56 protein-coding genes are annotated in these 55200 nt (G+C 62.9%); 31 read left to right on the plus strand and 25 right to left on the minus strand.

Annotated elements, in window-relative coordinates; genetic code table 11:
- Positions 1-134 precede the first annotated feature (134 nt).
- A complete protein-coding gene (locus tag AC515T_RS27350) occupies positions 135-746 on the plus strand; it encodes a C40 family peptidase (protein ID WP_496530705.1) in 612 nt (203 codons plus the stop codon).
- A 164-nt stretch (positions 747-910) separates the two neighbouring features.
- Here the strand turns inward: AC515T_RS27350 and AC515T_RS27355 are convergent, their stop codons facing one another.
- Positions 911-1945: a type IV pilus twitching motility protein PilT gene (locus tag AC515T_RS27355; RefSeq protein ID WP_496530706.1), complete on the minus strand. Its 1035-nt coding sequence runs from the start codon at positions 1943-1945 to the stop codon at positions 911-913.
- Positions 1946-1999: 54 nt separating this feature from the next.
- Between AC515T_RS27355 and AC515T_RS27360 the strand changes: the two genes are divergently transcribed.
- The 9 genes from AC515T_RS27360 to AC515T_RS27400 all read left to right on the plus strand — a co-directional run bounded on the left by AC515T_RS27360 (position 2000) and on the right by AC515T_RS27400 (position 8743).
- Positions 2000-2686 (plus strand): YggS family pyridoxal phosphate-dependent enzyme, encoded by a 687-nt coding sequence (locus tag AC515T_RS27360; protein ID WP_072405909.1) that lies wholly within the window; start codon positions 2000-2002, stop codon positions 2684-2686.
- Between the two features lie 35 nt (positions 2687-2721).
- Entirely contained in the window at positions 2722-3540 is an 819-nt protein-coding gene (gene proC, locus AC515T_RS27365) for a pyrroline-5-carboxylate reductase (protein WP_496530707.1), read from the plus strand.
- A 10-nt stretch (positions 3541-3550) separates the two neighbouring features.
- On the plus strand, positions 3551-4141 hold the full coding sequence (locus AC515T_RS27370; RefSeq protein WP_496530708.1) for a YggT family protein: 591 nt from the start codon (positions 3551-3553) through the stop codon (positions 4139-4141).
- Between the two features lie 242 nt (positions 4142-4383).
- Positions 4384-5523, plus strand: coding sequence for a homoserine O-succinyltransferase MetX (gene metX / locus AC515T_RS27375; RefSeq protein ID WP_496530709.1), 1140 nt, complete (start codon positions 4384-4386; stop codon positions 5521-5523).
- Between the two features lie 7 nt (positions 5524-5530).
- Complete coding sequence (metW, locus tag AC515T_RS27380; RefSeq protein WP_496530710.1) at positions 5531-6151, plus strand: methionine biosynthesis protein MetW; 621 nt, start codon at positions 5531-5533, stop codon at positions 6149-6151.
- A gap of 26 nt (positions 6152-6177) precedes the next feature.
- On the plus strand, positions 6178-6612 hold the full coding sequence (locus tag AC515T_RS27385) for a DUF4426 domain-containing protein (protein ID WP_496530711.1): 435 nt from the start codon (positions 6178-6180) through the stop codon (positions 6610-6612).
- Positions 6609-7205: an RdgB/HAM1 family non-canonical purine NTP pyrophosphatase gene (gene rdgB, locus AC515T_RS27390; protein ID WP_496530712.1), complete on the plus strand. Its 597-nt coding sequence runs from the start codon at positions 6609-6611 to the stop codon at positions 7203-7205. The genes AC515T_RS27385 and rdgB overlap by 4 nt, the downstream gene beginning before the upstream one ends.
- A complete protein-coding gene (gene hemW / locus AC515T_RS27395) occupies positions 7202-8401 on the plus strand; it encodes a radical SAM family heme chaperone HemW (RefSeq protein WP_496530713.1) in 1200 nt (399 codons plus the stop codon). The genes rdgB and hemW overlap by 4 nt, the downstream gene beginning before the upstream one ends.
- An 18-nt stretch (positions 8402-8419) precedes the next feature.
- Positions 8420-8743: a DUF3392 domain-containing protein gene (locus AC515T_RS27400; RefSeq protein ID WP_014340681.1), complete on the plus strand. Its 324-nt coding sequence runs from the start codon at positions 8420-8422 to the stop codon at positions 8741-8743.
- A 146-nt stretch (positions 8744-8889) separates the two neighbouring features.
- On the opposite strand, the gene trmB is transcribed toward AC515T_RS27400, so the two are convergent.
- The 4 genes from trmB to AC515T_RS27420 form a co-directional block, all read right to left on the minus strand.
- Positions 8890-9615 (minus strand): tRNA (guanosine(46)-N7)-methyltransferase TrmB, encoded by a 726-nt coding sequence (gene trmB / locus AC515T_RS27405; RefSeq protein WP_014340682.1) that lies wholly within the window; start codon positions 9613-9615, stop codon positions 8890-8892.
- A 9-nt stretch (positions 9616-9624) separates the two neighbouring features.
- Positions 9625-10419 carry a thiazole synthase gene (locus AC515T_RS27410; RefSeq protein WP_060740195.1) on the minus strand — a complete coding sequence of 265 codons (795 nt, stop codon included), beginning with the start codon at positions 10417-10419 and terminating at the stop codon, positions 9625-9627.
- A 54-nt stretch (positions 10420-10473) separates the two neighbouring features.
- Positions 10474-10674, minus strand: coding sequence for a sulfur carrier protein ThiS (gene thiS / locus AC515T_RS27415; RefSeq protein WP_060740194.1), 201 nt, complete (start codon positions 10672-10674; stop codon positions 10474-10476).
- A 90-nt stretch (positions 10675-10764) separates the two neighbouring features.
- A complete protein-coding gene (locus AC515T_RS27420) occupies positions 10765-11136 on the minus strand; it encodes a DUF423 domain-containing protein (protein ID WP_072405917.1) in 372 nt (123 codons plus the stop codon).
- Positions 11137-11209: 73 nt separating this feature from the next.
- Between AC515T_RS27420 and mtgA the strand changes: the two genes are divergently transcribed.
- Positions 11210-11932 carry a monofunctional biosynthetic peptidoglycan transglycosylase gene (gene mtgA / locus AC515T_RS27425; protein WP_496530714.1) on the plus strand — a complete coding sequence of 241 codons (723 nt, stop codon included), beginning with the start codon at positions 11210-11212 and terminating at the stop codon, positions 11930-11932.
- 199 nt (positions 11933-12131) lie between these two features.
- Here the strand turns inward: mtgA and rpoH are convergent, their stop codons facing one another.
- The 4 genes from rpoH to ftsY form a co-directional block, all read right to left on the minus strand.
- Positions 12132-12986, minus strand: a complete 855-nt coding sequence (gene rpoH / locus AC515T_RS27430; protein WP_003177476.1) for an RNA polymerase sigma factor RpoH — start codon at positions 12984-12986, stop codon at positions 12132-12134.
- Positions 12987-13098: 112 nt separating this feature from the next.
- Entirely contained in the window at positions 13099-14121 is a 1023-nt protein-coding gene (gene ftsX / locus AC515T_RS27435) for a permease-like cell division protein FtsX (RefSeq protein WP_496530715.1), read from the minus strand.
- Positions 14118-14789 (minus strand): cell division ATP-binding protein FtsE, encoded by a 672-nt coding sequence (gene ftsE / locus AC515T_RS27440; RefSeq protein WP_003177474.1) that lies wholly within the window; start codon positions 14787-14789, stop codon positions 14118-14120. The genes ftsX and ftsE overlap by 4 nt, the downstream gene beginning before the upstream one ends.
- Positions 14786-16219: a signal recognition particle-docking protein FtsY gene (gene ftsY / locus AC515T_RS27445; RefSeq protein ID WP_496530716.1), complete on the minus strand. Its 1434-nt coding sequence runs from the start codon at positions 16217-16219 to the stop codon at positions 14786-14788. Before ftsY ends, ftsE begins: the two co-directional genes overlap by 4 nt.
- 344 nt (positions 16220-16563) lie before the next feature.
- Between ftsY and AC515T_RS27450 the strand changes: the two genes are divergently transcribed.
- Genes AC515T_RS27450 through AC515T_RS27465 form a run of 4 tightly spaced genes read left to right on the plus strand, consistent with a single transcriptional unit; the run spans position 16564 to position 21043 of the window.
- On the plus strand, positions 16564-17919 hold the full coding sequence (locus tag AC515T_RS27450) for a M16 family metallopeptidase (protein ID WP_496530717.1): 1356 nt from the start codon (positions 16564-16566) through the stop codon (positions 17917-17919).
- Complete coding sequence (locus AC515T_RS27455) at positions 17912-19402, plus strand: M16 family metallopeptidase (protein WP_496530718.1); 1491 nt, start codon at positions 17912-17914, stop codon at positions 19400-19402. Before AC515T_RS27450 ends, AC515T_RS27455 begins: the two co-directional genes overlap by 8 nt.
- Complete coding sequence (rsmD, locus tag AC515T_RS27460; protein WP_496530719.1) at positions 19402-20013, plus strand: 16S rRNA (guanine(966)-N(2))-methyltransferase RsmD; 612 nt, start codon at positions 19402-19404, stop codon at positions 20011-20013. Before AC515T_RS27455 ends, rsmD begins: the two co-directional genes overlap by 1 nt.
- 31 nt (positions 20014-20044) lie before the next feature.
- Positions 20045-21043 carry a hydrolase gene (locus tag AC515T_RS27465; protein WP_496530720.1) on the plus strand — a complete coding sequence of 333 codons (999 nt, stop codon included), beginning with the start codon at positions 20045-20047 and terminating at the stop codon, positions 21041-21043.
- A gap of 133 nt (positions 21044-21176) precedes the next feature.
- On the opposite strand, the gene AC515T_RS27470 is transcribed toward AC515T_RS27465, so the two are convergent.
- Together AC515T_RS27470 and AC515T_RS27475 are read right to left on the minus strand one after the other, a co-directional pair.
- Positions 21177-22031, minus strand: coding sequence for a sulfurtransferase (locus AC515T_RS27470; RefSeq protein ID WP_496530721.1), 855 nt, complete (start codon positions 22029-22031; stop codon positions 21177-21179).
- A 34-nt stretch (positions 22032-22065) separates the two neighbouring features.
- Positions 22066-22737 (minus strand): TetR/AcrR family transcriptional regulator, encoded by a 672-nt coding sequence (locus AC515T_RS27475; RefSeq protein ID WP_496530722.1) that lies wholly within the window; start codon positions 22735-22737, stop codon positions 22066-22068.
- Between the two features lie 148 nt (positions 22738-22885).
- Here AC515T_RS27475 and AC515T_RS27480 point away from each other — a divergent pair, with 148 nt between their 5' ends.
- The 5 genes from AC515T_RS27480 (at position 22886) to AC515T_RS27500 (ending at position 27754) form a co-directional block, all read left to right on the plus strand.
- Positions 22886-24316 carry a coniferyl aldehyde dehydrogenase gene (locus AC515T_RS27480; protein WP_496530723.1) on the plus strand — a complete coding sequence of 477 codons (1431 nt, stop codon included), beginning with the start codon at positions 22886-22888 and terminating at the stop codon, positions 24314-24316.
- A gap of 30 nt (positions 24317-24346) precedes the next feature.
- Positions 24347-24892, plus strand: a complete 546-nt coding sequence (locus tag AC515T_RS27485; RefSeq protein WP_496530724.1) for a twin-arginine translocation pathway signal protein — start codon at positions 24347-24349, stop codon at positions 24890-24892.
- A 150-nt stretch (positions 24893-25042) separates the two neighbouring features.
- Positions 25043-26638 (plus strand): GMC family oxidoreductase, encoded by a 1596-nt coding sequence (locus AC515T_RS27490; RefSeq protein ID WP_496530725.1) that lies wholly within the window; start codon positions 25043-25045, stop codon positions 26636-26638.
- A 250-nt stretch (positions 26639-26888) separates the two neighbouring features.
- Positions 26889-27368 carry a pantetheine-phosphate adenylyltransferase gene (coaD, locus tag AC515T_RS27495; RefSeq protein WP_003177462.1) on the plus strand — a complete coding sequence of 160 codons (480 nt, stop codon included), beginning with the start codon at positions 26889-26891 and terminating at the stop codon, positions 27366-27368.
- A 134-nt stretch (positions 27369-27502) separates the two neighbouring features.
- The gene (locus tag AC515T_RS27500) at positions 27503-27754 is read left to right on the plus strand and encodes a YfhL family 4Fe-4S dicluster ferredoxin (RefSeq protein WP_009683359.1); all 252 of its coding nucleotides are present in this window, start codon (positions 27503-27505) and stop codon (positions 27752-27754) included.
- A 163-nt stretch (positions 27755-27917) separates the two neighbouring features.
- On the opposite strand, the gene AC515T_RS27505 is transcribed toward AC515T_RS27500, so the two are convergent.
- From AC515T_RS27505 to AC515T_RS27515, 3 genes are read right to left on the minus strand one after another with little or no spacing between them, the layout of a single operon-like run.
- Complete coding sequence (locus tag AC515T_RS27505; protein WP_496530726.1) at positions 27918-28238, minus strand: multidrug transporter; 321 nt, start codon at positions 28236-28238, stop codon at positions 27918-27920.
- A gap of 54 nt (positions 28239-28292) precedes the next feature.
- Positions 28293-29105 carry a bifunctional DNA-formamidopyrimidine glycosylase/DNA-(apurinic or apyrimidinic site) lyase gene (gene mutM / locus AC515T_RS27510; RefSeq protein WP_053188961.1) on the minus strand — a complete coding sequence of 271 codons (813 nt, stop codon included), beginning with the start codon at positions 29103-29105 and terminating at the stop codon, positions 28293-28295.
- Positions 29106-29135: 30 nt separating this feature from the next.
- On the minus strand, positions 29136-29951 hold the full coding sequence (locus tag AC515T_RS27515) for an HDOD domain-containing protein (RefSeq protein ID WP_192262654.1): 816 nt from the start codon (positions 29949-29951) through the stop codon (positions 29136-29138).
- 233 nt (positions 29952-30184) lie between these two features.
- Between AC515T_RS27515 and AC515T_RS27520 the strand changes: the two genes are divergently transcribed.
- The 3 genes from AC515T_RS27520 (at position 30185) to ilvD (ending at position 34292) form a co-directional block, all read left to right on the plus strand.
- Positions 30185-30724, plus strand: coding sequence for a type 1 glutamine amidotransferase domain-containing protein (locus tag AC515T_RS27520; RefSeq protein WP_496530727.1), 540 nt, complete (start codon positions 30185-30187; stop codon positions 30722-30724).
- A gap of 111 nt (positions 30725-30835) precedes the next feature.
- Complete coding sequence (locus AC515T_RS27525) at positions 30836-32032, plus strand: class I SAM-dependent rRNA methyltransferase (protein WP_003206543.1); 1197 nt, start codon at positions 30836-30838, stop codon at positions 32030-32032.
- 418 nt (positions 32033-32450) lie between these two features.
- Positions 32451-34292 (plus strand): dihydroxy-acid dehydratase, encoded by a 1842-nt coding sequence (gene ilvD, locus AC515T_RS27530; protein ID WP_496530728.1) that lies wholly within the window; start codon positions 32451-32453, stop codon positions 34290-34292.
- A gap of 335 nt (positions 34293-34627) precedes the next feature.
- Here the strand turns inward: ilvD and AC515T_RS27535 are convergent, their stop codons facing one another.
- Positions 34628-35683, minus strand: a complete 1056-nt coding sequence (locus tag AC515T_RS27535) for an HAD family hydrolase (RefSeq protein WP_496530729.1) — start codon at positions 35681-35683, stop codon at positions 34628-34630.
- 242 nt (positions 35684-35925) lie between these two features.
- Here AC515T_RS27535 and AC515T_RS27540 point away from each other — a divergent pair, with 242 nt between their 5' ends.
- The gene (locus tag AC515T_RS27540; protein WP_496530730.1) at positions 35926-37317 is read left to right on the plus strand and encodes an L-cystine transporter; all 1392 of its coding nucleotides are present in this window, start codon (positions 35926-35928) and stop codon (positions 37315-37317) included.
- A 118-nt stretch (positions 37318-37435) separates the two neighbouring features.
- Here the strand turns inward: AC515T_RS27540 and AC515T_RS27545 are convergent, their stop codons facing one another.
- Entirely contained in the window at positions 37436-37948 is a 513-nt protein-coding gene (locus AC515T_RS27545; protein ID WP_496530731.1) for a dihydrofolate reductase, read from the minus strand.
- Positions 37949-38034: 86 nt separating this feature from the next.
- Here AC515T_RS27545 and AC515T_RS27550 point away from each other — a divergent pair, with 86 nt between their 5' ends.
- Together AC515T_RS27550 and AC515T_RS27555 are read left to right on the plus strand one after the other, a co-directional pair.
- Positions 38035-39402 carry a DUF2868 domain-containing protein gene (locus AC515T_RS27550; protein WP_496530732.1) on the plus strand — a complete coding sequence of 456 codons (1368 nt, stop codon included), beginning with the start codon at positions 38035-38037 and terminating at the stop codon, positions 39400-39402.
- Complete coding sequence (locus AC515T_RS27555; protein ID WP_496530733.1) at positions 39395-40768, plus strand: GTPase/DUF3482 domain-containing protein; 1374 nt, start codon at positions 39395-39397, stop codon at positions 40766-40768. The genes AC515T_RS27550 and AC515T_RS27555 overlap by 8 nt, the downstream gene beginning before the upstream one ends.
- 141 nt (positions 40769-40909) lie before the next feature.
- On the opposite strand, the gene AC515T_RS27560 is transcribed toward AC515T_RS27555, so the two are convergent.
- Both AC515T_RS27560 and AC515T_RS27565 read right to left on the minus strand, forming a co-directional pair.
- Positions 40910-41401, minus strand: coding sequence for a 2-thiouracil desulfurase family protein (locus AC515T_RS27560; RefSeq protein ID WP_496530734.1), 492 nt, complete (start codon positions 41399-41401; stop codon positions 40910-40912).
- Between the two features lie 2 nt (positions 41402-41403).
- Entirely contained in the window at positions 41404-42039 is a 636-nt protein-coding gene (locus AC515T_RS27565) for a 2OG-Fe(II) oxygenase (protein ID WP_496530735.1), read from the minus strand.
- Between the two features lie 141 nt (positions 42040-42180).
- Between AC515T_RS27565 and AC515T_RS27570 the strand changes: the two genes are divergently transcribed.
- Positions 42181-42924, plus strand: coding sequence for a DUF2059 domain-containing protein (locus AC515T_RS27570; RefSeq protein ID WP_496530736.1), 744 nt, complete (start codon positions 42181-42183; stop codon positions 42922-42924).
- Between the two features lie 117 nt (positions 42925-43041).
- Here AC515T_RS27570 and bipL read toward each other — a convergent pair whose 3' ends face one another.
- Complete coding sequence (gene bipL, locus AC515T_RS27575; RefSeq protein ID WP_496530737.1) at positions 43042-43989, minus strand: phospholipase BipL; 948 nt, start codon at positions 43987-43989, stop codon at positions 43042-43044.
- 108 nt (positions 43990-44097) lie between these two features.
- On the opposite strand from bipL, the gene AC515T_RS27580 reads away from it, so the two are divergent.
- From AC515T_RS27580 to AC515T_RS27590, 3 genes are all read left to right on the plus strand, one after another.
- Complete coding sequence (locus AC515T_RS27580) at positions 44098-44685, plus strand: DUF6436 domain-containing protein (protein ID WP_496530738.1); 588 nt, start codon at positions 44098-44100, stop codon at positions 44683-44685.
- 106 nt (positions 44686-44791) lie between these two features.
- Positions 44792-47197: a penicillin acylase family protein gene (locus AC515T_RS27585; protein WP_496530739.1), complete on the plus strand. Its 2406-nt coding sequence runs from the start codon at positions 44792-44794 to the stop codon at positions 47195-47197.
- 105 nt (positions 47198-47302) lie between these two features.
- On the plus strand, positions 47303-47644 hold the full coding sequence (locus AC515T_RS27590) for a carboxymuconolactone decarboxylase family protein (protein ID WP_014340738.1): 342 nt from the start codon (positions 47303-47305) through the stop codon (positions 47642-47644).
- An 11-nt stretch (positions 47645-47655) separates the two neighbouring features.
- On the opposite strand, the gene AC515T_RS27595 is transcribed toward AC515T_RS27590, so the two are convergent.
- Complete coding sequence (locus AC515T_RS27595) at positions 47656-48621, minus strand: GlxA family transcriptional regulator (RefSeq protein ID WP_496530740.1); 966 nt, start codon at positions 48619-48621, stop codon at positions 47656-47658.
- A gap of 187 nt (positions 48622-48808) precedes the next feature.
- Here AC515T_RS27595 and AC515T_RS27600 point away from each other — a divergent pair, with 187 nt between their 5' ends.
- On the plus strand, positions 48809-49447 hold the full coding sequence (locus AC515T_RS27600; RefSeq protein ID WP_496530741.1) for an HD domain-containing protein: 639 nt from the start codon (positions 48809-48811) through the stop codon (positions 49445-49447).
- Positions 49448-49641: 194 nt separating this feature from the next.
- Here AC515T_RS27600 and AC515T_RS27605 read toward each other — a convergent pair whose 3' ends face one another.
- From AC515T_RS27605 to AC515T_RS27625, 5 genes are all read right to left on the minus strand, one after another.
- Positions 49642-50529: an ABC transporter permease subunit gene (locus AC515T_RS27605; protein ID WP_496530742.1), complete on the minus strand. Its 888-nt coding sequence runs from the start codon at positions 50527-50529 to the stop codon at positions 49642-49644.
- A complete protein-coding gene (locus AC515T_RS27610; protein ID WP_496530743.1) occupies positions 50526-51446 on the minus strand; it encodes an ABC transporter permease subunit in 921 nt (306 codons plus the stop codon). Before AC515T_RS27610 ends, AC515T_RS27605 begins: the two co-directional genes overlap by 4 nt.
- Positions 51443-52585: an ABC transporter ATP-binding protein gene (locus AC515T_RS27615; RefSeq protein WP_122567462.1), complete on the minus strand. Its 1143-nt coding sequence runs from the start codon at positions 52583-52585 to the stop codon at positions 51443-51445. Before AC515T_RS27615 ends, AC515T_RS27610 begins: the two co-directional genes overlap by 4 nt.
- 60 nt (positions 52586-52645) lie before the next feature.
- Positions 52646-53743: a polyamine ABC transporter substrate-binding protein gene (locus AC515T_RS27620; RefSeq protein WP_496530744.1), complete on the minus strand. Its 1098-nt coding sequence runs from the start codon at positions 53741-53743 to the stop codon at positions 52646-52648.
- 182 nt (positions 53744-53925) lie between these two features.
- Positions 53926-55023, minus strand: coding sequence for a polyamine ABC transporter substrate-binding protein (locus tag AC515T_RS27625; RefSeq protein ID WP_496533200.1), 1098 nt, complete (start codon positions 55021-55023; stop codon positions 53926-53928).
- Between the last annotated feature and the right edge of the window lie 177 nt (positions 55024-55200).

A 55200-nucleotide genomic window follows, 5' to 3' on the forward strand; every position in this document is an offset into this window, starting at 1 on the left:
GCTTCTGTCGGACAATCGGGTCAACGTGTCGCAATTATGGGGGGTTGGCGCCAGGTTTCGAATCGACAAACGGCCTCGGAATCGCAAAAAAAGCTGTTATAAAGTTGCGCGCTAACCTTTAAGAGCCCTGCCTAATGCGTCCATTTTTCAAGACATGGCTAACCATCTGCCTATTATTGCCACTGGCCGCCCACGCCACCAATCGTGAGCAACGTCTTCCCAACGTCAACGGCTACACTCCGAAATCCCACGTTTCTGCTCCTTCGAGCAAGAACAAGCAAAGCGTCCAACGCGTGAGCACCGCCCACAGCCGGCTGGTGCCACCCATGGCGACCAAGACGACCAGCAATGTCCTGAGCCGCGCCGTGAATGTTCTCGGCACACCCTATCGTTGGGGCGGCAGCAGCCCAAGTAAAGGTTTCGATTGCAGCGGTTTGGTGAAATACGCGTTCAACGACGCCACGTTCGACCTGCCGCGCACCTCCAACGCCATGGCCGCGGGTCATGGCGAGAAAGTCGAGCGCAAGGATCTCAAGCCCGGCGACCTGATCTTCTTCAAGCTCAAGAGCCGCCGGGTCAACCACGTGGCCATCTACCTGGGCAACGACCGCTTTATCCACGCCCCGCGCCGTGGCAAGTCGGTGACCATCGACACGCTGAACAAGCCGTACTGGAACACCCATTACGTGGTCGCCAAGCGGGTACTGCCGAAAGAACCGGGTGCACTGCGCGTGGTTCAGCGCTGATCTGAAGCGTACATGGCTCTTTTGTGGCGAGGGAGCTTGCTCCCGCTGGGCCGCGAAGCGGACCCAAAATGATTGGGCCCACAGAGATCATTGGTCAGTTTGGGGCGGCTGCGCCACCCAGCGGGAGCAAGCTCCCTCGCCACAGGGCTACACCACCTCCCCCGCTAGAAATTATCCGGCGTACGCGCCCGCTCCCGGGCATGTTCGCGGCTGATCAGCCCCTTGCTCACCAAATCCTTCAAACACATATCCAGCGTCTGCATCCCCAGCGAGCCGCCGGTCTGGATGGACGAGTACATCTGCGCCACCTTGTCTTCACGGATCAGGTTGCGAATGGCCGAGGTCCCCAGCATGATTTCATGCGCCGCGATCCGGCCGCCGCCGATCTTCTTGATCAGCGTCTGGGAAATCACCGCCTGCAACGACTCCGACAACATCGAGCGAACCATGGACTTCTCGTCACCGGGGAACACGTCCACCACCCGGTCGATGGTCTTGGCCGCCGACGTGGTGTGCAGGGTGCCGAACACCAGGTGCCCGGTTTCGGCGGCGGTCAGCGCCAGGCGGATGGTTTCCAGGTCACGCATCTCGCCCACCAGGATCACGTCCGGGTCCTCCCGCAGGGCTGAACGCAAGGCCGTGGAGAAACTTTGGGTGTCGCGGTGCACCTCGCGCTGGTTGATCAGGCATTTGCGCGGTTCGTGAACGAATTCGATAGGGTCTTCGATGGTGAGGATGTGATGGTGCTTATGGCTGTTGAGGTAGTCGATCATGGCCGCCAGGGTGGTGGACTTGCCCGAACCGGTCGGCCCGGTCACCAGCACCAGCCCGCGCGGCGACTCGGTCACCTTGCGAAACACCTCGCCCATCCCCAGGTCTTCCATGGTCAGGACTTTCGACGGAATGGTCCGGAACACCGCTCCCGCGCCGCGATTCTGGTTGAAGGCGTTGACCCGGAACCGCGCGACGCCCGGCACGTCGAAGGAAAAGTCGGTCTCCAGAAACTTTTCGTAATCCACCCGTTGCCGGTCGTTCATGATGTCGTAGATCAACTCATGGACCTGCTTGTGGTCCAGCGCCGGCAGGTTGATCCGCCGCACATCGCCATCCACGCGGATCATCGGCGGCAGCCCAGCGGACAGGTGCAGGTCCGACGCCCCCTGTTTGGCGCTGAACGCCAGCAGTTCAGTGATATCCATAGCGCTCCTCAATTCCAGTAGAATGCCGCGAACCTCACCGCTGGCGCTTCCTTAATGTCCACGATAGCAGACAACATTGCTCAGGTTAGTTCGCGTATCCGCACTGCGGAGCAGACCGCCCAACGTGCCGAAGGCAGTGTCCAACTGCTGGCCGTGAGCAAGACCAAGCCCGCCCAGGCCCTGCGTGAGGCCTATGCCGCCGGCCTGCGGGATTTCGGCGAGAACTATCTGCAAGAGGCCCTGGGCAAACAGGTCGAATTGACCGACCTGCCCTTGATCTGGCACTTCATCGGCCCCATTCAATCGAACAAGACGCGCGCTATCGCCGAACACTTCGACTGGGTGCATTCCGTGGATCGCTTGAAAATTGCACAGCGCCTGTCCGAACAGCGCCCGGCCGAGTTGCCGCCGCTGAACATCTGTATCCAGGTCAACGTCAGTGGTGAGGCCAGCAAATCCGGCTGCACCCCGGCGGACCTGCCCGCCCTGGCCAGCGCCATCAGCGCTTTGCCGCGCCTGAAGCTGCGCGGGCTGATGGCGATTCCCGAACCCACCGAAGAGCGTGCCGCGCAGGATGCCGCCTTTGCCGCCGTTCAACGCCTGCAAGCCAGCCTGGCACTGCCGCTGGACACGCTTTCCATGGGCATGAGCCACGACCTCGAGTCGGCCATTGCCCAGGGCGCCACCTGGGTGCGCATCGGTACTGCCCTGTTTGGCGCCCGCGACTACGGTCAATCCTGAACCATGGCCGACTCATCTTTTTATAAGGACCTGTCATGAGCAACACGCGTATTGCCTTCATCGGCGCCGGCAACATGGCCGCCAGCTTGATCGGTGGCCTGCGGGCCAAGGGCCTGGACGCTGCGCTGATCCGCGCCAGCGATCCGGGTGAAGAGACCCGCAACCGAGTGAGTGCCGAACACGGCATCGAAACCTTTGCCGACAATGCCCAGGCCATCGACGGCGCCGACGTCATCGTGCTGGCGGTCAAGCCGCAAGCGATGAAAAGCGTCTGCGAGGCCCTGCGTCCGAGCCTCAAGCCCCATCAACTGGTGGTGTCGATTGCCGCTGGCATCACCTGCGCCAGCATGAACAACTGGCTCGGCGAGCAGCCGATCGTACGCTGCATGCCCAACACGCCGGCGTTGCTGCGCCAGGGCGTCAGCGGCCTGTTCGCCACGGCCCAAGTGTCCACCGCACAACGCCAGCAGGCCGAAACGCTGCTGTCGGCCGTGGGCCTGGCCCTGTGGCTGGACACCGAACAGCAACTGGACGCGGTCACCGCCGTCTCCGGCTCGGGCCCGGCGTACTTCTTCCTGCTGATCGAAGCCATGACCGCCGCTGGCGAAAAGCTTGGTCTGAGCCGGGAAACCGCCGCCCAGTTGACCTTGCAGACCGCCCTCGGTGCCGCGCACATGGCGGTGTCCAGCGACGTCGATGCGGCCGAGCTGCGTCGTCGCGTGACCTCGCCGGCCGGCACCACCGAAGCGGCCATCAAATCGTTCCAGGCCGGGGGCTTCGAAGCCCTGGTGGAAAAAGCACTCGGCGCCGCCGCGCACCGCTCGGCCGAAATGGCCGAACAACTGGGCCAATAAGGAGCCATTCATGATTGGATTGAACACTGCAGCGGTCTACGTGCTGCAAACCCTCGGCAGCCTGTATTTGCTGATCGTGCTGCTGCGTTTCGTGCTGCAACTGGTACGCGCCAACTTCTACAACCCGCTGTGCCAGTTCATCGTCAAGGCCACCCAGCCGCTGCTCAAGCCGCTGCGCCGGATCATCCCGAGCCTGTTCGGCCTGGACATGTCGTCGCTGGTCCTGGCGATCCTCGTGCAACTGGCGCTGATGGCCCTGACCCTGCTGCTGACCTACGGCACCACCGGCAACCCGCTGCAACTGCTGATCTGGTCGCTCATTGGCGTGACCGCGCTGTTCCTGAAGATTTTCTTCTTCGCCCTGATCATCAGCGTGATCCTGTCGTGGGTCGCGCCGGGCAGCCATAACCCGGGTGCCGAACTGGTGAACCAGATCTGCGAGCCGGCCCTGGCGCCGTTCCGCCGCATCGTGCCGAACCTCGGTGGCCTGGATATCTCGCCGATCCTGGCGTTCATGGTGCTCAAGCTGATCGACATGCTGGTGATCAACAACCTGGCGGCGATGACCCTGATGCCGGAGATCCTGCGGTTGCTGATCTGATCCAGGCGACCTGATCCCTGTGGCGAGGGAGCTTGCTCCCGCTGGGCTGCGAAGCAGCCCCAAAGCGGGCGCCACCGTATCCCGAACAGTCACGGGCAGCAGCTTTCAGGGCCGCTCCGCGCCCCAGCGGGAGCAAGCTCCCTCGCCACGGGTAAAGCGGCGGACAATCAGCGCCGCCCTTTGCTTGCCGCTAGCCACAGCGGTCTTTAGACTTACGCCTCATTTCAACGCGAGCAGGGTCGATGCCAGCTGCCTTTCCCCCCGATTCCGTTGGTCTGGTGACGCCGCAAATGGCGCATTTCAGCGAGCCCCTGGCCCTGGCCTGCGGCCGTTCGTTGCCAGCCTATGACCTGATCTACGAAACCTACGGCACCCTCAATGCCACGGCGAGCAATGCCGTGCTGATCTGCCACGCCTTGTCGGGGCATCATCACGCCGCCGGCTACCACAGCGTCGACGACCGCAAGCCCGGCTGGTGGGACAGTTGCATCGGCCCGGGCAAGCCTATCGACACCAACAAGTTCTTCGTGGTCAGCCTGAACAACCTGGGCGGCTGCAACGGCTCCACCGGCCCCAGCAGCCTCAACCCGGACACCGGCAAGCCCTTCGGCGCCGACTTCCCGGTGCTGACCGTGGAAGACTGGGTCCACAGCCAGGCACGCCTGGCCGACCGCCTCGGTATCGGCCAGTGGGCCGCCGTGATCGGCGGCAGCCTGGGCGGCATGCAGGCCCTGCAATGGACCATCACCTACCCGGACCGCGTGCGCCACTGCCTGGCAATCGCCTCGGCCCCCAAGCTGTCGGCGCAGAACATCGCCTTCAACGAAGTGGCGCGCCAGGCGATCCTCACCGACCCGGAATTCCACGGCGGTTCGTTCCAGGAACACGGCGTGATCCCCAAGCGCGGGCTGATGCTGGCGCGGATGGTCGGGCACATCACCTACCTGTCCGACGACTCCATGGGCGAGAAATTCGGCCGTGGCCTCAAGAGCGAAAAGCTCAACTACGACTTCCACAGCGTCGAGTTCCAGGTCGAGAGCTACCTGCGCTATCAGGGCGAAGAGTTCTCCGGGCGTTTCGACGCCAACACGTACCTGTTGATGACCAAGGCGCTGGACTACTTCGATCCGGCGGCGAACTTCGACGATAACCTGGCGAAAACCTTCGCCAATGCCACCGCCAAGTTCTGCGTGATGTCGTTCACCACCGACTGGCGCTTCTCCCCGGCGCGCTCGCGGGAGCTGGTGGACGCGCTGATGGCCGCGCGCAAGGACGTCTGCTACCTGGAAATCGACGCGCCCCAGGGCCACGACGCCTTTTTGATCCCGATCCCGCGCTACCTGCAGGCGTTCGGCAACTACATGAACCGTATAACGCTGTGAGGACGCCATGAGAGCCGATCTGGACATCATCCAGGAATGGATCCCCGCCGGCAGCCGCGTGCTCGACCTGGGCTGCGGCAACGGCGAACTGCTGACCTGGCTGCGGGACAACAAACAGGTCACCGGCTACGGCCTGGAAAACGACCCGGACAACATCGCCGAATGCGTGGCCAAGGGCATCAACGTGATCGAGCAGGACCTGGACAAGGGCCTGGGCAACTTCGCCAGCAACAGCTTCGACATCGTGGTCATGACCCAGGCCCTGCAAGCGGTGCACTACCCGGACAAGATCCTCGACGAAATGCTGCGGGTCGGGCGCCAGTGCATCATCACCTTCCCCAACTTCGGCCACTGGCGCTGCCGCTGGTACCTGGCGAGCAAGGGCCGCATGCCGGTCTCGGATTTCCTGCCCTACACCTGGTACAACACGCCGAACATCCACTTCTGCACCTTCAAGGATTTCGAAGCGCTGTGCCGCGAACGTGAAGCCAAGGTCATCGATCGCCTGGCCGTGGACCAGCAGCACCGCCACGGGTGGGCGAGCAAGCTATGGCCTAATCTGTTAGGTGAAATAGGCATCTATCGGGTCAGCAGCCCAGGCCTTGCCGATCATCAGGTCGCGGTGTGAGCCTCCGGCCTTACCAGGAGCACGACATGAAACGTCTAGCGTTGTTTCTCATCACCGCTTGCCTGAGCGTTGGCGCCTTGGCCGCCGATGCCATCAAGGCCGAGCGGATGGAAAAATTCGGTGATATCACCGTGCACTACAACACCTTCAACTCCACGTTCCTGACACCGGAAATCGCCAAGGCTGCCGAGCTGACTCGCAGCAAGAACCAAGGCGTGATCAATGTTTCGGTGATCAAGGGCGGCAAGCCATTGATGGCCCAGGTCAGCGGCACGGTGAAGGACCTGACCAGCAAGACAGACCCCCTCACCTTCCGCCAGATCACCGAACAAGGCGCGATCTATTACATCGCCCAGTATCCAGTGGACCAACAGGAAACCCGCACCTTCGAGATCAAGGTGCAAACCGGCGACAAGGTCAACACCCTCAACTTCAACCAGGAACTGTTCCCGGGCCAATGATCAACCTTACCCAACTCGTACTGGCCAGCCACAACGCCGGCAAACTCAAGGAACTGCAGGCCATGCTCGGCGGGTCGGTGCAGCTGCGCTCGATTGGCGAATTCAGCCAGGTGGAACCGGAAGAGACCGGCCTGTCGTTCGTCGAGAACGCCATCCTCAAGGCCCGCAATGCCGCGCGCATCTCGGGCCTGCCGGCGCTGGCCGACGATTCCGGGCTGGCCGTGGACTTCCTCGGCGGCGCACCGGGCATTTACTCGGCCCGTTACGCTGACGGCAAAGGTGACGCGGCGAACAACGCCAAGCTGCTCGACGCCCTCAAGAATGTGCCCGAAGCCGAGCGCGGCGCGCAGTTCGTGTGCGTGCTGGCCCTGGTGCGCCATGCCGACGATCCGTTGCCGATCCTCTGCGAAGGCCTGTGGCATGGGCGCATTCTCACCGAAGCCAGCGGTGAGCACGGTTTTGGCTACGACCCGTTGTTCTGGGTGCCGGAGCGCAATTGCTCCAGCGCCGAGCTGGGGCCGGTGGAAAAGAACCAACTGAGCCACCGCGCCCGCGCCATGGCCCTGCTGCGTCAACGCCTGGGCCTGCAATGATCGACGACGCTCCCGCACCGCTGATCCATGGCGGTGTACAAACGCCTCGAGCGCCACTGCCGGTGCTGCCGCCCCTGGCGTTGTACGTCCACATACCGTGGTGCGTGCGCAAATGCCCGTATTGCGACTTCAACTCCCACACCGCCAGCCCGCAACTACCGGAAGAGGAATACGTCGACGCCCTGCTGGCCGACCTCGACCAGGATGTGCACGCGGTTTACGGTCGCCCGTTGAGCTCGATCTTTTTCGGTGGCGGTACCCCAAGCCTGTTCAGTGCCCAGGCCCTGGGGCGATTGCTCAAAGGTGTCGAGGCACGGATATCGTTCGCCCAGGACATTGAAATCACTCTGGAAGCCAACCCCGGTACGTTCGAGCAGGAAAAATTCATCGCTTACCGGGCCTTGGGCATCAACCGCCTGTCCATTGGCATCCAGAGCTTCCAGCAGGCCAAGCTCGAAGCCCTGGGCCGGATCCACAACGGTGACGAGGCAGTGCGCGCCGCCGGCATGGCCCGTCAGGCCGGGTTCGACAATTTCAACCTGGACCTGATGCATGGGCTGCCCGACCAGTCCCTCGACGACGCCTTGAGCGACCTGCGCCAGGCCATTGCCTTGAAGCCGACCCACCTGTCCTGGTACCAATTGACACTGGAGCCGAACACGGTGTTCTGGAACCAGGCGCCAACCTTGCCCGAAGACGACACGCTGTGGGACATCCAGGAAGCCGGGCAAGCCTTGCTGGCCGAACACGGTTACGCCCAATACGAAGTCTCGGCCTACGCCCAGCCCGGTCGGGCGGCGCGGCATAACCTCAACTACTGGAGCTTCGGCGACTTCATCGGCATCGGCGCCGGTGCCCACGGCAAGCTCAGCCATCCGGACGGGCGCATCGTGCGCACCTGGAAGACCCGCCTGCCCAAGGATTATCTCAACCCGGCCAAAAGCTTCCAGGCGGGCGAGAAACCCCTGGCCAATGAAGAACTGCCGTTCGAGTTCCTGATGAACGCCCTGCGCCTGACCGCAGGCGTGGAAGCGCGGCTGTACCCGGAACGCACCGGGCTGCCCCTGCAAAGCCTGGCCGAAGGCCGGCGCGAGGCCGAACAAAGCGGGTTGTTGCAGGTCGAACCGACACGTCTGGCGGCCACCGAGCGCGGACAGCTGTTTCTCAATGACTTGCTGCAGACATTTCTGAGCTGATCAACACAAGGAAATCGAATGGATCTGGTACTCGACCTGCTGGCCACCGTGTCCCGCTGGAGCCGCAGCAACCTGTCGGAAATCTCCCTGGCATTGGTAGGCTGCCTGCTGGTGCTGTTTGGTGCCGACATCAAGGGCTGGGTCGAACAACGCCTGGGCAGTATTGCCGGCGCCTTGCGCGTCCCGTTGATCGCCCTGCTGTGCATGATCGGCAGCGGCGCCGCACTGATCTATGCCACGCCGTGGATCGTCAGGGGCTTGAGCCAGTTCAACAACTACAGCCTGGCGCCGGTGCTGTTGGTGGTGCTGGTGTTGATTGGGGTTGTGGCGGATCGGCGCTGAACCGGCCACAACCTAAAGCAACTGTGGGAGCGAGCTTGCTCGCGATGAGGCCATAACATCCAACATCAATGTTGACTGCTATTGCCGCCATCGCGAGCAAGCTCGCTCCCACAGGGGATCCCATTTTCAACAGGATCTCAGGGTACTTACGCCACCTTCTCGAACTTCAGATCCCAAACCCCATGCCCGAGCCGTTCGCCACGGCGCTCGAACTTGGTGATCGGCCGTTCGGCCGGGCGTGGCACGCACTTGCCGTCTTCGGCCAGGTTGCGATAACCCGGGGCGACGTTCATCACTTCCAGCATGTACTCGGCGTAGGGTTCCCAGTCGGTGGCCATGTGCAGCACACCGCCGACCTTCAACTTGCTGCGCACCAGTTCAGCGAACGACGCCTGGACGATACGGCGCTTGTGGTGACGGCTTTTGTGCCAAGGATCCGGGAAGAACAGCATCAGCCGGTCAAGACTGTTGTCGGCCACGCAGCGATTGAGCACTTCGATGGCATCGCAATCGTAGACCCGCAGGTTGGTCAGCCCTTGGGTCAGCACGCCGTTGAGCAGCGCACCGACGCCGGGACGGTGGACCTCCACGCCAATGAAATCCTGCTCCGGCGAAGCCGCGGCCATTTCCAGCAACGAATGGCCCATGCCGAAGCCGATTTCCAGCGAGCGCGGGGCCGAGCGGCCAAACACCTGGTCAAAATCCACCGGCGCATCGGCCAGGGGCAGGACGAACAAAGGCGCACCCTGCTCCAGGCCGCGCTGCTGGCCTTCAGTCATGCGCCCGGCGCGCATCACGAAACTCTTGATGCGGCGGTGCTGGCGCTCTTCGCCTTCTTCCGGCAGGACCGGCGTGTCGTTCGATTCAGTCATCAATGGCTCTTACTTGATCAGACCATCCAGCGGCGAGGAGGCGCTGGCGTAAAGTTTTTTCGGCATGCGGCCGGCCAGGTACGCCAGGCGACCGGCGACGATAGCGTGCTTCATGGCTTCGGCCATCAGGACCGGCTGCTGGGCGTGGGCGATGGCGGAGTTCATCAGCACCGCTTCGCAGCCCAGCTCCATGGCAATGGTGGCGTCGGAGGCGGTACCGACACCGGCATCCACCAACACCGGGATCTTGGCTTCTTCGAGGATGATCTGCAGGTTGTACGGGTTGCAGATCCCCAGGCCAGTGCCGATCAGGCCGGCCAGCGGCATGACCGCGATGCAGCCGATTTCCGCCAGTTGCCGGGCAATGATCGGGTCATCACTGGTGTAGACCATCACGTCGAAACCTTCCTTGACCAGGGTCTCGGCGGCCTTGAGGGTTTCGATCACGTTGGGGAACAGGGTTTTCTGGTCCGCCAGCACTTCCAGCTTCACCAGATTGTGGCCGTCGAGCAGTTCACGGGCCAGGCGGCAGGTGCGCACGGCCTCGATGGCGTCGAAGCAACCGGCGGTGTTCGGCAGGATGGTGTAGCGATCCGGCGGCAGGATATCCAGCAGGTTCGGTTCGCCCGGGTTCTGGCCGATGTTGGTCCGGCGCACGGCGACGGTCACGATCTCGGCGCCCGAGGCCTCGATGGCCAGGCGGGTTTCTTCCATATCGCGGTATTTGCCGGTGCCTACCAGCAAGCGCGACTGGTAGGTACGACCGGCCAGGACGAAGGGCTTGTCGCTACGAACGATGCTCATGGGAAATCCTCTGTTGGGGTGAGGTTCTTGCGAAAGGCTGCGAAACCGAGGCGACTAGCCGCCACCGATGGCATGGACCACTTCGACCGAATCGCCGTCGTTCAACGTGGTTTCGGCGTGCTGGCTGCGCGGGACGATATCCAGATTGAGCTCCACCGCGACACGACGTCCGGCCAGTTCCAGACGGGTCAGCAGGGCCGCAACGGTTTCACCGTCGGGCAGTTCAAGGGGTTCGCCGTTCAACTGAATGCGCATGCCGGATGCCGCCATCATTTTTAGGGGCTGGCATTCTAGCCCGATCGGTCTGGGTGACCCAAGCCATTCGTCATGAAATGGACCGGCAGGTCAGCCCAGCCGCCAGGCGGCAAGCCCCAGGCACAACCAGCCGATCAGGAACGCCACGCCACCCAACGGGGTGATGATGCCCAGCTTGCTGATGCCTGTGAGCGTCAGCAGGTACAGGCTGCCGGAGAACAACAGGATGCCGATGACAAAGGAAATGCCGGCCCAGGTGACGATGCGCCCGGGAATATGCGTGGCCAGCAACGCTACACCTAGCAACGCCAGGGTGTGCACCAGTTGGTAGGTGACGCCGGTGTGGAAAATCGCCAGGTAATCGGCGCTCAGGCGGTTTTTCAAACCATGGGCGGCGAATGCCCCCAGCGCCACGCCTGTGAAACCGAAAAAAGCCGCCAGCATCAGAAAGCTACGCAACATGGGAACTCCAGTCAGACTCGGTGGACAGGGTCTGTATAATGGCCCGCTCGACGGGTTCGGCCAAGCCATCTCTATGCTGCGTACATTGTTTCGACGATTCCTCAAAGCCCTGCTCTGGTTCGCCGTCGGCAGCGTTGTGCTGGTGCTGCTGTTTCGCGTGGTGCCGCCGCCGTTCACGGCGCTGATGATCGAGCGCAAGGTTGAATCCTGGTTCGGCGGTGAACCGATCGACCTGCAACGCACCTGGCAGCCTTGGGACCAGATCTCCGACAGCCTCAAAGTCGCGGTGATCGCTGGCGAGGACCAGAAATTCCCCGAGCACTGGGGCTTCGACATCGGCGCGATCCAGGCCGCCTTCGCTCACAATGGCCGTGGCGGTTCGATTCGCGGCGCCAGCACCCTCAGCCAGCAAGTGTCCAAGAACCTGTTTCTCTGGTCGGGACGCAGCTGGCTGCGCAAAGGGCTGGAGGCCTGGTTCACCGCACTGATCGAAGTGCTCTGGCCCAAGCAGCGGATCCTTGAGGTGTACCTCAACAGCGTCGAGTGGGATGACGGTGTGTTTGGGGCGGAAGCGGCAGCACGGCATCACTTCCGCATCGGTGCCGACGCCCTGTCCCGCCAGCAGGCCAGCCTGCTGGCGGCGGTATTGCCCAACCCGCGGAAATGGAGCGCCAGCCGGCCGAGCCCCTATGTGCTACGGCGGGCGGGCTGGATTCGCCAGCAGATGAGCCAGTTGGGGGGCGACAGTTATTTGCTGGGGCTCAATCATGCGCGACGGGCGCCTTGGGCGCAGTAGACCAGACAGCGACATTCAACTGTGGGAGCGAGCTTGCTCGCGATGGCGGAGGGTCAGGCAGCATCGATGTTGAATGATAAGCCGCCATCGCGAGCAAGCTCGCTCCCACAGGGGGTCTGCGGCGAATCCAATAGTGAGCACACACAAAAACGCCCCGATCATCACTGATCGGGGCGTTTTTTATTACCGCTACCGCAGGTCAAGCCGCAATCGACACCTTGAGCTTGTTCATCGCGCTCTTCTCAAGCTGGCGAATCCGCTCGGCCGACACGTTGTACTTCTGCGCCAGGTCGTGCAGCGTGGCTTTTTCCTCGGCCAGCCAACGCTGGTAGAGGATGTCGCGGCTGCGTTCGTCCAGCACTTCCAGGGCTTCGTGCAGGTTGGTGTTGGAGTTGTCGCTCCAGTCGGCGTCTTCCAGTTGACGCGCCGGGTCGTACCGGTGGTCTTCCAGGTAGTTGGCCGGCGATTGGAAAGCGCTGTCGTCGTCCGCTTCAGCGGCCGGGTCGAAAGCCATGTCATGGCCGGTCAGGCGGCTTTCCATCTCGCGCACTTCCCGAGGCTCTACGCCCAGGCTTTCAGCCACGCGATGGACTTCTTCGTTGTTCAGCCAGGCCAGACGCTTCTTCTGGCTGCGCAGGTTGAAGAACAGCTTGCGCTGGGCCTTGGTGGTCGCGACTTTCACGATGCGCCAGTTGCGCAGGATGAACTCGTGGATTTCCGCCTTGATCCAGTGCACCGCAAACGACACCAGGCGCACGCCCATTTCCGGGTTGAAACGCTTGACCGCCTTCATCAGGCCGACGTTGCCTTCCTGGATCAGGTCGGCCTGGGCCAGCCCGTAGCCGGAATAGCTGCGGGCGATGTGTACAACAAAACGCAGGTGGGCGAGCACCATCTGCCGAGCCGCCTCAAGATCCTGCTCATAATAGAGACTCTCGGCCAGTTCACGCTCCTGCTCGGGCGTCAGCAATGGAATGCTGTTCACCGTGTGCACATAAGCCTCCAGGTTCGCACCCGGGACCAGAGCATAAGCAGGTTGCAAAGAAGTGGTCATACGAAAAAACCTCCGACTCACATAACTCGTGCAGTTCAGCACTGCGAAAATTGACCGGGAACCCTAAGACAAGTTCCCACAAAAACCGAAAGGTCAATACGCGCAAAAAACACTATTTTGGCGCAAGCTCACGCAAGTGGCGTGCGACCGCAATCCATGCACCGATATAACCCAACAGCACCGCGCCAAGCAAGAGCGACAGACCGTCGGCGACTGGCACTCCAGCCAGCGAAAAATCACTGCCGTACAAACCGGCCAGCCCCACTACCGCATCGTTCAGCCAGTCCAGGCCAAACGCCAATACGCCCCAGGACAGAATCCCGGCACCGAAGCCATACAGCGCCCCCATATAAAGGAAGGGCCTGCGTACATAACTGTCCGTACCGCCGACGAGTTTAATCACTTCTATCTCGGTGCGGCGGTTTTCAATATGAAGACGAATGGTATTGCCTATCACCAAAAGTAATGCAGAAACCAGCAGCACCGTCAGACCGAAGACAAACCGGTCGCCAAGCTTGAGGATCGCCGCAAGACGCTCGACCCAGACTAGATCAAGTTGCGCCTGTTGTACCTTCGGCAATTCGGAAAGTCTTTGTCTTAATGCTTCAAGGGCGGGCTTGTCGACCTCGTTCGGCGTCACCAGCACCACGCCCGGCAGCGGGTTTTCCGGCAACTCCTTGAGGGCGTCGCCCAGGCCGGACTGTTGCTGGAACTCTTCAAGCGCCTGCTCGCGGCCGATGTACTCGGCTTCGGCCACGCCCGGGATGGCCTTGATCTGCTCACGCAATGCCTGGCCTTCGCCGGGGCTGGCGTCCATCTGCAGGTACAGGGAAATCTGCGCCGCGCGCTGCCAGGAACCGCCCAGGCGCTCCACATTATTCAGCAATAATGACAGGCCCATGGGCAGGCTCAAGGCAACCGCCATCACCATGCAGGTAAAGAAGCTGCCGATGGGTTGCTTGCCCAGGCGCCGCAGGCTGTCCAGCAGGCTGGCGCGATGGCTTTCGATCCAGGCGCGCAGCAGCGTGGCGAAGTCCGGGCCGTCGTCATCGTCGCGTTTTTTCTTTTGCGGCTGCGGATCGGAGGCCTTCGGGGCCACGCGTTCGGCCACTTTCGGGCTGCGAGTCGCACTCATACGCCGGCCTCCCCGTCACCAATCAGGCGTCCGCGCTGCAAGGTGAGCATGCGGTGACGCATGCGCGCGATCAACGCCAGGTCGTGACTGGCGATCAGCACGCTGGTGCCCAGACGGTTGATGTCTTCGAACACGCCCATGATTTCCGCCGCCAGGCGCGGGTCGAGGTTACCGGTGGGTTCGTCCGCCAGCAGCAAGGCCGGGCGATGGACGATGGCGCGGGCGATGCCAACGCGCTGTTGCTGGCCGGTGGACAGGTCGCCCGGGTACAGGTCGGTCTTGTCCGACAGGGCCACGCGCTCCAGGGCCGAGTCCACGCGCTTGATGATCTCGGCCTTGGACAATCCGAGGATCTGCAACGGCAACGCCACGTTGTTGAACACGGTGCGATCGAACAGCAACTGGTGATTCTGGAACACCACGCCGATCTGCCGCCGCAGGTAGGGGATCTGGGCATTGCTGATGGTGCTCAGGTCCTGGCCGGCCAGCAGCAGCTTGCCAGTGGAAGGCCGCTCCATCGCCAGCAGCAGGCGCAGCAAGGTACTTTTACCGGCGCCGGAATGGCCGGTGACAAACAGAAACTCGCCCCGACGGACCCGAAAGCTCAGCTCATGCAAGCCGACGTGACCGTTCGGATAGCGTTTACCGACCTGTTCGAAACGAATCATGAATGCTCCCGTTCGGCAAACAGTGCCTGGACAAAGGGCTCGGCTTCGAAGGTGCGCAAGTCGTCGATGCCTTCGCCCACGCCGATGTAGCGAATGGGCAGGCCGAACTGCTTGGCCAGGGCGAAGATCACCCCGCCCTTGGCGGTGCCGTCGAGCTTGGTCAGGGCCAGCCCGGTCAGTTCGACGGTCTGGTTGAATTGCTTGGCCTGGTTGATAGCGTTCTGGCCGGTACCGGCGTCCAGCACCAGCAGCACTTCATGGGGCGCGTCGGCGTCGAGCTTGCCGATCACCCGGCGCACCTTCTTCAGTTCTTCCATCAGGTTGTCTTTGGTGTGCAGGCGACCGGCCGTGTCGGCGATCAGTACATCGATGCCACGGGCCTTGGCCGCTTGTACGGCGTCGAAGATCACCGAAGCGGAGTCGGCGCCAGTGTGCTGGGCGATCACCGGGATCTTGTTACGCTCGCCCCACACTTGCAGCTGTTCGACCGCGGCGGCGCGGAAGGTGTCGCCGGCGGCCAGCATGACTTTCTTGCCTTCGAGCTGCAGCTTCTTGGCCAGCTTGCCGATGGTGGTGGTCTTGCCAGCGCCATTGACGCCAACGACCAGGATCACGAACGGCTTGTTCTGCGAAGCGATCACCAGCGGTTTTTCCACCGGCTTGAGCAGGCTGGTCAACTCGCCTTGCAGGGATTTGTACAGGGCGTCGGCGTCGGTCAGCTGTTTACGCGCGACCTTCTGGGTCAGGCTCTGGATGATCACCGAGGTGGCCTCGACACCGACATCGGCGGTGAGCAGGCGGGTCTCGATGTCTTCCAGCAACTCGTCATCGATGACTTTCTTGCCCAGGAACAGGCTGGCCATGCCTTCGCCGATGCTGGCGCTGGTCTTGGACAGGCCCTGCTTGAGGCGGGCGAAGAAGCCGACTTTGCTCTCTTCGACAGTGCGCGCGGGCTCGGTCAAGGCCGGAACTTCAGCCGGGGCAGGTTCTGGCTCGGGGACGCTTTGAGGAACGGCAGGCGCAACGACCGCCACCGGAGCTTCGACAATAGGGGCCGCGACCGGTGCATCGACAGGTTGCGTCGGTGCCGGAATCGGTGGGGGAATATGCGCAGCTTCATCCTCGACCAGCGCGACCGGCTCTTCCGCCACTGGCAAGCTCAACCAGGGAGTGTGCCCGGCGGGCGGGGTCAGCGGCTGTTCGGCCACTGGCTCAGGCGCGCGTTCAGGTTCGACCGGTTGCAGCACCGGCTCGGTGATCGGCAGGACGATGGGCGCGGCCTCTTCGACCACTGCCTCGGCGGCGGGCTCGGGCAGCGCTTGTGGCTGTTCGACGACGGTATCCTGCGGCTTCTTGCGCAGCCATCCGAACAGGCCTTTTTTCTCGCCAGCCGCAGCTGGGGTCTTCTTGTCGTCGTTGGAACCAAACATGGAGGACGGCTATCTCACGGTAGCGACGCGCCACGAGGGCGCCTCGGTGATAAATATTCAATGCTGAACAGACTGCGTTTCATCCAGCTTGTTCACGCGCAACATTTTGTCGAAGCGTCCCCGGGACGCCTCAAAGTCGATTTTTTCGAAGGACTGGTACGGCATCATCGGCGAAAACGCCGGGATCAACGCGCAAACCCAGCGTTTCTCCAGAGAACCCAGACAACCCCGGGCCGATAAAAGGCCCGATAGGCGTGGCCGCCAGTAAAACGGATCAGTATCCTAGCACCTCCTCGCCCGCTGAGGCTAAGACCTAGCAGGCAACCCAACAGGTTTAAACACGAATGAATGCTCTTGCCCGCCGCGCCGCAGGCCTGCTGCTCAGCACAGTTTGTCTGCCTCTTTCAGCCTTGGCTGCCGACCCACAACCCACCCATGAATTCACCCTCGACAACGGCCTGAAGGTCGTCGTGCGCGAAGACCATCGGGCGCCAGTGGTGGTGTCCCAGGTCTGGTACAAGGTGGGCTCCAGCTACGAAACGCCAGGCCAGACCGGTTTGTCCCACGCCCTTGAGCACATGATGTTCAAGGGCAGTGAAAAAGTCGGCCCCGGCGAAGCGTCGCTGATCCTGCGCGACCTGGGTGCCGAAGAGAACGCCTTCACCAGCGACGACTTCACCGCCTACTACCAGGTGCTGGCCCGCGACCGCCTGGGCGTGGCCTTCGAGCTGGAAGCCGACCGCATGGCCAGCCTGCGCCTGCCGCCGGAGGAGTTCAGCCGCGAGATCGAGGTGATCAAGGAAGAGCGCCGCATGCGCACCGACGACAAGCCCATGTCCAAGGCGTATGAGCGCTTCAAGGCCATGGCTTACCCGGCCAGCGGCTACCACACGCCGACCATCGGCTGGATGGCCGACCTGGACCGGATGACCGTCGAGGAACTGCGTCACTGGTACCAATCCTGGTATACCCCGAACAACGCGACCCTGGTGGTGGTCGGCGACGTGACGCCGGACGAGGTCAAAACCCTGGCCCAGCGCTATTTCGGCCCGATTGCCCGGCGTGCGGTGCCGGTCGCGAAAATCCCCCTGGAGCTGGCCGAACCCGGCGAACGGCAGATCACCCTGCATGTGCAGACCCAACTGCCCAGCGTGATGCTGGCCTTCAACGTGCCGAGCATCGCCACCGCGCCGGACAAGGCGTCGGTCAACGCGCTGCGGCTGATCTCGGCGTTGCTGGACGGCGGCTACAGCGGCCGGATCCCGACCCAGCTGGAGCGCGGCGAAGAGTTGGTGTCCGGCGGTTCGTCGAACTACGACGCCTTCACCCGCGGCGACACGCTGTTCACCCTGTCGGCGACGCCCAACACGCAGAAAAACAAAACCCTCGCCCAGGCCGAAGCGGGCTTGTGGCGCTTGCTTGAGCAGTTGAAAACCACGGCCCCGACCGCCGACGAACTGGAACGCGTGCGCGCCCAGGTCATCGCCGGCCTGGTGTATGAGCGCGACTCGATCACCAGCCAGGCCACCGCCATCGGCCAGTTGGAAACCGTCGGCTTGTCCTGGAAGCTGATGGACACCGAACTCGCCGAATTGCAAAGCGTGACCCCGCAAGACATCCAGAAGGCAGCCCAGCTGTATTTCACCCGCTCGCGCCTGAGCGTTGCGCACATCCTGCCCGAGGAGAAAGCTCATGAATGAGCGCAAATCATCACGCCTGGTGCTGATCGGCCTGGTTTTGCTCGCCTTGGCCTGCGCCCTGGCCTTTTACCTGTCGCCTTCAAGCAACTCCGACGCCAGCCAGGCATTGGACAAGGCCAAGTCCGGGAACAAGCTGCAATCGTTGGCCGAACTGGACGACAAGGCGCCCAGCCGGCGCCAGCTCGACGTACAAACCTGGAAAACCGCTGACGGCGCCAAGGTGCTGTTCGTCGAAGCCCGGGAATTGCCAATGTTCGACCTTCGCCTGACCTTCGCCGCCGGCAGCAGCCAGGACGGCGACGCCCCCGGCCTCGCCCTGCTGACCAACGCCATGCTCAACGAAGGCGTGGCCGGCAAGGACGTCGGCGCCATCGCCCAAGGTTTCGAAAGCCTCGGCGCAGACTTCGGCAACGGTGCCTACCGGGACATGGCCGTAGCGTCCCTGCGCAGTCTCAGCGCAGCCGACAAGCGTGAACCGGCCTTGAAGCTGTTTGCCGAAGTCGTCGGCAAACCGACCTTCCCCGCCGACTCCTTCGCCCGGATCAAGAACCAGATGCTGGCCGGTTTCGAGTACCAGAAACAGAACCCCGGCAAACTGGCGGGCCTGGAACTGATGAAGCGCCTGTACGGCGAGCATCCTTATGCCCACTCCAGCGACGGCACCGCCGACAGCATCCCAGCGATCACCCTGGCCCAGGCCCGGGCTTTCCACGCCAAGGCCTACGCTGCCGGCAACGCAGTGATTGCGTTGGTGGGGGATTTGTCCCGCGCCGAAGCCGAAGCGATTGCCAACCAGGTGTCCGCCGCCCTGCCCAAGGGCTCGGCCCTGGCGAAAACCCCGCCACCGATGGAGCCGAAGGCGAGCATCGGGCACATCGAGTTCCCGTCCAAGCAGACCAACCTGATGCTCGCGCAACTGGGCATCGACCGCGACGATCCGGACTATGCCGCGGTGTCCCTGGGCAACCAGATCCTCGGCGGCGGTGGCTTCGGCACGCGACTGATGACTGAAGTTCGCGAAAAACGCGGCCTGACCTACGGCGTGTATTCCGGGTTCACGGCGATGCAGGCCCGCGGCCCGTTCATGATCAACCTGCAAACCCGTGCCGAGATGAGCGAGGGCACCTTGAAACTGGTGCAGGACGTGTTCGCCGACTACCTCAAGAACGGTCCGACCCAGAAAGAACTCGATGACGCCAAGCGTGAGTTGGCCGGCAGTTTCCCGCTGTCCACCGCCAGCAATGCCGACATCGTCGGCCAGCTCGGCGCCATGGGCTTCTATGACTTGCCGCTCAGCTATCTGGAAGACTTCATGCGCCAATCCCAGGAACTGACGGTCGAGCAGGTCAAGGCCGCGCTGAACAAACACCTGAGTACCGATAAAATGGTCATCGTCACCGCCGGCCCGAGCGTGCCGCAAAAGCCGTTGCCGCCCCCTACTGACAAACCTGCCGAGCAGCCGCTCGGGGTTCCGGAGCACTAATGGCCCGCCCATCGAATTCCAGCAAGAAACCCGTGCACAACGGTGTGAACCAGTTGCGCATCATCGGCGGCGAATGGCGCAGCCGGCGCCTGAGCTTCCCGGATGCCCCGGGGTTGCGCCCCACCCCGGACCGCGTGCGGGAAACCCTGTTCAACTGGCTCGCGCCCTACGTGGCAGGTGCCCGGGTGCTCGACCCGTTCGCTGGCAGCGGCGCGCTGTTTCTCGAAGCCCTGTCCCGTGGCGCCGCCATGGGCCAGGCGCTGGACGCCAGCAACCTGGCGGTCTCTAGCCTCAAGGAACACCTGGGCACCCTGCGTTGCACCGTCGGTCAGGTGCAAACGGCCGACGCGCTGCGTTACCTGAACAGCCAACCGGCGGCGCCTTTCGACCTGGTGTTCCTGGACCCGCCTTTCAACCAGAACCTGTTGCCGACGGTCTGCGCCTTGCTCGAGGAACGTCAGTGGCTAGCGGAGGATGCCTGGGTCTACACTGAAAGCGAGACTGCCCCGTCCACCCTGGGCTTGCCGGGCAACTGGCGCTTGCACCGCGAGCAGAAATCCGGGCGGGTGTATTACGCGTTGTGGCAGCGTTTGGCAAAGGACATGGGCTGAACGGCTGCCCCGTGCATCGAGAATAATAATGATGTCCGCCGCATCTGAACGTTTCGTCCCTGCCCCGGGCCTTGGCAACCCGCATCTGCAAACCTTGTGGGGCCCCTTGTGGCGCCAGACCACCCACATCGAGCGTCAACGCGAGCGCCTGTGGCTGGAAGACGGTGACTTCCTCGACCTCGACTGGCACGGCCCCCACAGCGCCAAAGCGCCACTGGTGCTGGTGCTGCACGGGTTGACGGGCTCGTCCAACTCGCCTTACGTGGCCGGGTTGCAGCAGGCACTCGATCGCCAGGGCTGGGCCAGCGCGGCCTTGAACTGGCGCGGCTGCTCGGGCGAGCCGAACCTGCTGCCCCGCAGCTATCACTCGGGCGTCAGCGAAGACCTGGCCGCCGCCATCGCCCACTTGCGCGCCCGACGGCCCTTGGCGCCGCTGTTTGCGGTGGGTTACTCACTGGGCGGCAATGTGTTGCTCAAGCATTTGGGGGAAGCCGGCCGCGACAGCCAGTTGCAAGGGGCGGTGGCGGTCTCGGTACCGTTTCGCCTCGACCAGTGCGCCGATCGCATCGGCCAGGGGTTTTCCAAGTTTTACCAGGCGCACTTCATGCGACAGATGGTGGCCTACGTGCGCAACAAGCAACGCCAATTCCAGCACGACGGACGCCACGAAGGCCTGGCGACCCTGGCGGCGCTTGGCCCGCTGGAAAACATGCGCACCTTCTGGGACTTTGACGGCCGGGTGACCGCACCGCTGCACGGGTTCTCCGATGCGGCGGACTACTACCGCCGTGCCTCCAGTCGCTATTTCATGGCCGGCATCAGCACACCGACCCTGGTCATCCAGGCCGCCGACGATCCTTTTGTATTTCCCCACAGCCTGCCCGAACCCGGCGAGTTATCCGCCTCGACCCAACTTGAACTGCACGCCCGGGGCGGGCATGTGGGTTTTGTCGACGGAACCCTGCGGCGCCCGGGGTATTACCTGGAGCGGCGGATTCCTGATTGGCTGGCCAGCCTGGGGCGCGGCTGACGATTCGCAGACAACACAAATCCCTGTGGGAGCGAGCTTGCTCGCGATAGCGGTGTAGCAGCGACATTGAAGTTGTCTGACACACCGCCATCGCGAGCAAGCTCGCGCCCACAGAGACTTGGGGGTGTGAGCGTTATTCGCCCTTCGCCACGCCCCGCTGGGGATCATTGATCCATTCACTCCATGAGCCGGCGTACAGCCGCCCCAAGGGATACCCTGCCAGGCACAAGGCAAACAGGTTGTGGCACGCCGTCACACCGGAGCCGCAGTACGCCACCAGGTCGGTGGGCGAACGCTCGCCCAGCTTTTCGGTGAAGCGTTGCTTGAGCAGGTCAGCCGGCAAGAAGCGGCCATCGGCACCCAGGTTGTCGGTGAACGCTGCGCACTGGGCGCCCGGGATATGCCCGGCCACCGGGTCGATCGGCTCGACTTCGCCCTTGAAACGCGGCAACGCCCGGGCATCCAGCAGGGTCATGGCCGATTCACCGAGGCGTTGTTGCAGCGCTTGCGCATTGATCAGCAGGCTCGCATCCGGCGTACCCGTGAAAGTCCCGCGGCTGTTCTGCGGCGGATCCAGGCTCAAGGGCAAGCCGGCGGCATGCCAGGCCTTGAGCCCACCGTCGAGGATGTACACGCCATCGCGCTTGCCCAGCCAGGCCAGCAACCACCAGGCCCGCGCGGCATAAGCGCCGGGGCCGTCGTCGTACAGCACGACGTCGCTGTCGTTATCCAGCCCCCAAGCCTTGAGGCGCTCGATCAAGGCCTCGGGCTCGGGCAGCGGATGACGCCCGGTCACGCCTTTGGTCACCGGCCCGCTCAGGTCGCGCTCAAGGTCCGCGAACGACGCCCCGGCAATGTGGCCCTCGGCATAACTGCGCTGGCCGTAATCCGGGTCCTCCAAGGCAAAACGACAATCGAGGATGACCAGTCCGGGCCGTGATCGCCGCTGTTCGAGGGATTGGGGGCTGATGAGTTGCGCGATGGGCATGGTGAGCTCCTGTGGCTAAGTCGGGGATCGGTTCCTACTGCCCTTCCTCCAGGGTCTGGGCCAGGGGGACGTAATATTCCTTGAACAATGCATCCACCGCCTCGCGGGCCTGATCGGTCACGAAACCGGCCTCCAGCACCAGCACCTGATAGACGCCGCGCTTGATGGCCTGCTCACTCAGGTGGCTGAAATTCTCCCGCGTGGTGCACAAGAACCGCACCCAGGACGTGAGGATGATCCAGGCGTTGAGGGTCAGGGACTCGATCTGCACCCGGTCCATCTTCAGGATGCCGGCGGCAACGAAACCCTCGTAGATCGCGGTGCCGTGGATCAGGCAGCGCTGGGAAAACCGACGATAGCGGGCCGCAAGGTCCGGATCGCTGTCGAGCAGATGCTCCAGGTCCCGGTGCAGGAAGCGGTAGCGCCACATGGCCGCCAGCAGTTCCTGCAGATAGAAGCGCTTGTCATCCACCGTGGCCGCCCGGCCCTGGGGCGGACGCAGGAAGCTGTCCACCTGGTTCTCGTATTCACTGAACAGCACGGCGATGATCGCCTGCTTGTTGGGGAAGTGGTAATAGAGATTGCCCGGGGACATGTCCATGTGGGCGGCGATGTGATTGGTGCTGACGCTGCGCTCACCCTGTTGGTTGAACAGCTCGAGGCTGTTTTGCACGATGCGCTCGCTGGTTTTCATTCGTGGGGCCATGGTTTGGGCTTTAATTCGACGAAGGCATTGATCGGCATCTTACGACCTATCGGTCACAGGAAAAACCCACAGCCGTTGCGGATGTCATTGACTTTCTAGAGTACAAGCTCTAGAAAACACCCATTCTAATAATATCCGGTGCCTGACGATGCCTGCCGACGTTGCCTACCTGCACGAGTCTCAACAACAACTGGACGAGCTGCGGTCGCTCTTCGATGCCCAACGCCAGGCCTACGTCGCTCATCCGATGCCCCCGGCCGAACAGCGCCGACAATGGCTCAAGGCATTGCGCGAAGTATTGAGCAATGAACGACAAGCCTTGATCGACGCCATCAGCCAGGATTTCAGCCACCGCAGCGCCGACGAGACACTGTTGGCCGAGCTGATGCCAAGCCTGCACGGCATCCATTACGCCAGCCGGCACCTCCAGGGGTGGATGAAACCCTCCCGGCGCAAGGTAGGCATGGCCTTTCAACCGGCCTCAGCCAAAGTGATCTATCAGCCGTTGGGCGTGGTCGGGGTCATTGTGCCGTGGAATTACCCGTTGTTCCTGGCCATCGGGCCGCTGGTAGGGGCGTTGGCGGCGGGCAACCGGGTGATGCTCAAGCTCAGTGAATCGACACCGGCGACCGGCCTGCTGCTCAAGCAATTGCTGGCCCGGGTCTTCCCCCAGGACCTGGTGTGTGTGGTGCTCGGCGAGGCAGAGGTGGGCATGGCGTTTTCCAAGCTGCCCTTCGATCACCTGTTGTTCACCGGTGCCACCAGCATCGGCAAGCATGTCATGCGCGCCGCTGCCGAAAACCTGACCCCGGTCACCCTGGAGCTGGGTGGGAAATCGCCGGCCATCGTGTCGGTCGATGTACCCATCAAGGACGCCGCCGAACGCATTGCCTTCGGCAAAACCCTGAATGCCGGGCAAACCTGTGTCGCCCCGGACTACGTGCTGGTGCCGCAGAACCGCGTCGGCGAGTTCGTCGAGGCGTATCGCGAGGCAGTTCGCGGGTTTTATCCGACCCTGGCGGACAACCCGGACTACACCGCCGTCATCAACGAACGACAACTAGCGCGGCTCAACGGCTACATCAGCGACGCCACCGGCAAGGGCGCGTTGCTGATCGAGCTGTTCGAGCAAGGCCAGGGCCGTCGCATGGCCCACAGCCTGCTGCTCAACGTCAATGATGAGATGACCGTCATGCAGGACGAGATCTTCGGCCCGCTGTTGCCCATCGTGCCCTATGACAATCTCGACCAAGCGTTTGCCTACATCAATCAGCGCCCTCGCCCGCTGGCGCTCTACTACTTCGGCTACAACAAGGCCGAACAGCATCGCGTGCTCCACGAAACCCACTCCGGCGGCGTCTGCCTGAACGACACGCTGTTGCATGTCGCCCAGGATGACATGCCGTTCGGCGGCATCGGGCCCTCGGGCATGGGGCATTACCATGGGCATGAGGGCTTCCTGACCTTCAGCAAGGCCAAAGGCGTGCTGACCAAACAGCGATTCAACGCAGCGAAGCTGATTTATCCGCCTTACGGCAAGCCTTTGCAGAAACTGATCCAGAAGCTGTTTGTCCGCTGACGCGCGTCTTTTTCCGGGTAAATCACAATAATGAATCCCAGCCTCACCGATACCCCCGCGCTGTCACGGCGCGGCCTGCTGAAATTCAGCCTCGGCGCCAGTGCCTTCCTGGCCACCGTCGGGCTGGGCGCCAGCCTGAGCGGTTGCTCGCCAAGCCAACCGGCCGCCGGCCTGGCGGCCCTGCGCGACAGCGACCTGGCGTTTTTACGCGCCGTCATCCCGGTGATGCTGGACGGCGCAATGGCCGTCGGGCAGCTCCCCGCCGCCACTGACGCGACCCTGGGCAGCCTGGACAGAACCCTGGCCCACTTGTCCCCCGCCATGCTCAAGCTCACGCACCAGCTGTTCGATGTGCTCACGCTGGGCGTCACCCGTGGCCCCCTGACCGGGGTTTGGGGGGCGTGGGAAAACGCCAGCATCGATGACATCCGCCAGTTCCTCGATCGGTGGGAAAACAGTTCGCTGGACCTGCTGCGACAAGGTCACAGCTCGTTACTGCAATTGGTGATGATGGCCTGGTACAACCGCCCCGAGGCGTGGGCGCATTGCGGGTATCCAGGACCGCCAACGGTCTGAAAGCCAGACCAGGCCCCTGTGGGAGCGGGCTTGCTCGCGAAAGCGGTGTGTCAGCTTGCATAAATGTTGAATGTACAACCGCATTCGCGAGCAAGCCCGCTCCCACAGGGTTCTTCATCGTCAACTCATAACAATAAGAGAGCCCCGAACATGCCCGTACCCGATCCCTTCCGCGAAGGCCTCGCCCGTGGCTGGACCACCTACAACGGCGCGCAGTTGACCGAGGACCTGACCCTGGAAGCGGACGTGGCCATCATCGGCAGCGGTGCCGGTGGCGGCACTACGGCGGAAATCCTCAGCGCTGCCGGCTACCAGGTGTTGCTGATCGAGGAAGGACCGCTCAAGACCAGCCATGACTTCAAGCTGCTCGAAGACCAGGCCTACAGCAGCCTGTACCAGGAAGGCCTTGGGCGCATGAGCAAGGACGGCGCCATCACCATTCTCCAGGGCCGGGCGGTCGGTGGCACGACGCTGATCAATTGGACCTCCAGCTTCCGCACACCCGACCAGACCCTCGATCACTGGGCCGCCGAGCACAACGTCAAGGGCCACGGCCGCGCTGAAATGGCACCCTGGTTCGAACAGATGGAACAGCGCCTGGGTGTGGCGCCGTGGCTCGTTCCGCCCAACGCCAACAACGACGTGATCCGCAAAGGCTGCGAACAGCTTGGCTACGCCTGGCACGTCATCCCGCGCAATGTCCGCGGCTGCTGGAACCTGGGCTATTGCGGCATGGGCTGCCCGACCAACGCCAAGCAGTCGATGCTGGTCACCACCATCCCGGCCACGCTGGACAAGGGTGGCGCGCTGCTTTACCTGGCGCGGGCCGAGCGCCTGACGATCAAAAACGATGCCGTCGTAGGCCTTGAGTGCCAGGCCATGGACGAGGGTTGCGTGGCGCCGACCGGGCGGCGCATCACCGTCAAGGCGCGGCACTACGTGCTGGCGGGCGGCGGCATCAACAGCCCGGGCCTGCTGCTGCGCTCGGCTGCGCCCGACCCGCACGAGCGCTTGGGCAAGCGCACCTTCCTGCACCTGGTGAACATGTCCGCCGGGCAATTCGACGAGGTCATCAACCCGTTCTACGGTGCGCCGCAATCGATTTATTCGGATCACTTCCAATGGCAGGACGGGGCCACCGGCAAGATGGCCTACAAGCTCGAAGTCCCGCCCTTGCACCCGGCCCTCGCTACCACGTTATTGGGCGGGTTCGGCCCCGAGAACGCTTTGCACATGTCCCGACTGCCCCACACCCACGCCATGCTCGCGCTGTTGCGCGACGGTTTTCACCCAGACAGCCCCGGGGGCCGCGTCGAGTTGCGTAGCGACGGCACGCCCGTGCTCGACTACCCCGTTTCGCCGTATACCTGGGACGGCCTGCGCCGGGCCTTCCACAGCATGGCCGAGATCCAGTTCGCCGGCGGCGCCAAGGCGGTGATGCCCCTGCACAACGACGCCCGCTACGTGAAGACCCTGGCCGAGGCCCGCACGCTGATCGACGGGCTCGACCTGGCCTTGTATCGCACGCGCCTGGGCAGTGCCCACGTGATGGGTGGCTGCGCCATGGGTGAAGACCCGACAACCGCCGTCACCGACAGCCTGGGCCGCCATCACCAACTGGGCAACCTGTCGATCCATGACGGCTCGCTGTTTCCCACCAGCATCGGCGCCAACCCACAATTGTCGGTGTACGGGCTGACCGCGCAATTGGCGACGGCCCTGGCCGAACGCCTGAAAAACCCATGAGCTACGTATTGAAAAAACAACGCCCCCGTGGCGAGGGAGCTTGCTCCCGCTTGAGCGCGAAGCACTCACAGAATGGGCCTGCTGCGCAGCCCAGCGGGAGCAAGCTCCCTCGCCACGGGTTTACCGAACGTGTGAATATCCGGATTATTCGCAGCGTCTATAGTGCTTTCTTATCCAACAGCCGACTTGGCCGACCGAGAAGGCTGCGATACCATCCGACTCCCCAACGGACTCCCGCCAGGACGACGCGATGAACCGAGTGTTGTACCCAGGTACCTTCGACCCTATTACCAAGGGCCATGGCGATCTGGTCGAACGCGCCGCGCGCCTGTTCGACCATGTGATCATTGCCGTCGCCGCCAGCCCCAAGAAGAACCCGCTGTTCCCGCTGGAGCAACGTGTGGAACTGGCCCGCGAGGTCACCAAGCACCTGCCCAACGTGGAAGTGGTCGGCTTTTCGACGCTGTTGGCCCACTTCGCCAAGGAAAAGAACGCCAATGTGTTCCTGCGCGGCCTGCGCGCGGTCTCGGACTTCGAGTACGAGTTCCAACTGGCCAACATGAACCGCCAATTGGCACCGGACGTCGAGAGCCTGTTCCTGACACCGTCGGAGCGCTACTCCTTCATTTCCTCGACCCTGGTACGGGAAATTGCGGCGTTGGGCGGTGATATCACCAAGTTCGTCCACCCGGCCGTGGCCGATGCGCTGACCCTGCGCTTCAAGAAATAACCGGCTGGCGCTGCGAGCTACCTCGCAGCGCAGCGCAGTCCATCGCGCCCGCGTGCACTGCGCTCGCCAATGCGGCACAATTGCGCCCATACGTTTTTCAGATGCCCGGGCCCAACGCCCCGGCAGGAGCCTGCATGTCCCTGATCATCACCGACGACTGCATCAATTGCGACGTCTGCGAACCCGAATGCCCGAACGAGGCCATTTCCCAAGGCGAGGAGATCTACGTCATCGACCCGAACCTGTGCACCCAGTGCGTCGGCCATTACGACGAACCCCAGTGCCAGCAGGTTTGCCCGGTCGATTGCATCCCGCTGGACGAGGCTCATCCGGAGACGGAAGAGCAGTTGATGGCGAAATATCGCAGGATTACTGGCAAGGCTTGAGCCAGGTGGCTTTGCAGTGTTTGTGCCGGCCCTATCGCGAGCAGGCTCGCTCCCACAGGGATTCGCTGTGCTCACATAATTTGTGTCTTGAGCAAAATCCCTTGTGGGAGCGAGCCTGCTCGCGATAGGGCCATCAGTTGCACCCAAGATCCAACAGCCTGCCTCACTCCTGCCGCTCAAACCCCTCCCCCACACACCCCAGGCACCGCACGAACGTGGCCTTCGCCGGGTCCACCACCAACGCTTTCCCCGCATCGCCGACCCCGCCGCCCAGCGCGGTAAAGGGCAACGACACCACGAATGCCCCAGCCCCGATCACCGTGGCGGCGAGCAGCAGTGGGCGGGCGATCAGCAGATCACCGATCATGGCAAAAGCCGGCGGATTCTGGATGGTGTAGCGCGGGTCGCCGCTGCCACTGTTCGCCAGGGCAGGCAAACCGACACTCAGCAGCAGCGCTAGAACGACAGGTCGAAGCACTTTCATCGGACGATCCTTCGGCTAAAGCAGTTGATTACTGACTATAGACCGTCGGACGCATCAGCTCTGGCAGCGCGGACACCAGACACTGGCGCGCTGGCCCAGGCGGATTTCCCGCAGCCCCGTGCCACAGACCTTGCACAGTTCCCCGCCCCGACCGTAGACGAACAGCTCCTGCTGGAAATAGCCGGGCTGGCCATCCCCACCGATGAAGTCCCGCAACGTGGTGCCGCCGCGCTCGATGGCATGGGCGAGGATGCGCTTGATCTCGATCGCCAGCTTCAGGTAACGCGCCCGGGAAATGCCTCCGGCGGCCCGACGCGGGTCGATCCCGGCGGCGAACAGTGCCTCGGTCGCATAGATATTGCCCACGCCCACCACCACCGCGTTGTCCATGATGAACGGTTTGACCGCCATGGAGCGCCCCCGCGAAAGCTGGAACAACCGCTCGCCGTCGAACAGGTCGGTCAACGGCTCGGGGCCGAGGCGAATCAACAGTTCGTGATTGAGCGGGTCGAGGCTCCAGAGCATCGCGCCGAAGCGCCGAGGGTCGGTGTAGCGCAAGGCCAGGCCGGACTCCAGCTCGATGTCCACGTGCTCGTGCTTGAGGGCGGGCATGCCGACCTCCACCAGGCGCAGGTTGCCGGACATGCCCAGATGGCTGATCAACGTGCCGACCTCGGCATTGATCAACAGGTACTTGGCCCGCCGCTCCACCTGCACGATGCGCTGGCCCGAGAGCCGCACGTCGAGGTCTTCCGGGATCGGCCAGCGCAGGCGGCGGTCGCGGACCACCACGCGACTGACCCGCTGGCCTTCAAGATGGGGCGCGATGCCGCGACGGGTGGTTTCGACTTCCGGCAGTTCTGGCATGGGGTTCTCGCGTCAGGCGACGCCGCGCACTCAACGAGAGGCGAGGTCGCGAATTTCCTGTTTCTGGGTCTGGAAGTCGTATTCCGACAACCCGATGTAGTCGAGCACCAGGCTGCCGACGCTATCCCACTCATGGTCTTCGGCCTGATTGCCGAGCACCCGGTGGGACGCACAGATGTTCTCGGACATCTTCAGGATCGCCAGCAGGTTTTTCAACTGGCTGTTGTTACGTGAAGAGTCGTCGCTGAACACCGCCAGAGCGTTGTGGTGGTTGGCGATGGCCTGGCTGACGTGATCCGGCAGGCGCCAGGATTTGGAGGTGTAGTAACCGACCACCGCATGGTTGGTGTTGAACACCCGGTTCTCGGTGTCCACCACCCGGCACTCGGCGCTGGCACTGGCGTAGGCCTCCTCCAGCACGCTCATGTAGTTGGGGAACTGCTTGAGCATCAACGGCACGCCGCAATCGTGGAACAACCCCAAGGCATAGGCTTCGTCACCGTTCTCCAGGCCGACACGCTTGGCCAGGGTCAGGCAGGTCATCGCCACGTCCTGGGCCGTATCCCAGAAGCGGTTCAGGGTCACGATGGCGTCGTCGTGCAGCTCGCCCTTGATCGACTGCGCATTGATCAGGTTGATGATCGAACGGCTGCCCAGCAGGTTCACCGCGCGCTGGATCGAGGTGATCTTGTTGCGCAGGCCGTAATACGGCGAGTTGACGATCTTGAGCAAGGCTCCCGAGAGACCCGGGTCCTGGGAGATCAATTTGGCGATGGTCTCCAGGTCCGGGTCGGGCATGTACTGTTCCATCTGCAGATCCACCATGATCTGCGGCTGGGGCGGCACACTGATCCCTTGCAGGGACTGTTGGATCTGTTCGGCGGAAAGTTCTTTGGACATGAGTACACACTCTGGGTCAGGCGGGGATTCTAACCCTTAAAGATGGATCCGATACACCGCCGGGTAGATCGGCGGAACTTTCATCCAGACATCGGCTTCGGACTTTACAGGGCCGACAGCCAAGCCTGCCTGCAGGCTTGAGTCGGCAGTCCAGTCACTCAGCTTGAGGAGATTTTTTCATGCCAGGCTCCCTGAACAACAAACGTGTCGCCATCCTGGTGACCGACGGTTTTGAACAAGCCGAACTGACCGGCCCCCAGCAGGCGCTGGAACAGGCCGGCGTCAAGGTGGACATCGTTTCGGCCCGCGAAGGCCAGGTCAAGGGCTGGAACCATGATCAGCCGGCCGACGACTTCCCGATCGACCTGACCTTCAAGGCCGCCAATGTCGAGCAATACGACGCCGTGGTGCTGCCCGGTGGTGTGCAGAACTCCGACACCATCCGCATCGACCCCGATGCGCAGAAACTGGTCAAGGGCTTCGAGGCGGCGGGCAAGCCCATTGCGGTGATCTGCCATGGTGGCTGGCTGCTGGTGTCGAGCGGGCTGGTCAAGGGCAAGACCATGACCAGCTACAAGACCCTCAAGGATGACCTGGTCAACGCCGGCGCGAACTGGGTTGACGAGGAAGTGGTCAAGGACGGCACGTTGATCAGCAGCCGCCAGCCCGATGACATCCCGGCATTCAACCGCGAGTTGCTCAGCGCGTTGTCCGCCTGAAGCCTGCTCGATACCGTGGCGAGGGAGCCAGCTCCCTCACCACATGTCCACCACAAGCCCCGCCAGGGTTACAACACGGTATACTCCCGCTCTTTTTTCCGGAGCGACGTCATGTCCCTGCCTAGCCTGCGCCTCAAAGCCAACGCCGACCGTCGCCTGCGCGCCGGCCACCTGTGGGTCTACAGCAACGAAATCGATGTGGCCGCCACGCCCCTGCACGGCTTCAAGGCCGGCGACCAGGCCATCCTCGAAGCCGCCGGCGGCAAGCCGTTGGGCATCGTCGCGATGAGCCCCAACAACCTGATCTGCGCCCGACTGCTGTCCCGTGACGTGAAGCTGCCGCTGGACAAGTCCCTGCTGGTGCATCGCCTCAACGTGGCGTTGTCCCTGCGCGAGCGGCTGTTCGACAAGCCGTTCTATCGCCTGGTCTACGGCGACTCCGACCTGTTGCCAGGCCTGGTGGTCGACCGTTTCGGCGACATCCTGGTGGTGCAAATTGCCTCGGCCACCATGGAAGCCCACAAGGACGACGTGATCGCCGCCCTGACCCAGGTGCTCAAGCCCAGCGGCATCCTCTTCAAGAACGACTCCGCGGCCCGTGACGCCGAAGGCCTGAACCGCTACGTCGAGACCGTGTTCGGCCTCGTACCGGAATGGGTCGCCCTGGAAGAGAACGGCGTGAAGTTCGAAGCGCCGGTCATGGAAGGCCAGAAAACCGGCTGGTTCTACGACCACCGCATGAACCGCGCACGCCTGGCGCCGTACGCCAAGGGCAAGCGCGTGCTGGACCTGTTCAGCTACATTGGCGGCTGGGGCGTGCAAGCCGCGGCGTTCGGCGCCAGTGAAGTGTTCTGCGTCGACGCCTCGGCCTTCGCCCTCGACGGTGTCGAGCGCAACGCCGCGTTGAACGGCTTCGCCGAGAAGCTGACCTGCATCGAAGGCGATGTGTTCGAGGCCCTGAAAGAGCTCAAGGCCAGCGAAGAACGTTTCGATGTGATCGTGGCCGACCCACCGGCCTTCATCAAGCGCAAGAAAGACCTGAAGAACGGCGAAGGCGCCTATCGCCGCCTCAACGAACAAGCCATGCGCCTGCTCAGCAAGGACGGCATCCTGGTCAGCGCGTCGTGCTCGATGCACCTGCCCGAAGACGACCTGCAAAACATCCTGCTGACCAGCGCCCGTCACTTGGACCGCAACATCCAACTGCTCGAACGCGGCGGCCAAGGGCCAGACCATCCGGTACACCCGGCCATTGCCGAAACCCGCTACATCAAGAGCATCACCTGCCGGTTGTTGCCCAACAGCTGAAGCCTGGCGGGGCCAGTGCCGTAGCGCTGTGCCTCCCGACTGGCAACCTGATCGCAGCCTTGGCTGCGATTTTTTTTGCGTGCCTGATCAGTCCCCGCCTTGCAAGTCACCCTGCTCCGGCAGCGTAACAGGGGGCTGTTGGCCGGCTGAACCCTGCCAGTCGTCATCCCGCGCACGACATTGGCGCCCGATCAGCGCTTTGCGTCATTTCATCCTGGCGCCAGCGGTGTAGAATCGGGGCATTCATCGCCATTCATCCCCGGCGGGTTTATGAGCTCATGCCGAGGCGCGCAGTGATCCTGCAAAGTCATCGGCCACGTCCGGACACACGGCCAAACCCGAGTGCTCCAGACGTCGACAGAAGCTCACTTCCCCATTGATACCTGATAAGTACCTGATTAGCCGCCCGGAGTGCTCCATGCCTGATTACCGCTCGAAAACATCCACCCATGGCCGCAACATGGCCGGCGCCCGTGCCTTGTGGCGCGCCACGGGGATGAAGGATGACGACTTCAAGAAGCCGATCATCGCCATTGCCAACTCCTTCACCCAATTCGTACCGGGCCACGTCCACCTCAAGGACCTCGGCCAACTGGTTGCCCGGGAAATCGAACGCGCCGGCGGCGTGGCCAAGGAATTCAACACCATCGCCGTGGACGACGGCATCGCCATGGGCCACGACGGCATGCTCTATTCGCTGCCGAGCCGCGAGATCATCGCCGACTCCGTCGAATACATGGTCAACGCCCACTGCGCCGACGCCATCGTGTGCATTTCCAACTGCGACAAGATCACCCCGGGCATGCTCATGGCCGCCCTGCGCCTGAACATCCCGGTGATCTTCGTCTCCGGTGGCCCGATGGAAGCCGGCAAGACCAAGCTCGCCAGCCACGGCCTCGACCTGGTCGATGCCATGGTGATCGCCGCCGACTCCAGCGCCTCTGACGAGAAGGTCGCCGAGTACGAGCGCAGCGCCTGCCCAACCTGCGGTTCGTGCTCCGGCATGTTCACCGCCAATTCGATGAACTGCCTGACCGAAGCCCTGGGTCTGGCCCTGCCGGGCAACGGCTCCACCCTCGCGACCCACAGCGATCGCGAGCAGTTGTTCCTGCAAGCCGGCCGGACCATCGTCGAGCTGTGCAAGCGCTACTACGGCGAGAACGACGAATCGGTGCTGCCGCGCAACATCGCCAACTTCAAGGCGTTCGAAAACGCCATGACCCTGGACATCGCCATGGGCGGTTCCACCAACACCATCCTGCACTTGCTGGCCGCGGCCCAGGAAGCCGAGATCGATTTCGACCTGCGCGACATCGACCGCCTGTCCCGTCACGTGCCGCAACTGTGCAAGGTCGCGCCGAACATCCAGAAGTACCACATGGAAGACGTGCACCGTGCCGGCGGGATCTTCAGCATCCTCGGCTCCCTGGCCCGTGGCGGCCTGTTGCACACCGACCTGCCGACCGTGCACAGCAAGACCATGGCCGAGGCCATCGCCAAGTGGGACATCACCCAGACCACCGACGAGGCCGTGCATCACTTCTTCAAGGCAGGCCCGGCGGGCATTCCGACGCAAACCGCGTTCAGCCAGTCGACCCGTTGGGAAACCCTGGACGACGACCGTGAAAACGGCTGCATCCGCAGCGTTGAGCACGCGTACTCCAAGGAAGGCGGCCTGGCCGTGCTGTACGGCAACATCGCCCTGGATGGCTGCGTGGTGAAGACCGCCGGCGTCGACGAGTCGATCCACGTGTTCGAAGGCAACGCGAAGATTTTCGAAAGCCAGGACAGCGCCGTGCGCGGCATCCTCGCTGACGAAGTGAAGGCCGGCGACATCGTGATCATTCGCTACGAAGGCCCGAAAGGCGGCCCGGGCATGCAGGAAATGCTCTACCCGACGTCCTACCTGAAGTCCAAAGGCCTGGGCAAAGCCTGCGCCTTGCTGACCGATGGCCGGTTCTCCGGTGGCACCTCGGGCCTGTCCATCGGCCACGCTTCGCCGGAAGCGGCGGCTGGCGGCGCCATCGGCCTGGTGCGCGATGGCGACAAGGTCCTGATCGACATTCCGAACCGCTCGATCAACCTGTTGATCAGCGACGAAGAACTGGCCGGGCGTCGCATCGAACAGGACAACAAGGGCTGGAAACCGGTGGAAGTGCGTCCGCGCAAAGTCACCACGGCCCTCAAGGCCTACGCCCTGCTCGCCACCAGCGCCGACAAGGGCGCGGTGCGTAACAAGGCGATGCTTGACGGCCTGTAAGCGTCCATAGCCGCAATAAAAAAGCCCCGCCAAGTGCGGGGCTTTTTTTGATGCCATAAAACCCGGTGATCCTTTGTGGCGAGGGAGCTTGCTCCCGCTGGGGCGCGAAGCGGCCCCAAAAGTTAGCCCCTAACATCCGTGTGTGAGCTGACGATTTTGGGGCTGCGGCGCAGCCCAGCGGGAGCAAGCTCCCTCGCCACGGGTTCACCTATTTTCGAGTCCCTGGTACTCCTGTGGGAGCGAGCTTGCTCGCGATGGCGGTGTGTCAGCCAGCAAAAGTGTTACTGAACCATCGCCATCGCGAGCAAGCTCGCTCCCACAGAAGGTCGTGGGTCTTATTGGATGTCTTCCGGCTTGACGATCACCCAGTTCTTGTCCGCCGTCACCGGCAGCCCTTCTTTGGCCTGAGCCGCCGCGTGCTTGGCCATCATGCCGTTGATCTGGGTCATGTATTTGTCCTTGCGGTTGACCCACAGGTGGATGCCGCCCTTGGCCACGTCCACATCGTGGAACAGCATGTAGCCGTCACTGCTCGGCGTGTCACCCGCCACCAGCACCGGTTTTTTCCATTCGTCGATGTACGTCAGGATCGCCGCGTGCTTGCCGGCCATCCAGGTCGCCGGGGTCCACAGATAAGGTGTGTACTCCAGGCCAAGGTTGGCCTTCTCGTCATATTTACCCGCGGTGATCTGCTTGCGGGCGGTGGTCAGCTCGCCGGTCTTGCGGTCCTTGAGCAGCGTAGTCACGCCGATCACGTTCTGTGGCTTGAGGTTGTAGCCGTATTTCGGGTCCGAGGCGACCATGCGCACCAGTTCTTCGGAAGCGGCGGTCATGACATAGACCTCGATGCCGTTTTCCATCAGCTTGTTGTACAGCTCGGCCTGGCCGGTGAAGATTTTCGGCGGGTTGACGTTGTACTGGACCACCTTGTCGCCGTCGTAATACGTGGTCGGCACCGGTTTGCCGGACGCCATCAACTCATCGACATAGCCCTTGAGCTCCTTGAGCGTGAAGCCCGAGAACACCTGGGCCACCCACGGATAGCAGACCATGTCATCCACTTCGCACAGGCGGTAGTAATAACTGAACAGGCTTTCCTTGTGGTCGGCCGTGTCCTTGAACGGCATCAGCTTCAAGGACGGGTCCAGGCTGTCCCGGGTGATGAGGCCCTTGTTCTCCATGAACGGCAGCAACGATTCCTCAAGGTCGTAGCGGTAACTGGTGTTGTCCATGTCGAACACCGCGTAGTTACCCTTGTTGGCGTTGGCCGCGATCATCGCGTCCAGGGCCTTGGCCTGCTCCGCCGGCCAGTGCTTGAGTTCGGTGGCGAGCACCTGGCCGGCAAGACCAAGACTCAAGGCGACAGCGAGAAAACGAGGTGCGAGCTTCATCGGCATTTCTCCCAGGTTCAAAGAACTCGACGCTAACAAATGCGTATGACAGTCCTCACCCAGCCGCGACCGCGCGCGTCCTGATCACGCCAGCGGCATACCCGTAAACGCCAAGTCCTTATTCCATAAACGACAATCAACATGCCTTTTTAGTATTAAATCATTAGATATCAGGCTGTTAGGCTTCCCGGCTCACAGTCGCGGCTTCGGGCGACTGGCACGTCTTATCGGAGTCTCTTTTGATGAATCTGCCGCTGATCCTCAACCTGCTGGTGTTCCTCGCCTTGCTGTTCGGCCTGGCGCAAACCCGTCACCGCACCTGGAGCCTGGCCAAGAAGGTGCTGCTGGCACTGGTGCTGGGCGTGGTGTTCGGCATCGCCCTGCACACGATTTATGGCGCCGGCAACCCGGTGCTCAAGGCCTCCATCGGCTGGTTCGACCTGGTGGGCAACGGCTATGTGCAGTTGCTGCAAATGATCGTGATCCCGCTGGTCTTCGCTTCGATCCTCAGCGCCGTGGCCCGCCTGCATAACGCCTCGTCCCTGGGCAAGATCAGCTTCCTGACCATTGGTACGCTGCTGTTCACCACCGCCATCGCCGCGCTGATCGGCATCGGCCTGACCAACCTGTTCGGCCTCACCGCCGAAGGCCTGGTGGCCGGCACCCAGGAACTGGCACGTCTGCAAGTGATCCAGAGCGACTACGCCGGCAAGGTTGCCGACCTGAACATCCCGCAATTGCTGCTTTCATTCATTCCGCAGAACCCGTTCGCCGACCTGGCGCGGGCCAAGCCGACGTCGATCATCAGCGTGGTGATCTTCGCGGCGTTCCTCGGGGTCGCGGCGTTGCAGTTGCTCAAGGATGACGCGGAAAAAGGCCAGAAAGTGATCAACGCCATCGACACTCTGCAAAGCTGGGTGACGCGCCTGGTACGTCTGGTGATGAAGCTGACGCCGTACGGTGTCCTGGCGCTGATGACCAAGGTGGTGGCCGGCTCCAACCTGCAGGACATCATCAAGCTCGGCAGTTTTGTCGTGGTGTCGTACCTCGGGCTGGGCCTGATGTTCGTGGTCCATGGTCTGCTGGTGTCCGCGGCCGGGATCAACCCGTTGCGCTTCTTCCGCAAGATCTGGCCGGTGCTGACCTTCGCCTTCACCAGCCGCTCCAGCGCCGCCACCATCCCGTTGAGCATCGAAGCCCAGACCAGTCGTCTCGGCATTCCACGGGCGATTGCCAGCTTCAGCGCCTCGTTCGGCGCCACCATCGGCCAGAACGGTTGCGCCGGCCTGTATCCGGCCATGCTGGCGGTGATGGTCGCGCCGACCGTGGGCATCAACCCGCTGGATCCGGTCTGGATCGCGACCTTGGTGGCGATCGTGACGTTGAGTTCGGCCGGGGTGGCCGGAGTCGGTGGGGGCGCGACGTTCGCCGCGCTGATCGTGTTGCCGGCGATGGGCTTGCCGGTCGCGCTGGTCGCCTTGCTGATTTCCGTCGAGCCACTGATCGACATGGGCCGTACGGCGTTGAACGTCAGCGGCTCGATCACCGCCGGGGCGATTACCAGCCAAGTGATGCAGCAGACCGACAAGGCGTTGCTCGATGCCCAGGAGCACGGGGAGTTGGTGCACGCTTGATGGGAGTACCTGCTAAATCGCCATCGCGAGCAAGCTCGCTCCCACAGTGGTTAGCGGTGATCGCAGATAGTGTGCTCACCAAAAACCCAATGTGGAAGCGAGCTTGCTCGCGATGCTTTTAGCGCTTCTCCCACACCTCAAAGCTGTAGGCCGGCTTGTCCCCTTCAGCCGGGTTCGGCTGGTTCGACACCAGCTTCCACTGGTTCGAATCGAATTCTGGAAACCACGCGTCCCCTTCCGGGCTCAGCGCCACGCGGGTCAGGTACAGGCGATCCGCCTGCTCCAGGGCCTGGGCGTACAGTTGGGCGCCGCCGATCAACATCAGTTCGTCGACGCCCTGTTCCAGGGCCCACGCTTCGGCACGTTCCACCGCGGCCTCCAGGGTGGAAAACACTTCCGCCCCCTCCAGCACCAGCCCCGGCTGGCGACTGACGACGATGTTCAGGCGCCCCGGCAGCGGTCGACCGAGGGAGTCCCAGGTCTTGCGCCCCATGATGATCGGCTTGCCCAAGGTGGTGGCCTTGAAGTATTTGAAATCCCCCGGCAGGTGCCAGGGCATGCTGTTGTCGACGCCGATCACACGGTTTTCACCGAGGGCTGCGATCAGGCTTAGGGGGAGAGTTTTGTTCATGGTCGCGAGGATACCAGAGGCCCGGCGTACCCCGACAGGCATCACAGCGGTTATGCTCAACCCTCATTCGAGCAACGGAAGCCCCCGTGACAGCACTGCAAAACCTCTGGCTGACCGAGACGATACGCCTGCGTGAAGAACACGCCGGCCCGCTCGAGGACCAGGAAGCCAATCGCCTGGCCCGTGCGGCAGGCGGCGACTTATCCACCCGCATCCGCCACCGCGCCCGCTGGCTGGCCGAACGCGATGGCCTCACCCAAGCCCTGGGCCATTGGCTGCAAGGGGCGCGCCTGGCGCTGATCGTATTGGCGGTGCTCGCCATCATCAGCGGTGCCGGCCTGGGCTTTGCCGCCCTCGGCGACGGGCAAACATCGGTCAATGTGTTCTGGGCCTTGGGCAGTCTGTTGGGGCTGAACCTGGTGCTGCTTATCGGTTGGGCCTTGGGCCTGATCTTCGCCGGTGAGCAAGGTGCCGCACTGGGACGCCTGTGGCTGTGGCTCAGCGAAAAACTCGCCCGCGACGCCAAGGCCGCCCAACTGGCGCCGGCCCTGCTGCTGTTGCTGCAACGGCACAAACTCAGTCGCTGGGCCCTCGGCGCGTTGGTCAACGGTTTGTGGCTGCTGGCGATGCTCAGTGCACTGGTCATCGTGCTGCTGCTGATGGCGACCCGGCGCTATGGCTTCGTCTGGGAAACCACCCTGCTTGGCAGTGAAACCTTCGTCGCCATGACTCAGGCCCTCGGCACGCTGCCGGCACTGCTGGGCTTCAGCGTGCCGACGGTGGACATGATCCGCGCCAGTGGCGACGCCGCGCTGAACATCGAGAGCGCCCGCCAGGCCTGGGCCGCCTGGCTGGTGGGCGTGGTGCTGGTCTATGGCGTGGTGCCGCGCCTGTGCCTGGCGCTGCTGTGCCTGTGGCGTTGGCAGCGTGGCCGGGCCACGCTGCGCCTGGACCTGAACCTGCCGGGCTACGCTCAACTGCGCGAACGACTGATGCCGAGCAGCGAACGCCTGGGCGTCAACGACGCCGCACCCGCACAATTGCATCCCATTGAAAGCGCCGTCGGTGCAACGGAAAGCGACGGCGCGCTGCTGGTGGCCATCGAACTGGACGATCGACCCTGGCCGCCCAAACTGCCCGAGGCGGTGAAAAGCGCTGGCATCCTCGACAGCCGCGAGTCCCGCCACAAACTCCTCGAGCAACTGTCACGCTTTCCGCCGGCGCGACTGGCAATAGCCTGCGACCCACGCCGCTCACCGGACCGGGGCAGCCTGGCGCTGATCGCCGAACTGGCCCGCAGCGCCAGCGCCACCCGCGTCTGGCTGTTGCAGGCGCCGCCCGGCGAAGCGCTGGACGCCGAGCGCCTGGGCGATTGGCACAACGCGCTGCAACAATTGCAGTTGCCCTTCGCCGACTGCATGCCCTTGAACTGGCTGGAGAGCGGCCATGACTGAGCCCATGAAGCCACTGAAGCTGGCCGTGGTCGGCCACACCAACGTGGGCAAGACCTCGCTGCTGCGGACCCTGACCCGCGACGTCGGCTTCGGCGAGGTGTCCCACCGTCCGAGCACCACCCGGCATGTCGAGGGTGCGCGCCTGTCGGTGGACGGCGAAGCACTGCTGGAGCTGTACGACACGCCGGGCCTGGAGGACGCCATCGCCCTGCTCGATTACCTCGAACGCCTGGAGCGCCCTGGCGAACGCCTCGACGGCCCGGCGCGCCTGGCCCGCTTCCTCGAGGGCAGCGAGGCGCGTCAACGCTTCGAACAGGAAGCCAAGGTGCTGCGGCAACTGCTCGCCAGCGACGCCGGGCTGTATGTGATCGATGCCCGGGAACCGGTGCTGGCCAAGTACCGCGATGAATTGGAAGTCCTCGCCAGTTGCGGCAAACCGCTGCTGCCGGTGTTGAACTTCGTCAGCAACGCCCACCATCGCGAGCCTGACTGGCGCGAAGCCCTGGCGCGATTGGGGCTGCACGCCCTGGTGCGCTTTGACAGCGTCGCCCCGCCCGAGGACGGCGAGCGACGTCTGTATGAAAGCCTCGCGTTGTTGCTGGAAAGCGCCCGTGGTCAACTGGAACGACTGGTCGCCGATCAACAGGCCCAACGCCTGGCCCGCCAGCAGAGCGCGGCACGCTTGATCGCCGAATTGCTGATCGACTGCGCCGCCTGCCGACGCAGCGTGGCCAGCGACACCGAGCTGGAACGCGAGGCCATTGGTGAGCTGCGTAACGCGGTGCGTCAGCGCGAACAGCGCTGCGTCGAAGCCCTGCTCAAGCTCTACGCGTTCCGTCCCCAGGACGCTGCTGCCAGCGACCTGCCGCTGCTCGACGGGCGTTGGGGCGATGACCTGTTCAACCCCGAAACCCTCAAGCAACTGGGCGTGCGTGTCGGCGGCGGCATCGCAGCGGGCGCGGCGGCCGGGGCCGGCGTGGACTTGCTGGTGGGCGGCCTGACCCTCGGTGCCGCTGCCCTGGCCGGGGCCATTGTCGGCGGTACCCTGCAAACTGCCCGCAGCTATGGCAACCGGCTGATGGGCAAGCTCAAGGGGCAACGGGAACTGACGGTGGACGACGGCGTGCTACGCCTGCTGGCCTTGCGCCAACGACAGCTGCTGCAAGCCCTTGACCTGCGCGGCCACGCAGCGCTGGACAGCATCCACATCGCCATGCCCCAGGACAAGACCTGGCGCGAAGGCAAGTTGCCCGACGCCCTGAACAAAGCCCGGGCGCATCCGCAGTGGTCATCCCTCAATCCCCAGGCGCGGTTGAGCCAGGCGGAGCGGCAGGAGCAGATTGAGCAGTTGGCCGAGCAGCTCTAGCCCTGCAGCAAGAGACTTTGTGGGAGCAAGGCTTGCCCGCGATGAATCGATGCGGTCTTTCAGAGACCGAGGCGCCTGTATCGCGGGCAAGCCTTGCTCCCACAGAGAGTTCCTTGTCGCAGAGCGCTGCGCTGCTCAAGATTACTCGTTACTCAAGGCTTTGAGGGCCGCCGCCGCTTCAGCCAACTCCAGCTCGCTGAACACCCGCACCCCATGGCGCTTGAGCAACGCCGCCGTCACGCCTTCGCCACTGACCTTCACACCGCTGAACGTCCCGTCATAGGTCAGCAGGTTGCCGCACGACGGGCTGTTGGCTTTGAGCACGGCGACGCGGATGCCGTACTCACGCACCAACGCCAGTGCTTGATACGCACCCGACAAAAACTGCGCGCTGACATCTTCGCCGTCAGTGGTGATCACTGCTACGCGGCCATCGAGCACTTGCCCACCCTGCCCACCAGGAATCTCCGCTGGCGCCCGAGGCGTGGGCAAGCCGCCGGCGACTTCCGGGCACAGCGGCACGACCCGGCCTTCGTCGAGCCATTGCCGGAGTTGATCGTATGGCCCGCTGGCACCGCCGTCGTAGCGCACGCGATGGCCGAGCAGGCAACGGCTGACCAGGATTCTTTCCATCGTCAGAACAACTCGTTGCCGCGACGGCGGAACCAACCGGTCAAGGACAGGCGATCCCGGGTGGCCGGCAGTACTTCGTGGGGAATGTCCCCCGACAGGAACACCACCAGGCAACCTCCGATGGGCACCACATCACGCTCCACGCCCTCCTCCAGGTACATGCGCAACTGGCCGCCGTGTTCCGGTAGCCAATCGTCGTCGTTGAGGTAGAGCACCGCCGACACCATGCGCCGGTCGTCGTCGCGAAAGCGGTCGACGTGCTTGAGGTAGAACGCACCCGGCGGGTACAGGGCGAAATGACTTTCGAAATCCTCCAGACCCAGGAACAGCCCGCGATTCATCGCCTCGCGCAGGCTGTCCATCAGCGCCAGGTAATGGTCGCAGGCTTGCGCCTGGCCAGGTTCGATCCACTGGATGCGATCCCCCCGAATCCCTTCGCGGATCTCCGAGAACGGCCCGCGCCCGACCGCTGCCGGAGCCAGTTCACCCTCGGCGGCACGCTGGCGGCATTCGGCCGCCAGGGCACGGGTCGGCGCGTCCGGCAGGAAAACGTTCTGCTGCGACCAGCCGCGTTCGGCCAGGTCGTCGACGATACGTAACAGCAGCGGGTGATCAGAAGGTATTTGCATGGCGCGCATAGTATTCCTGTGCCTGCAAAACCGACAGCGACGCTCAGCAGGTTTTTTGCCGCCAGATAGCACCGCCGTACGAACTTGATACGAATTCTCGACAAGACCCCACACCCCACGGAGAATAGTCGGCTGCTGACAGGAGTCCCTATGCGCCGTTTGCTTTTCTCACTGTTGATGTTCTGCGTTTTGCCCGCCTGGGCAGACAGCTACGACCAGTTGTACAAGGTCGCCGGCTGGCCGGAACAGCGGGCGCATTTCAATGATGCCTTGAGTGCCGCCCAGCAGCGCTATCAGAGCAGCCTGCCGCCGGCGGTGTTCCAGGCCCTGGTGAACAACAGCAATCAACGTTTCGCCCCCCAGGCCATGGACCAGCGTGCCGAGGCGCAGATACGCAGCAAGCTTCGAGACCCGAACCCGGCCCTGGCCTTTTTCCAGTCGCCCCTGGGCCGCAAGGTCGTGGCAGCCGAGTTGCTGGCGACCCGGCGCGATCAATTGGCGAAAAATGCCAAGGGCCTGCCGAAGATGCAAGCCAGTGACACCCGCCTGTTGATCATCGGCCACCTGGCCCAGGCCCTGCCCGCCCGCGAAGCCGGCGCCGAAGTCAGCCTGGCGATCGCCGGCGTGGCGGCCGACAGCCTGAGCTCGATGATCCCGGGACTCTTGGGCGCCGGCCAGGCCCAGGGCATGCTCAACGGCCAGCGCCAGCGACTGATGGAGCAGATCGGCGCGGACCTGAACAACACGTTGCTGTACGTCTACCGTGACCTGACGGATACCGAGCTGGAAGAATTCGCCACCTTCGCCGAATCGGCCGAGGGCCAGGCCTATTACCAAGCGGCGCTGGCGGCGATTCGGGCGGGGTTGGCGGTGGGCCAGAATCTCGGGCAATAGTTCAGCGCCGCTATCGCGAGCAAGCTCGCTCCCACATTGGATCTGCGACGATCACAAAACCTGAGTTCACTCAAATACCCTGTGGGAGCGAGCTTGCTCGCGATAGCAATCGCCCGGTCACCGCCGAACCCGGCTCATCCGCTTCGTCAAGAACCCGAACATCTCCTGCCGCATCGCCAGCGCCTCGTTCGCCAGGTGATGCCGCCCCTCAGGCAACATCAACACCTGCGGCCGGTCGAACTTGCCGCGCAGCACTTGCAGGTTGTGCACCCAATCCACCGTCATGTCCGCCTGTCCCTGCACGATCAAGGGCTGGCGCGGGCTGCTCGGGGCGGCTTCGATGCGCTTGATCCATTGCCCCAATGCCCCCACCCAGGCGGTGGGCAGGCGCAGCGGTTGCAGCGGGTCGGCTTGCAAAAATGGCAGGAACTGCGGGTCGGTGGAGTTCTCGCTGAAACGTCGGGCGATACCGGTGACGAAGGGCTTGAGCAGGTAATAACTCAGGCGCGACCAACCCCAGGCCCGCGGCCGCACCAGGGGTGACAGCAGGATGACCTGGCCCTGGGCCGGGCTCTGCGCGCCGTGGTTGAGCACGTGATCGACCACGATCGCCCCGCCGGTACTTTGCCCGCACAGGTGCCAAGGCTGCGGCAGGTGCAGCGTCGCGGCCTCGGCCAACAGGCCCTGCAAGGTGGCCTGGTACTCGGCGAAATCCTCGATGCTGGCGCGTTCGCCGCTGGACAGGCCGTGGCCCGGCAGGTCGCAGGCGATCACCGCGAATTTCTGCTCCAAGGCCCACTCGATCAAGTGCCGGTACAGCCCCATGTGATCGTAGTAACCGTGGAACACAAACAACGTCGCCACGGCTTTTTCCGGCCACCAGACCTGGCTCACCAGTTCATACCCGCCCACCTCGAAACGCCCCAATCCCTTGCGCACGCTGCGCTGTGGAAAATCCAACCCATAGAACCGCTGGTAAGCCTGGGCTTGCTCGGACAGCGCTTGCCACTGGGCCAGCGGTTGCAGGCTGGCACGCAGGAGATCGGGATCGAAAGTGGCAGGCATCAAGGTTTCCAGGCATGGGCGCAGCGCGCGAGACAGACTTTACAAGCCTGTGATATTCATCTGTCGCGGCAAGCATGGCAAGCTACGCGGCTTCAGAGGATCGACTCCATGCGCCCGTCCCACCGCACGACCCTGCTTGCCAGCCTGCTTGCCCTCGGATGCGCCATCGTATTGTGGGCGGCCTACGACTGGTTCCAGGGCCGTTTCCTGCGGGCCTTCAGTCAACACACAGCGGTGTTTTCCGGCGACCCTCTGCGCCTGCCCGCCGACCTGGCCGGCCCTGGCGCGATCCGCCTGGTGCATTTCTGGGACCCGGCGTGCCCGTGCAACGTCGGCAACCAGCAGCACCTGGGCGAACTGGTCGATAAATACGTACCGCAAGGCGTTGAGTTCTATGCGGTACAAAAGCCCGGCAGCCAGGGTCAATTACCGGCCACCTTGAACAGCCTCAAACCGCTCCCGGCGCTCCCCGGCTCAAATCAGATCCCCGCCAGCCCGGCCGTGGCGATCTGGGATCGCAGCGGCCAGTTGGCTTATTTCGGTCCCTACAGCGAAGGCCTGACCTGCAATTCGAGCAACAGCTTCATCGAGCCGATTCTCGAGGCGTTGAGCGGCGGTCGAGCGGTCAACGCAACCCACACGATGGCGGTGGGTTGCTATTGTCCATGGGCCCAGGACACATCAGGCAAGGAATAAGACGGGAAATCCTCCCGAGGAGCGATGCGAAGTCGCGCAGCGACGTGTTAAACAGGGAACAAACAGCGAGGCCATGGAACCGCTGTCACCAGAATAAGGACTCACCATGAAACGCACCCCCATCGCCTTCCTGTCATTGATCGTCACCGCGATCATCGTTGCGGGCGGCTACCTCTACAGCAAGCAACCCACCCGCCAGGGCACGATGCAGGTGCAAGGGCTGCAGGGCTCGGTGACGGTGCGCTACGACGAACGCGGTGTGCCGCATATCCGCGCCGAAAACGAAACCGACCTGTACCGTGCCCTCGGTTATGTCCATGCCCAGGACCGGCTGTTCCAGATGGAGATCATGCGCCGCCTCGCCCGGGGTGAGCTGGCCGAGGTGCTGGGGCCGAAGCTGCTGGACACCGACAAGCTGATGCGCAGCCTGCGCATCCGCGAGCGCGCCGCGGCCTATGTGACCGAACAAGACCCGCAATCCCCGGCCTGGGTCGCCATGCAGGCCTACCTGGACGGGATCAACGCCTACCAGGACAGCCACACCCGGCCCTTGGAGTTCGATGTGCTGGGCATTCCCAAGCGCCCCTTTACTGCTGAAGACACCGTGAGCATCACCGGCTACATGGCCTACAGCTTTGCCGCCGCCTTTCGCACCGAACCCTTGTTGACCTACGTGCGCGATCAATTGGGCGCCGAGTACCTGAACATCTTCGACCTCGACTGGCAGCCCCAGGGCGTGCTGGCCGAAGGTCGCAAGGGCGGCCTGCCCCTGGCCGCCGCCGATTGGAAAGACCTCAACGCCCTGGCCCGCCTGAGCGAGCAGGCCCTGGCCGAAAACGGTCTGCCGCAGTTCGAAGGCAGCAACGCCTGGGCGGTCTCCGGCAGCCGTACCCACAGCGGCAAGCCCTTACTGGCGGGCGACCCGCATATCCGCTTTTCCACGCCCTCGGTGTGGTACGAGGCGCATCTGTCTGCACCGGGTTTCGAACTCTACGGGCAGTACCAGGCGCTGCTGCCCTTTGCGACGCTGGGCATGAACAAGGATTTCGGCTGGAGCGTCACCATGTTCCAGAACGACGACCTGGACCTGATCGCCGAGAAGGTCAACCCGGACAACCCCGAACAGGTCTGGTATCGCGGCCAATGGGTCGACATGACACGCAGCGAGCAGCAGATCGCGGTCAAGGGCCAGGCGCCGGTGACGCTGGTGCTACGCCAATCGCCCCACGGTCCGATCGTCAACGATGCCCTCGGTGCGAACGCCGGCAAGACCCCGGTCGCCATGTGGTGGGGGTTCCTGGAAAGCCGCAACCCGATCCTCGACGCCTTTTACCAGCTCAACCGCGCCGATACCCTCGCCAAGGCCCGTGGCGCCTCGGCCAATATCCACGCCCCCGGACTGAACGTGGTGTGGGCCAGCGCCAAGGGCGATATCGGCTGGTGGGCCGCGGCGCAATTGCCCAAGCGGCCGGTCGGCGTGAAGCCTGGCTTCATCCTCGACGGCAGCAGCCCGGAGGCGGAAAAGGAAGGCTTCTATCCGTTCAGCAGCAATCCACAGGAAGAAAACCCGGCACGGGGCTACATCCTCTCGGCCAATTTCCAACCCGTGCCGGCCAGCGGCATCGAGATCCCCGGCTACTACAACCTCGCCGACCGTGGCCAGCAGCTCAACCAGCAGCTCAGCGACAAGCAGGCGAAATGGGACATCCAAACCACCCAGAAGCTGCAACTGGGCACCACCACCGCCTACGGCCCTCGTCTGCTCGCGCCTTTGTTGCCGGTGCTGCGTAGCGTGGTCAGCGACCCGCAGGAACGCAAATGGGTGGAACAATTGGCCCAATGGTCAGGCGATTACCCGCTGGACTCCATCAGCGCCACGCTGTTCAACCAGTTTCTGTTCAACCTGGCCGACGCCGCCCTGCACGATGAACTGGGCGACGGGTTCTTCGAGACCGCGCTGTCGACCCGAGTGATCGACGCAGCCCTGCCACGCCTGGCGGCCTCCGGAGATTCACCGTGGTGGGATGACCGCACGACGCTGGGCACGGAAACCCGTGCCGACACGGTGAACGTCGCCTGGAAGAAAAGCCTGGCGCACCTGCGGGCTACCCTGGGCGACGATGCCATGCAATGGCAATGGGGCAAGGCTCACACCCTGACCCATGGTCATCCGCTGGGTCAGCAAAAGCCCCTGGACCGGGTCTTCAACGTTGGGCCGTTTGCGGCCCCTGGCACTCATGAAGTGCCCAACAACCTCTCTGCCAAGATCGGCCCGGCGCCGTGGCCGGTGACCTACGGACCTTCGACCCGGCGCATCATCGACTTCGCCGACCCGAGCCACAGCGTCACCATCAACCCCGTCGGCCAGAGCGGCGTGCCGTTCGACAAGCATTACGAGGATCAGGCCGAGGCGTACATCGAAGGGGTCTATCACCAGGCGCACCTGGCCGAGGAAGAAGTGCTGGCCAATACCCGCACGACCCTGAAGCTGCTGCCGGCCCGGGCGCCCTGAACCGGACGTGCAGGTCGTTTTTCATCACTGAACCGGGCGTGATCATCATGGATGGTCAAGACTACATGACGCTCACTTCCCGCCTCTTTCATAGGAGTCAACGCTATGTTCAACAACTGGTCCGAGCTGCTGCCCACCATCAAAAGCGCCTTTGGCGCCCTGGGCAAAAGCAATCCGAAGATGGTCAAGGCCTACATGGCCCTGGACGAAGCCGCGGCAGAGAACAATGTGCTCGACGCCAAGACCCGTGAGCTGATCTCCATCGCCGTGGCCATCACCACGCGCTGTGACGGCTGCATCGGCGTACACACCGACGCAGCCATCAAGGCCGGCGCCACCCGCGAAGAAATCGCCGCCACCCTGGCCACCGCCGTGTCCCTGAACGCGGGCGCGGCGTACATCTACTCCCTGCGAGCCCTGGAGGCCCATGACGCGTTGAAGAAGTGAGGAGCTGACACCTACGCCAGCGCACCGAAATTCAGCCTGAATTGCTGCGGCGTCACGCCCAGCCTGCGATTGAATACGCTGCGCATGTGCTGGGCATCACGAAAGCCGCATTGCCAGGCCACGGTCTTGAGCGGGGTGCGGGTGCTTTCCAGCATCACCCGCGCCGCGTCCACCCGGGCCTGCTCGACGAACTCCGCTGGCGTGATCTTCGCTTCCCGGGTGAACACCCGAGAAAAGTTGCGCGGGCTCATGTTCGCGGCATTGGCCAGGTCGGCGATGGTCAGGTCACCGTTCAGGTGCGCCAGTACATAGGCCTGGACCTGGACCACGGTGGACGTCGGCTCAGCGTGGGGAGCGAGAAAAGGACTGAATTGCGACTGCCCGCCCGCGCGCTGGGTAAACACCACCAGCCGCTTGGCGACACTCAGCGCCACGTCCGGCCCATGGTCCTGGGCCAGCAGGAACAACGACAGGTCGATGCCTGCGCTGACCCCGGCGGAGGTGTAGAGCTGGCGATCCTGCACATACAAACGATCCGCTTCGACCCGGGTCGAGGGACACAGCTGCGCCAGCGCCGCGGCTTCCCCCCAATGGGTGGTAACAGTCCGCCCCTCCAGCAATCCAGCCCGGGCCAGCATGAAAGCGCCATTGCAGATCGACCCGAAGCGCCGGGCCCGTCCACAGGCCTCCCGCAGCCAGGCATCGAATCCTGCGCCAAGGTGCGTGAACGGCAACTGCGGCCCGCCCGCGACCAACAGCAGGTCGTAGGCCTGCCGAGCCTCGCTGAAATGCCGATGGGCATTCAGGGACAAGCCGTTGGAACAGGCCATCGCGCCTCGCTCGGTGCCGATCACGTCAAGCCGATAGTGATCCTCGGCGACCAGGAACCGATTGGCTTCGCTGAACACGTCCATGGGCCCGGTCACGTCCAGCGACTGGACGCCAGGGAATACCACGACGGCGACGATTTTCTGCATGGTGCTCGCTTGCCTTCGAGTGGAACGACTCCAGCACCCTAGCCAATTCGCGTCCCGGAAGCCATCTGGCACGAAACCCAGGCTTATTGGCAAGGATCGTAGCCATGGGAACATTGTTCGGCTAACGCCCGGCGAACAGACTGAAACCCTCGGCGCCGTACTGGCCTATCGTCAAGAGGAGAACAGCATGAACACCATCGCCGGCATCAAGATCCCCGACAGCCCCCTCGCCCGCGCCACCACCGAATACATTCGCGATATCGAGTCTGACCTGCTGTACCACCACTCTCGTCGGGTGTTTCTGTTCGGCGCCTTGAGTGGCCAGCGGCGGCAGTTGGCCTACAACCCGGAGTTGTTGTATGTCGGGGCGATGTTCCACGACTTGGGCCTGGTGGAAGGCTATCGCAGCGATGATGAGCGCTTCGAAGTGGACGGGGCGAACGCGGCCGCGGCGTTTCTCAAGCCCTACGGGTTGAGCGATGACGACATTGAGCAGGTGTGGCTGTCGATTGCCCTGCACACTACGCCGGGCGTACCCAAACATCTGCGTCCCACGGTGGCCCTGGTGACCGCTGGCGTGGAAATGGACGTACTGGGCATGGACTACGCCGCGTTTCCGGCAGCACAGCGCGACGCCGTGGTGCAGGCTCATCCGCGCGGGGAAGGGTTCAAGGAGTGCATCATCTGCGCCTTCGCCAACGGTTTGCGGCATCGTCCGCAGACCACCTTTGGCAACGTGAAGACCGACGTGTTGGTGGATCAGGAACCTGGGTTCAAGCCGATGAACTTCGTGGAGGTGATCCGCGCTTCGTCTTGGCATTCGTAGCCAGCACGCCCCACCGCTATCGCGAGCAAGCTCGCTCCCACAATGGGATCTGCGTTCGGCCGCAGGTTTGTAGGCGAACAAAAAACTGTGGGAGCGGGCTTGCTCGCGAAAGCGGTGCATCAGCCAACATGAATGTTGGATGTACCTCCGTCTTCGCGAGCAAGCCCGCTCCCACATTTGGCGCCAGTGTCGGGTTAGACCGGTGCGGTCTCGGCCCGGCGGACTTCCGGTTGTTTCCAGGAGTCGGCGGCGCTTTCTTCGATGGCTTGCTGGATCGCGCGCTTGCGATTTTCTTCGGCGCGACGGCTGAAGTACCAGACCAGGAAGGTCACCAGCGACACCGCCAGCAGGATCAGGCTCGCCACGGCGTTGATTTCCGGTTTGACCCCCAGGCGCACGGCCGAGAAGACTTCCATCGGCAAGGTCGTCGAGCCGGGGCCGGAGACGAAGCTCGCCAGCACCAGGTCATCCAGGGACAACGCGAACGACATCATGCCCCCCGCTGCCAACGACGGCGCGATCATCGGGATGGTGATCAGGAAGAACACCTTCCACGGCCGCGCACCGAGGTCCATGGCCGCCTCTTCGATGGACAGGTCCAGCTCACGCAAGCGTGCCGAGACCACCACCGCCACATAGGCCGCGCAGAACGTGGTGTGGGCGATCCAGATCGTGACGATGCCACGCTCCTGGGGCCAGCCGATCATCTGCGCCATGGCCACGAACAGCAGCAACAGCGACAGACCGGTGATCACTTCCGGCATCACCAGCGGCGCGGTGACCAAACCACCGAACAGCGTGCGGCCCTTGAAGTGGGTGATGCGGGTCAACACGAAGGCCGCCAGCGTACCCAGGGCCACCGCGGCAATCGCCGTGTAGCAGGCGATTTCCAGCGAGCGCATCACCGAGCCCATCAACTGGCTGTTGTCCAGCAGGCCGACGTACCACTTGATCGACCAGCCGCCCCACACCGTCACCAGTTTCGAGGCGTTGAACGAGTAGATCACCAGGATCAGCATCGGCGCGTAGATGAACAGCAAACCCAGCACCAGCATCAGGCTTGAAAAACTGAAGCGCTTCATTCCTTGCCCTCCATTTCTTTGGCCTGACTGCGGTTGAACAGGATGATGGGCACGATCAGGATCGCCAGCATCACCACCGCCAGGGCGGAAGCCACCGGCCAGTCTCGGTTATTGAAGAATTCCTGCCACAGCACTTTACCGATCATCAGGGTTTCCGGGCCGCCCAGCAGCTCCGGGATCACGAACTCGCCCACCACGGGGATGAACACCAGCATGCAGCCGGCGATGATGCCGTTCTTGGACAGCGGCACGGTGATTTTCCAGAAGCTGTTGAAGGTGCTCGAACCCAGGTCCGACGCAGCTTCCAACAGGCTGGCGTCATGCTTCACCAGGTTGGCGTACAACGGCAGGATCATGAACGGCAGATAGGAGTAGACGACCCCGATGTACACCGCCAGGTTGGTGTTGAGGATCTGCAGCGGTTCGCTGATCCAGCCCATGCTCAGCAAAAAACCGTTGAGCAGGCCGTTATTGCTGAGGATGCCCATCCACGCATAGACGCGGATCAGGATCGCAGTCCAGGTCGGCATCATGATCAGCAGCACCAGCACTGTCTGCATCTCTTTGCGGGCGTTGGCGATGCCATAGGCCATCGGGTAGCCGATCAGCAGGCACAAGACCGTGCTGATCAGGGCCATTTTCAGCGAGCCGAGGTAGGCGGCGATGTACAGCTCGTCCTCGCTCAGCATCGCGTAGTTGGCGAGGTTGAGCAGCACCTGCAACTTCTGATCGACGTAGCTGTAGATCTCGGTGTACGGCGGAATGGCCACGTCGGCTTCGGCAAAGCTGATCTTCAGGACGATGAAGAACGGCAGCATGAAGAACAGGAACAGCCAGATGAAGGGCACCCCGATGACCAGTTGGCGGCCACCGGGCGTTATTCGATCGAGTCGGCGTTTGAGTTTGCGCATGTTCATGAGCGAAGCACCACGCCGCTGTCGTCTTCCCACCAGACGAACACCTGGTCGCCCCAGGTCGGGCGCTGGCCACGGCGTTCGGCGTTGGCGACGAAGGATTGCACCAACTTGCCGCTCGGCAGCTCGACGTAGAACACCGAGTGGCCGCCCAGGTAGGCGATGTCATGGACCTTGCCGCTGGACCAGTTGTGCTCGCAGGTCGGCTGCTCGGACGTAACCAACAGTTTTTCCGGGCGAATGGCGTAGGTCACGGACTTGTCCTGCACCGAGGTGCTGATGCCGTGGCCAACGTAGATGTTGCGGTCCAGGTCCTTGCAAGTCAGCACCGCGTGGCCTTCGGCGTCGTCCACCACTTCGGTCTCGAAGATGTTGACGTTGCCGATGAACTCGCAGACCAGCCGGCTGGTCGGGGTCTCGTAGATGTCGATCGGGCTACCGATCTGGGCGATCCAGCCCAGGTGCATGATCGCGATACGTTCGGCCATGGTCATGGCCTCTTCCTGGTCGTGGGTCACCATGACGCAGGTCACGCCGACCCGCTCGATGATCTCCACCAGTTCCAGCTGCATCTGCGAGCGCAGCTTCTTGTCCAGCGCGCCCATCGGCTCGTCGAGCAGCAACAGCTTCGGCCGCTTGGCCAGGGAACGGGCCAGGGCCACACGCTGGCGCTGGCCGCCGGAGAGCTGGTGCGGCTTGCGCTTGGCGTACTGGCTCATCTGCACCAGTTTGAGCATCTCCGCCACGCGGGCATCGATCTCGGCCTTCGGGATCTTGTCCTGTTGCAGGCCGAAGGCGATGTTCTGCGCCACGGTCATGTGCGGGAACAGGGCGTAGGACTGGAACATCATGTTGATCGGCCGCTCATAGGGCGGCATGTCGGTGATGTCCACACCGTCGAGGAAAATCCGCCCCTCGGTGGGCCGCTCGAAACCGGCCAGCATGCGCAGCAAGGTGGATTTGCCCGATCCCGAACCGCCGAGCAAGGCGAAGATCTCGCCTTTCTTGATTTCCAGGGACACATCGTCCACGGCAATCGTCTCGTCGAACTTCTTCGTGACCCGGTCGATTTTGACCAGCACCTGCTTGGGTGTCTGGTCGCCCTCGAGGGCTTTCTTATAGGCGCCGGAGGCAACTGCCATTTACGAAACTCCCACAGAATTTGCAGTTCGCCCCACGCGGACGAACAAGAGTGTTGACGTTTATTTACCCGACTTGACCTTGGTCCAGCTGCGGGTCATGAGTCGTTGGATCTTGGGCGGCAACTCGGAGTTGACGTAGAGCTTGTCGACGACCGCTTGCGGGGGATAAACCGCTTCATCGGTGCGGACTTTCTGGTCCATCAGTTCGCCAGCCTTCGGGTTCGGGTTGGCATAACCGACAACGTCACTGACCTGGGCGATCACCTCGGGCTTGAGCACATAGTTGATGAACGCGTGGGCTTCCTTGACATTGGAGGCGTCGCCCGGGATCGCCAGCATGTCGAACCAGAGGTTGCCGCCTTCCTTGGGAATCACGTAGGCGATGTTCACACCCTTGCCGGCCTCGCTGGCACGAGCGCGGGCCTGGAAGATATCGCCGGAGAAACCGGCGGCCACGCAGATCTCGCCATTGGCCAGATCGGAGATGTACTTGGAGGAGTTGAAGTAGGTCACGTAAGGCCGGATCTTGAGCAGCTGCGCCTCAGCCTTCTTGTAATCTTCGGGGTTTTCGCTGTTGGGGTTCAGGCCCAGGTAGTTGAGCATCGCCGGGATCATTTCGTCGCCCGAGTCGAGGAACGAAACGCCGCAGCTGGACAGCTTCTTGATGTTTTCCGGCTCGAACAGCATGGCCCACGAATCGATCTTGTCGACACCCAGGACCGCCTTGATCTTCTCGACGTTATAGCCGATGCCGTTGGTGCCCCACAGGTAAGGCACGGCGTACTGGTTGCCCGGGTCGTTCTTTTCCAGGCGCTTGAGCAGCGCAGGATCGAGGTTGGCGTAGTTGGGCAACTGCGCCTTGTCGAGTTTCTGGAACGCCCCGGCCTTGATCTGCTTGCCCAGGAAGTGGTTGGACGGCACGACCACATCGTAACCGGTGCGCCCGGCCAGCAACTTGCCTTCCAGGGTTTCGTTGGAGTCGAACACGTCGTACACCGGCTTGATGCCCGTGGCTTTTTCGAAATCCGCCAGGGTGGTCTCGCCGATGTAGTCCGACCAATTATAAATATGCACGGTGGAGGCGGCCTGGACGCTGACAGCGAGCGTCAGGCCGGTGCCGACCAGCAAGGCGTTGCGTAACAAAGAAAAGACTGGCACGTGGAGGTCCTCTTAAATAGTTGGGCCCAAGTTGCCCCCGTTACGTGGCCACGATGGGCCCTGCAACAAAACCGGCGCGCAACTTACCCTCGATAAACCGATCCAGCAAAACTTTTAGTGATTGAAGGCTCCTGTTGCGCCGCCGCGATGCCAGCGACAACAGGAGGATGCTTCAGGCCGGCTTATTTACCGGATTTGATCTTGGTCCAGCTGCGGGTCAGGATCCGCTGGGTTGCCGACGGCAGGTCGGCGATGGCGTACAGCTTGGCCTTCACTTCGTCCGATGGGTAAATGCTCGGGTCACCGGAGATTTCCTTGTCCACCAAAGCGGTGGCGGCCTTGTTGCCGTTAGGGAAGCGCACGTTGTCGGTGATCTCCGCCATGATTTCCGGCTGCATGATGAAGTTCATCCACTTATAAGCGGCCTCGACGTTTTCGGCATCCTTGGGAATGGCGACCATGTCGTAGAACGAACCGGCACCTTCCTTGGGAATGGTGTAGGCCACTTTCACCTTGCCGCCAGCCTCGGCAGCGCGGCTCTTGGATTGCTCGATATCACCCGAGTAGCCCACGGCGACGCAGATGTTGCCGTTGGCCAGGTCGGAAATGTATTTGGACGAGTGGAAGTAACCGATCGATGGACGCAACTTGAGGAACAGCGCTTCGGCTTCGGCCAGTTGCTTCTTGTCCTGGCTGTCGGTCGGGTAGCCAAGGTAATGCAGGGCCACCGGAATCATTTCGGTTGGCGAATCGAGGAAGCTCACGCCGCAGCTCTTGAGCTTGGCGATGTTCTCGGGCTTGAGCAGGGTGTCCCAGGAGTCGATCTTGTCGATGCCCAGTGCGGCCTTGACCTTCTCGGGGTTGTAACCGATGCCGATGGTGCCCCACATGTAGGGGAAGGCGTGTTTGTTGCCCTGGTCACTGGCATCGCCGACCGCCTTGAGCAGGTCTGTGTCCAGGTTCTTCCAGTTCGGCAGCTTGGACTTGTCCAGTTCCTGGTAGACCCCGGCCTTGATCTGCTTGGCGAGGAAGTTGTTCGACGGCACCACGATGTCATAACCGGACTTGCCGGCCAGCAACTTGGCTTCCAGGGTTTCGTTGCTGTCGAACACGTCGTAGACGACTTTGATCCCCGTTTCTTTCTCGAACTTGGCGACGGTGTCCGGCGCAATGTAGTCGGACCAGTTATAGACATGCAGCACTTTGTCGTCCGCCTGGACGGCGCCCGCCATCACGCCCATCAGGGACATGGCGAGGAGGGTCTTGCCAGCTATCTTCATACCTAATGCCTTCATGGATTGATGCTCCAGTTATTCTTTTTAGCCACGTTCAGTAGCCGGCTCGCGGGCAACTTGAACAGCGGGTAGTCTGGCAAGTTACAGGGCAGGCTTTCAACACAAGCCCAGCCTTTTGTTCACGCTGGGCGAGGCCCGTGCAGGCACCTCGCTCAGAGCCTA

The organism is Pseudomonas sp. FSO-7 (genome assembly GCF_059579345.1).

Excerpts from the sequence above, each read along its gene's own strand:
- AC515T_RS27505 (WP_496530726.1), bottom strand. The coding sequence starts at position 28,238 with ATGAAAGTGCTTCGACCTGTCGTTCTAGCGCTGCTGCTGAGTGTCGGT.
- AC515T_RS27455 (WP_496530718.1), top strand. The coding sequence starts at position 17,912 with ATGAATGAGCGCAAATCATCACGCCTGGTGCTGATCGGCCTGGTTTTG.
- AC515T_RS27585 (WP_496530739.1), top strand. The coding sequence starts at position 44,792 with ATGAAACGCACCCCCATCGCCTTCCTGTCATTGATCGTCACCGCGATC.
- AC515T_RS27595 (WP_496530740.1), bottom strand. The coding sequence starts at position 48,621 with ATGCAGAAAATCGTCGCCGTCGTGGTATTCCCTGGCGTCCAGTCGCTG.
- AC515T_RS27400 (WP_014340681.1), top strand. The coding sequence starts at position 8,420 with ATGGATCTGGTACTCGACCTGCTGGCCACCGTGTCCCGCTGGAGCCGC.
- thiS (WP_060740194.1), bottom strand. The coding sequence starts at position 10,674 with ATGCGCATTCAGTTGAACGGCGAACCCCTTGAACTGCCCGACGGTGAA.
- AC515T_RS27590 (WP_014340738.1), top strand. The coding sequence starts at position 47,303 with ATGTTCAACAACTGGTCCGAGCTGCTGCCCACCATCAAAAGCGCCTTT.
- rdgB (WP_496530712.1), top strand. The coding sequence starts at position 6,609 with ATGATCAACCTTACCCAACTCGTACTGGCCAGCCACAACGCCGGCAAA.
- AC515T_RS27485 (WP_496530724.1), top strand. The coding sequence starts at position 24,347 with ATGAATCCCAGCCTCACCGATACCCCCGCGCTGTCACGGCGCGGCCTG.
- rsmD (WP_496530719.1), top strand. The coding sequence starts at position 19,402 with ATGGCCCGCCCATCGAATTCCAGCAAGAAACCCGTGCACAACGGTGTG.
- trmB (WP_014340682.1), bottom strand. The coding sequence starts at position 9,615 with ATGACTGAATCGAACGACACGCCGGTCCTGCCGGAAGAAGGCGAAGAG.
- AC515T_RS27370 (WP_496530708.1), top strand. The coding sequence starts at position 3,551 with ATGATTGGATTGAACACTGCAGCGGTCTACGTGCTGCAAACCCTCGGC.
- AC515T_RS27540 (WP_496530730.1), top strand. The coding sequence starts at position 35,926 with ATGAATCTGCCGCTGATCCTCAACCTGCTGGTGTTCCTCGCCTTGCTG.
- AC515T_RS27580 (WP_496530738.1), top strand. The coding sequence starts at position 44,098 with ATGCGCCCGTCCCACCGCACGACCCTGCTTGCCAGCCTGCTTGCCCTC.
- proC (WP_496530707.1), top strand. The coding sequence starts at position 2,722 with ATGAGCAACACGCGTATTGCCTTCATCGGCGCCGGCAACATGGCCGCC.
- AC515T_RS27545 (WP_496530731.1), bottom strand. The coding sequence starts at position 37,948 with ATGAACAAAACTCTCCCCCTAAGCCTGATCGCAGCCCTCGGTGAAAAC.
- AC515T_RS27615 (WP_122567462.1), bottom strand. The coding sequence starts at position 52,585 with ATGGCAGTTGCCTCCGGCGCCTATAAGAAAGCCCTCGAGGGCGACCAG.
- AC515T_RS27465 (WP_496530720.1), top strand. The coding sequence starts at position 20,045 with ATGTCCGCCGCATCTGAACGTTTCGTCCCTGCCCCGGGCCTTGGCAAC.
- AC515T_RS27520 (WP_496530727.1), top strand. The coding sequence starts at position 30,185 with ATGCCAGGCTCCCTGAACAACAAACGTGTCGCCATCCTGGTGACCGAC.
- AC515T_RS27600 (WP_496530741.1), top strand. The coding sequence starts at position 48,809 with ATGAACACCATCGCCGGCATCAAGATCCCCGACAGCCCCCTCGCCCGC.
- AC515T_RS27450 (WP_496530717.1), top strand. The coding sequence starts at position 16,564 with ATGAATGCTCTTGCCCGCCGCGCCGCAGGCCTGCTGCTCAGCACAGTT.
- AC515T_RS27605 (WP_496530742.1), bottom strand. The coding sequence starts at position 50,529 with ATGAAGCGCTTCAGTTTTTCAAGCCTGATGCTGGTGCTGGGTTTGCTG.
- AC515T_RS27410 (WP_060740195.1), bottom strand. The coding sequence starts at position 10,419 with ATGAGCATCGTTCGTAGCGACAAGCCCTTCGTCCTGGCCGGTCGTACC.
- AC515T_RS27525 (WP_003206543.1), top strand. The coding sequence starts at position 30,836 with ATGTCCCTGCCTAGCCTGCGCCTCAAAGCCAACGCCGACCGTCGCCTG.
- AC515T_RS27500 (WP_009683359.1), top strand. The coding sequence starts at position 27,503 with ATGTCCCTGATCATCACCGACGACTGCATCAATTGCGACGTCTGCGAA.
- AC515T_RS27360 (WP_072405909.1), top strand. The coding sequence starts at position 2,000 with ATGTCCACGATAGCAGACAACATTGCTCAGGTTAGTTCGCGTATCCGC.
- AC515T_RS27490 (WP_496530725.1), top strand. The coding sequence starts at position 25,043 with ATGCCCGTACCCGATCCCTTCCGCGAAGGCCTCGCCCGTGGCTGGACC.
- AC515T_RS27535 (WP_496530729.1), bottom strand. The coding sequence starts at position 35,683 with ATGAAGCTCGCACCTCGTTTTCTCGCTGTCGCCTTGAGTCTTGGTCTT.
- mtgA (WP_496530714.1), top strand. The coding sequence starts at position 11,210 with ATGCTGCGTACATTGTTTCGACGATTCCTCAAAGCCCTGCTCTGGTTC.
- coaD (WP_003177462.1), top strand. The coding sequence starts at position 26,889 with ATGAACCGAGTGTTGTACCCAGGTACCTTCGACCCTATTACCAAGGGC.
- AC515T_RS27350 (WP_496530705.1), top strand. The coding sequence starts at position 135 with ATGCGTCCATTTTTCAAGACATGGCTAACCATCTGCCTATTATTGCCA.
- bipL (WP_496530737.1), bottom strand. The coding sequence starts at position 43,989 with ATGCCTGCCACTTTCGATCCCGATCTCCTGCGTGCCAGCCTGCAACCG.
- AC515T_RS27560 (WP_496530734.1), bottom strand. The coding sequence starts at position 41,401 with ATGGAAAGAATCCTGGTCAGCCGTTGCCTGCTCGGCCATCGCGTGCGC.
- AC515T_RS27470 (WP_496530721.1), bottom strand. The coding sequence starts at position 22,031 with ATGCCCATCGCGCAACTCATCAGCCCCCAATCCCTCGAACAGCGGCGA.
- hemW (WP_496530713.1), top strand. The coding sequence starts at position 7,202 with ATGATCGACGACGCTCCCGCACCGCTGATCCATGGCGGTGTACAAACG.
- AC515T_RS27420 (WP_072405917.1), bottom strand. The coding sequence starts at position 11,136 with ATGTTGCGTAGCTTTCTGATGCTGGCGGCTTTTTTCGGTTTCACAGGC.
- AC515T_RS27475 (WP_496530722.1), bottom strand. The coding sequence starts at position 22,737 with ATGGCCCCACGAATGAAAACCAGCGAGCGCATCGTGCAAAACAGCCTC.
- ftsE (WP_003177474.1), bottom strand. The coding sequence starts at position 14,789 with ATGATTCGTTTCGAACAGGTCGGTAAACGCTATCCGAACGGTCACGTC.
- AC515T_RS27355 (WP_496530706.1), bottom strand. The coding sequence starts at position 1,945 with ATGGATATCACTGAACTGCTGGCGTTCAGCGCCAAACAGGGGGCGTCG.
- rpoH (WP_003177476.1), bottom strand. The coding sequence starts at position 12,986 with ATGACCACTTCTTTGCAACCTGCTTATGCTCTGGTCCCGGGTGCGAAC.
- AC515T_RS27610 (WP_496530743.1), bottom strand. The coding sequence starts at position 51,446 with ATGAACATGCGCAAACTCAAACGCCGACTCGATCGAATAACGCCCGGT.
- ftsX (WP_496530715.1), bottom strand. The coding sequence starts at position 14,121 with ATGAGTGCGACTCGCAGCCCGAAAGTGGCCGAACGCGTGGCCCCGAAG.
- AC515T_RS27570 (WP_496530736.1), top strand. The coding sequence starts at position 42,181 with ATGCGCCGTTTGCTTTTCTCACTGTTGATGTTCTGCGTTTTGCCCGCC.
- AC515T_RS27565 (WP_496530735.1), bottom strand. The coding sequence starts at position 42,039 with ATGCGCGCCATGCAAATACCTTCTGATCACCCGCTGCTGTTACGTATC.
- ftsY (WP_496530716.1), bottom strand. The coding sequence starts at position 16,219 with ATGTTTGGTTCCAACGACGACAAGAAGACCCCAGCTGCGGCTGGCGAG.
- mutM (WP_053188961.1), bottom strand. The coding sequence starts at position 29,105 with ATGCCAGAACTGCCGGAAGTCGAAACCACCCGTCGCGGCATCGCGCCC.
- AC515T_RS27385 (WP_496530711.1), top strand. The coding sequence starts at position 6,178 with ATGAAACGTCTAGCGTTGTTTCTCATCACCGCTTGCCTGAGCGTTGGC.
- AC515T_RS27555 (WP_496530733.1), top strand. The coding sequence starts at position 39,395 with ATGACTGAGCCCATGAAGCCACTGAAGCTGGCCGTGGTCGGCCACACC.
- AC515T_RS27625 (WP_496533200.1), bottom strand. The coding sequence starts at position 55,023 with ATGAAGATAGCTGGCAAGACCCTCCTCGCCATGTCCCTGATGGGCGTG.
- AC515T_RS27480 (WP_496530723.1), top strand. The coding sequence starts at position 22,886 with ATGCCTGCCGACGTTGCCTACCTGCACGAGTCTCAACAACAACTGGAC.
- metX (WP_496530709.1), top strand. The coding sequence starts at position 4,384 with ATGCCAGCTGCCTTTCCCCCCGATTCCGTTGGTCTGGTGACGCCGCAA.
- ilvD (WP_496530728.1), top strand. The coding sequence starts at position 32,451 with ATGCCTGATTACCGCTCGAAAACATCCACCCATGGCCGCAACATGGCC.
- metW (WP_496530710.1), top strand. The coding sequence starts at position 5,531 with ATGAGAGCCGATCTGGACATCATCCAGGAATGGATCCCCGCCGGCAGC.